The 53,943-nt window shown below is 71.4% G+C and carries 48 protein-coding genes (1 of these 48 cut by a window edge); 25 read left to right on the top strand and 23 right to left on the bottom strand.

Translation table 11 applies throughout. The features are described 5' to 3' along the window. Positions 1 to 1,185 precede the first annotated feature (1,185 nt). The 4 genes from AB0M02_RS33840 to AB0M02_RS33825 all read right to left on the bottom strand — a co-directional run bounded on the left by AB0M02_RS33840 (position 1,186) and on the right by AB0M02_RS33825 (position 9,225). Positions 1,186 to 4,431, bottom strand: a complete 3,246-nt coding sequence (locus AB0M02_RS33840; RefSeq protein WP_364234418.1) for a discoidin domain-containing protein — start codon at positions 4,429 to 4,431, stop codon at positions 1,186 to 1,188. A gap of 17 nt (positions 4,432 to 4,448) precedes the next feature. Next, a complete protein-coding gene (locus tag AB0M02_RS33835; RefSeq protein ID WP_364234417.1) occupies positions 4,449 to 5,882 on the bottom strand; it encodes a glycoside hydrolase family 43 protein in 1,434 nt (477 codons plus the stop codon). A gap of 14 nt (positions 5,883 to 5,896) precedes the next feature. Then, the gene (locus AB0M02_RS33830; protein ID WP_364234415.1) at positions 5,897 to 8,323 is read right to left on the bottom strand and encodes a beta-L-arabinofuranosidase domain-containing protein; all 2,427 of its coding nucleotides are present in this window, start codon (positions 8,321 to 8,323) and stop codon (positions 5,897 to 5,899) included. 62 nt (positions 8,324 to 8,385) lie between these two features. Continuing rightward, on the bottom strand, positions 8,386 to 9,225 hold the full coding sequence (locus tag AB0M02_RS33825) for a hypothetical protein (RefSeq protein ID WP_364234414.1): 840 nt from the start codon (positions 9,223 to 9,225) through the stop codon (positions 8,386 to 8,388). A gap of 381 nt (positions 9,226 to 9,606) precedes the next feature. Between AB0M02_RS33825 and AB0M02_RS33820 the strand changes: the two genes are divergently transcribed. Together AB0M02_RS33820 and AB0M02_RS33815 are read left to right on the top strand one after the other, a co-directional pair. Further along, positions 9,607 to 10,674 (top strand): AraC family transcriptional regulator, encoded by a 1,068-nt coding sequence (locus AB0M02_RS33820; protein ID WP_364234412.1) that lies wholly within the window; start codon positions 9,607 to 9,609, stop codon positions 10,672 to 10,674. After that, positions 10,674 to 11,414, top strand: coding sequence for an SDR family NAD(P)-dependent oxidoreductase (locus AB0M02_RS33815; protein WP_364234411.1), 741 nt, complete (start codon positions 10,674 to 10,676; stop codon positions 11,412 to 11,414). Before AB0M02_RS33820 ends, AB0M02_RS33815 begins: the two co-directional genes overlap by 1 nt. Positions 11,415 to 11,655: 241 nt before the next feature. Here the strand turns inward: AB0M02_RS33815 and AB0M02_RS33810 are convergent, their stop codons facing one another. The 3 genes from AB0M02_RS33810 to AB0M02_RS33800 all read right to left on the bottom strand — a co-directional run bounded on the left by AB0M02_RS33810 (position 11,656) and on the right by AB0M02_RS33800 (position 13,472). Continuing rightward, positions 11,656 to 11,964 (bottom strand): transcriptional regulator, encoded by a 309-nt coding sequence (locus tag AB0M02_RS33810; protein ID WP_364234409.1) that lies wholly within the window; start codon positions 11,962 to 11,964, stop codon positions 11,656 to 11,658. Beyond that, positions 11,961 to 12,431: a hypothetical protein gene (locus tag AB0M02_RS33805; RefSeq protein WP_364234406.1), complete on the bottom strand. Its 471-nt coding sequence runs from the start codon at positions 12,429 to 12,431 to the stop codon at positions 11,961 to 11,963. The genes AB0M02_RS33810 and AB0M02_RS33805 overlap by 4 nt, the downstream gene beginning before the upstream one ends. Before the next feature lie 81 nt (positions 12,432 to 12,512). Beyond that, entirely contained in the window at positions 12,513 to 13,472 is a 960-nt protein-coding gene (locus AB0M02_RS33800; protein ID WP_364234404.1) for an NAD(P)-dependent alcohol dehydrogenase, read from the bottom strand. 121 nt (positions 13,473 to 13,593) lie between these two features. Here AB0M02_RS33800 and AB0M02_RS33795 point away from each other — a divergent pair, with 121 nt between their 5' ends. Continuing rightward, positions 13,594 to 13,794, top strand: coding sequence for a hypothetical protein (locus AB0M02_RS33795; RefSeq protein WP_364234402.1), 201 nt, complete (start codon positions 13,594 to 13,596; stop codon positions 13,792 to 13,794). A gap of 16 nt (positions 13,795 to 13,810) precedes the next feature. Continuing rightward, positions 13,811 to 14,512: a DUF998 domain-containing protein gene (locus AB0M02_RS33790; protein ID WP_364234400.1), complete on the top strand. Its 702-nt coding sequence runs from the start codon at positions 13,811 to 13,813 to the stop codon at positions 14,510 to 14,512. Here the strand turns inward: AB0M02_RS33790 and AB0M02_RS33785 are convergent. Further along, entirely contained in the window at positions 14,479 to 15,351 is an 873-nt protein-coding gene (locus AB0M02_RS33785) for a sulfotransferase domain-containing protein (protein WP_364234503.1), read from the bottom strand. The two genes, AB0M02_RS33790 and AB0M02_RS33785, sit on opposite strands and share 34 nt — an antisense overlap. Before the next feature lie 284 nt (positions 15,352 to 15,635). On the opposite strand from AB0M02_RS33785, the gene AB0M02_RS33780 reads away from it, so the two are divergent. Beyond that, positions 15,636 to 16,367, top strand: coding sequence for a type II CAAX endopeptidase family protein (locus tag AB0M02_RS33780; protein ID WP_364234397.1), 732 nt, complete (start codon positions 15,636 to 15,638; stop codon positions 16,365 to 16,367). Between the two features lie 16 nt (positions 16,368 to 16,383). Here AB0M02_RS33780 and AB0M02_RS33775 read toward each other — a convergent pair whose 3' ends face one another. Further along, the gene (locus AB0M02_RS33775) at positions 16,384 to 16,968 is read right to left on the bottom strand and encodes a hypothetical protein (RefSeq protein WP_364234395.1); all 585 of its coding nucleotides are present in this window, start codon (positions 16,966 to 16,968) and stop codon (positions 16,384 to 16,386) included. 53 nt (positions 16,969 to 17,021) lie between these two features. Here AB0M02_RS33775 and AB0M02_RS33770 point away from each other — a divergent pair, with 53 nt between their 5' ends. From AB0M02_RS33770 to AB0M02_RS33760, 3 genes are read left to right on the top strand one after another with little or no spacing between them, the layout of a single operon-like run. Beyond that, a complete protein-coding gene (locus AB0M02_RS33770; RefSeq protein ID WP_364234502.1) occupies positions 17,022 to 17,936 on the top strand; it encodes an SDR family oxidoreductase in 915 nt (304 codons plus the stop codon). Then, the gene (locus tag AB0M02_RS33765) at positions 17,914 to 18,738 is read left to right on the top strand and encodes a helix-turn-helix transcriptional regulator (protein WP_364234392.1); all 825 of its coding nucleotides are present in this window, start codon (positions 17,914 to 17,916) and stop codon (positions 18,736 to 18,738) included. The genes AB0M02_RS33770 and AB0M02_RS33765 overlap by 23 nt, the downstream gene beginning before the upstream one ends. A 51-nt stretch (positions 18,739 to 18,789) precedes the next feature. Beyond that, positions 18,790 to 19,263 carry a DUF4442 domain-containing protein gene (locus AB0M02_RS33760; protein WP_364234390.1) on the top strand — a complete coding sequence of 158 codons (474 nt, stop codon included), beginning with the start codon at positions 18,790 to 18,792 and terminating at the stop codon, positions 19,261 to 19,263. Here AB0M02_RS33760 and AB0M02_RS33755 read toward each other — a convergent pair. The 4 genes from AB0M02_RS33755 to AB0M02_RS33740 are packed head-to-tail and all read right to left on the bottom strand — an operon-like array spanning position 19,258 to position 22,688. Further along, entirely contained in the window at positions 19,258 to 20,100 is an 843-nt protein-coding gene (locus AB0M02_RS33755; RefSeq protein ID WP_364234388.1) for an ABC transporter permease subunit, read from the bottom strand. The two genes, AB0M02_RS33760 and AB0M02_RS33755, sit on opposite strands and share 6 nt — an antisense overlap. Beyond that, complete coding sequence (locus AB0M02_RS33750) at positions 20,097 to 21,074, bottom strand: ABC transporter ATP-binding protein (RefSeq protein ID WP_364234385.1); 978 nt, start codon at positions 21,072 to 21,074, stop codon at positions 20,097 to 20,099. The genes AB0M02_RS33755 and AB0M02_RS33750 overlap by 4 nt, the downstream gene beginning before the upstream one ends. Then, positions 21,062 to 22,144: a hypothetical protein gene (locus tag AB0M02_RS33745; protein ID WP_364234382.1), complete on the bottom strand. Its 1,083-nt coding sequence runs from the start codon at positions 22,142 to 22,144 to the stop codon at positions 21,062 to 21,064. The genes AB0M02_RS33750 and AB0M02_RS33745 overlap by 13 nt, the downstream gene beginning before the upstream one ends. After that, positions 22,128 to 22,688: a sigma-70 family RNA polymerase sigma factor gene (locus AB0M02_RS33740; RefSeq protein ID WP_364234380.1), complete on the bottom strand. Its 561-nt coding sequence runs from the start codon at positions 22,686 to 22,688 to the stop codon at positions 22,128 to 22,130. The genes AB0M02_RS33745 and AB0M02_RS33740 overlap by 17 nt, the downstream gene beginning before the upstream one ends. 150 nt (positions 22,689 to 22,838) lie before the next feature. On the opposite strand from AB0M02_RS33740, the gene AB0M02_RS33735 reads away from it, so the two are divergent. Then, positions 22,839 to 24,110, top strand: coding sequence for a glycosyltransferase (locus tag AB0M02_RS33735; protein WP_364234377.1), 1,272 nt, complete (start codon positions 22,839 to 22,841; stop codon positions 24,108 to 24,110). Here the strand turns inward: AB0M02_RS33735 and AB0M02_RS33730 are convergent. Together AB0M02_RS33730 and AB0M02_RS33725 are read right to left on the bottom strand one after the other, a co-directional pair. Beyond that, a complete protein-coding gene (locus AB0M02_RS33730; RefSeq protein ID WP_364234374.1) occupies positions 24,068 to 24,937 on the bottom strand; it encodes an oxidoreductase in 870 nt (289 codons plus the stop codon). The two genes, AB0M02_RS33735 and AB0M02_RS33730, sit on opposite strands and share 43 nt — an antisense overlap. Continuing rightward, positions 24,934 to 25,788, bottom strand: a complete 855-nt coding sequence (locus AB0M02_RS33725; protein ID WP_364234373.1) for an NmrA family NAD(P)-binding protein — start codon at positions 25,786 to 25,788, stop codon at positions 24,934 to 24,936. Before AB0M02_RS33725 ends, AB0M02_RS33730 begins: the two co-directional genes overlap by 4 nt. Before the next feature lie 109 nt (positions 25,789 to 25,897). Between AB0M02_RS33725 and AB0M02_RS33720 the strand changes: the two genes are divergently transcribed. Continuing rightward, complete coding sequence (locus AB0M02_RS33720; RefSeq protein ID WP_364234371.1) at positions 25,898 to 26,836, top strand: AraC family transcriptional regulator; 939 nt, start codon at positions 25,898 to 25,900, stop codon at positions 26,834 to 26,836. Between the two features lie 3 nt (positions 26,837 to 26,839). On the opposite strand, the gene AB0M02_RS33715 is transcribed toward AB0M02_RS33720, so the two are convergent. Together AB0M02_RS33715 and AB0M02_RS33710 are read right to left on the bottom strand one after the other, a co-directional pair. After that, complete coding sequence (locus AB0M02_RS33715; protein ID WP_364234368.1) at positions 26,840 to 27,301, bottom strand: VOC family protein; 462 nt, start codon at positions 27,299 to 27,301, stop codon at positions 26,840 to 26,842. After that, the gene (locus AB0M02_RS33710; RefSeq protein ID WP_364234366.1) at positions 27,298 to 27,831 is read right to left on the bottom strand and encodes a DinB family protein; all 534 of its coding nucleotides are present in this window, start codon (positions 27,829 to 27,831) and stop codon (positions 27,298 to 27,300) included. The genes AB0M02_RS33715 and AB0M02_RS33710 overlap by 4 nt, the downstream gene beginning before the upstream one ends. Positions 27,832 to 27,892: 61 nt before the next feature. On the opposite strand from AB0M02_RS33710, the gene AB0M02_RS33705 reads away from it, so the two are divergent. Together AB0M02_RS33705 and AB0M02_RS33700 are read left to right on the top strand one after the other, a co-directional pair. Next, a complete protein-coding gene (locus AB0M02_RS33705) occupies positions 27,893 to 28,822 on the top strand; it encodes a YafY family protein (protein WP_364234363.1) in 930 nt (309 codons plus the stop codon). 9 nt (positions 28,823 to 28,831) lie between these two features. Next, positions 28,832 to 29,860: a nitronate monooxygenase gene (locus tag AB0M02_RS33700; RefSeq protein WP_364234360.1), complete on the top strand. Its 1,029-nt coding sequence runs from the start codon at positions 28,832 to 28,834 to the stop codon at positions 29,858 to 29,860. Between the two features lie 2 nt (positions 29,861 to 29,862). Here AB0M02_RS33700 and AB0M02_RS33695 read toward each other — a convergent pair whose 3' ends face one another. Then, the gene (locus tag AB0M02_RS33695) at positions 29,863 to 32,937 is read right to left on the bottom strand and encodes an amidohydrolase family protein (RefSeq protein ID WP_364234357.1); all 3,075 of its coding nucleotides are present in this window, start codon (positions 32,935 to 32,937) and stop codon (positions 29,863 to 29,865) included. Next, positions 32,934 to 34,211 carry a hypothetical protein gene (locus AB0M02_RS33690; protein ID WP_364234355.1) on the bottom strand — a complete coding sequence of 426 codons (1,278 nt, stop codon included), beginning with the start codon at positions 34,209 to 34,211 and terminating at the stop codon, positions 32,934 to 32,936. Before AB0M02_RS33690 ends, AB0M02_RS33695 begins: the two co-directional genes overlap by 4 nt. A 189-nt stretch (positions 34,212 to 34,400) precedes the next feature. Here AB0M02_RS33690 and AB0M02_RS33685 point away from each other — a divergent pair, with 189 nt between their 5' ends. The 12 genes from AB0M02_RS33685 (at position 34,401) to pstB (ending at position 47,756) form a co-directional block, all read left to right on the top strand. Beyond that, entirely contained in the window at positions 34,401 to 34,772 is a 372-nt protein-coding gene (locus AB0M02_RS33685; protein WP_364234352.1) for a hypothetical protein, read from the top strand. Further along, positions 34,769 to 35,776 (top strand): phosphate ABC transporter permease subunit PstC, encoded by a 1,008-nt coding sequence (gene pstC, locus AB0M02_RS33680; protein ID WP_364234350.1) that lies wholly within the window; start codon positions 34,769 to 34,771, stop codon positions 35,774 to 35,776. The genes AB0M02_RS33685 and pstC overlap by 4 nt, the downstream gene beginning before the upstream one ends. Beyond that, positions 35,776 to 36,909 (top strand): phosphate ABC transporter permease PstA, encoded by a 1,134-nt coding sequence (gene pstA, locus AB0M02_RS33675; RefSeq protein WP_364234347.1) that lies wholly within the window; start codon positions 35,776 to 35,778, stop codon positions 36,907 to 36,909. Before pstC ends, pstA begins: the two co-directional genes overlap by 1 nt. Then, positions 36,906 to 38,546 (top strand): substrate-binding domain-containing protein, encoded by a 1,641-nt coding sequence (locus AB0M02_RS33670; protein ID WP_364234345.1) that lies wholly within the window; start codon positions 36,906 to 36,908, stop codon positions 38,544 to 38,546. The genes pstA and AB0M02_RS33670 overlap by 4 nt, the downstream gene beginning before the upstream one ends. Next, entirely contained in the window at positions 38,543 to 40,960 is a 2,418-nt protein-coding gene (locus AB0M02_RS33665; RefSeq protein WP_364234342.1) for a hypothetical protein, read from the top strand. The genes AB0M02_RS33670 and AB0M02_RS33665 overlap by 4 nt, the downstream gene beginning before the upstream one ends. Positions 40,961 to 41,084: 124 nt before the next feature. Further along, positions 41,085 to 42,065 (top strand): hypothetical protein, encoded by a 981-nt coding sequence (locus tag AB0M02_RS33660; RefSeq protein WP_364234340.1) that lies wholly within the window; start codon positions 41,085 to 41,087, stop codon positions 42,063 to 42,065. 21 nt (positions 42,066 to 42,086) lie between these two features. Continuing rightward, positions 42,087 to 43,658 (top strand): Ig-like domain-containing protein, encoded by a 1,572-nt coding sequence (locus AB0M02_RS33655; protein WP_364234338.1) that lies wholly within the window; start codon positions 42,087 to 42,089, stop codon positions 43,656 to 43,658. 65 nt (positions 43,659 to 43,723) lie between these two features. Further along, positions 43,724 to 44,710: a DUF916 domain-containing protein gene (locus AB0M02_RS33650; protein ID WP_364234335.1), complete on the top strand. Its 987-nt coding sequence runs from the start codon at positions 43,724 to 43,726 to the stop codon at positions 44,708 to 44,710. 4 nt (positions 44,711 to 44,714) lie between these two features. Continuing rightward, entirely contained in the window at positions 44,715 to 45,251 is a 537-nt protein-coding gene (locus AB0M02_RS33645; RefSeq protein ID WP_364234333.1) for a hypothetical protein, read from the top strand. Between the two features lie 3 nt (positions 45,252 to 45,254). Further along, entirely contained in the window at positions 45,255 to 46,016 is a 762-nt protein-coding gene (locus AB0M02_RS33640) for a hypothetical protein (RefSeq protein ID WP_364234330.1), read from the top strand. Continuing rightward, on the top strand, positions 46,013 to 46,936 hold the full coding sequence (locus AB0M02_RS33635; protein WP_364234328.1) for a sortase: 924 nt from the start codon (positions 46,013 to 46,015) through the stop codon (positions 46,934 to 46,936). Before AB0M02_RS33640 ends, AB0M02_RS33635 begins: the two co-directional genes overlap by 4 nt. A gap of 37 nt (positions 46,937 to 46,973) precedes the next feature. Next, positions 46,974 to 47,756 carry a phosphate ABC transporter ATP-binding protein PstB gene (pstB, locus tag AB0M02_RS33630; RefSeq protein WP_364234500.1) on the top strand — a complete coding sequence of 261 codons (783 nt, stop codon included), beginning with the start codon at positions 46,974 to 46,976 and terminating at the stop codon, positions 47,754 to 47,756. A gap of 4 nt (positions 47,757 to 47,760) precedes the next feature. Here pstB and AB0M02_RS33625 read toward each other — a convergent pair whose 3' ends face one another. Then, positions 47,761 to 48,180, bottom strand: a complete 420-nt coding sequence (locus AB0M02_RS33625) for an excalibur calcium-binding domain-containing protein (protein WP_364234325.1) — start codon at positions 48,178 to 48,180, stop codon at positions 47,761 to 47,763. Between the two features lie 211 nt (positions 48,181 to 48,391). Between AB0M02_RS33625 and AB0M02_RS33620 the strand changes: the two genes are divergently transcribed. Further along, positions 48,392 to 49,657, top strand: coding sequence for a cellulose binding domain-containing protein (locus AB0M02_RS33620; RefSeq protein WP_364234322.1), 1,266 nt, complete (start codon positions 48,392 to 48,394; stop codon positions 49,655 to 49,657). A gap of 3 nt (positions 49,658 to 49,660) precedes the next feature. Here the strand turns inward: AB0M02_RS33620 and AB0M02_RS33615 are convergent, their stop codons facing one another. The 3 genes in view from AB0M02_RS33615 to AB0M02_RS33605 are tightly spaced (at most 42 nt apart) and all read right to left on the bottom strand, a layout consistent with a single transcriptional unit that may run on beyond the window. Continuing rightward, positions 49,661 to 50,455, bottom strand: coding sequence for an SAM-dependent methyltransferase (locus AB0M02_RS33615; protein WP_364234319.1), 795 nt, complete (start codon positions 50,453 to 50,455; stop codon positions 49,661 to 49,663). A gap of 42 nt (positions 50,456 to 50,497) precedes the next feature. Beyond that, positions 50,498 to 51,940 (bottom strand): diguanylate cyclase, encoded by a 1,443-nt coding sequence (locus tag AB0M02_RS33610; RefSeq protein ID WP_364234317.1) that lies wholly within the window; start codon positions 51,938 to 51,940, stop codon positions 50,498 to 50,500. After that, positions 51,937 to 53,943, bottom strand: the 3' portion of a protein-coding gene (locus AB0M02_RS33605; protein ID WP_364234497.1) for an EAL domain-containing protein. 222 nt of this gene lie beyond the right edge of the window; the window shows 2,007 of its 2,229 coding nt (coding positions 223-2,229); the start codon falls outside the window, past its right edge — the gene reads right to left on this strand; the stop codon is at positions 51,937 to 51,939. Before AB0M02_RS33605 ends, AB0M02_RS33610 begins: the two co-directional genes overlap by 4 nt.

The following is a 53,943-nucleotide window of genomic DNA, read 5'->3' as shown; positions in this document are numbered from 1 at the left end:
GTCCTGCGTTCCCTGCGTTCCCTGCGTTCCCTGCGTTCCCTGCGTTCCCTGCGTTCCCTGCGTTCCCTGCGTTCCCTGCGTTCCCTGCGTTCCCTGCGTTCCCTGCTCGGCCTGCGCTCCCCGCGCTCGCTTTGTGCCCTGCGCTCCCTGCGGGCTGGGCGCTGGCGGGGCGCGCGGCAGGCGGCGGGCGGCGGCGTCGGGCGGGCGATCTGCCTTTGCTCGTAGGGTAGGTGGGCAGGAAAGCGGATCTGCTAATGGCGCTCGGCGCGCGACGTCGGCATTTCAGTGGGTCAAGAACGCCCAATTCAGCTGATTCTCTGCTCCTTTCTGCCTTGACCATCGCATCGTGACCACAACGGACCGTGCCCAAAATGCAATCATCGAGTGTCACCGTGACCACTTTCTCGGACTGTCCACTAGAATTCATTAAATGCCGACCGTGAGAGGTAGTCGGCAGGTTGGACCCCGGCCGCCCTTCCGGAGCCGCTCCGGGCAGAGGTGAATCGGTGGCCGTCCCAAATCGCGGAGTGATAAACGCGGTCGATGTTGACGGCGTGGCGAGTGGCGGCCGCCGAGCAACTCCGGCTGCGCCCTGGGATGGTTGTGGTGCAGCTTGGGCTGTGGCCTGGGGTGGCCGCCGCGCAGCTCCGGCTGTGGTCCGAAGCGGTTGTGGTGCAGTTTCGGCCGTGACCTGGGGCGGCCGCCGCGCAGCTCTGGCTGTGACTTGGGGCGGCCGCCGCGCAGGTCCGGCTGTGACTTGGGGCGGCCGCCGCGCAGCTCTGGCTGTGGCCCGAGGTGGTTGTGGTTCAGTTTCGGCTGTGACCTGGGGTGGTTGCGGCGGAGCTGAGGATGTGGGCGGTCGCGGCGCCGCCGCCGGGTTTGGCGCAGGCCTCCCGGCGCAGGGTGCAGACCTTTCCTGACGGATGCGGCGAAGCTTCTCAGCATGACGGCGCCGCAACCCCCACTCACGATGCCGTTCGTGCTCCCGGCGGAATTCCTCGCCAGCGGGAGAATAGTTGCGAGACAGCGTCCGGTCGCGCATTTCGGCAACCTGTGCCCGACTGAACAAAGATATCTGTCCCATGCCCATAATTGTCCCGCCCACCGCAGGCCCAACTGTAAGAGCAATAATGTGCCAACCTAAACCGGCGTGCGGGCCCGCCCCCGGCGAGCCCGCACGTCAAATCAGGCGAAGGCTTTCACCTCCAGGAGGCCGACCGATGAGGCGCCGCTCGTCAGGGCGACCCGCAGGCGCGTCGTGCTGATCTGGGAGAACGTCACCTGGTTGTACTGGTTGGCCGCCACCGGATAGCCGCTCGGCGACGGGACGTCGACGTATGCCGAGCCGTTCCAGTACTGGAGCTTCCAGGAGGCGGGGAGATCGATCCCCTGGCCGTCGTCGAAGAAGTAGATCTGGGCGGAGCGCAGGGACTGGGCGGTGGACCAGGTCAGCTCGGCCCACTGCTGGCCGGTGTTGGGCCAGGTGCCCCAGCGCGGGTTGACCGTGTCGTTGGAGGACGGGGGGTCGATGCCGTCGTTGATGGCGGCCACCGACTCCCAGGAGGAGGTGTAGGAAGCGCTCGGAGTGGCGGATGCGGCCAGGTTGGGGTTGGACGGGACGGTGCCCGAGCCGTACAGCTTGACCTCGGTCAGGCCGACGCGGGTGCTGCCCGACGGCTGGGTGAACACGATGCGCAGGCGTGGTGTGCTGACCGGTGTGAAGGTCACCTTGTTGAAGTTGGACTGCGGCGCCGAGGGCGACTTCACCTGTGAGGCCGTGTTGACCCAGGCCGAGCCGTTCCAGTACTGGACGTTGTAGGCCGACGGCGGGCGATAGCGGTTGCCGGCCCGGTCGTTGCGGAAGTAGATCCACGCCTCGTCGATGGTGCGGTTCGCGCCGAAGTTCAGCTCGTACCAGTCGGTGGCGTTGGTGCTGCCGTACGAACCCCAGAGCGGCGAGTTCGTCGGCAGGCCGTCGACGGCGCCGGTCGCCGAGGTGCCCGAGGTGGTGTAGGAGGCGGAGACGGTCGAGCCCCCCGCCAGGTTGGCGCGGGTCGAGGTGAGGTCGACGCCGGCCTTGGCGAAGATGTCGACCACGCGGGCGCTGCTCTGGACGACGTTCTGCGGTGCTTGCAGTCCGGAGAACGCGGTGCTGAACGACACCGTGCCGGCGGTTCCGGGGAACGTGACCGCGCCGGTCGACGGGTTGTAGACGAAGCCGACCAGGCTGTTGACGGTGGCCACCCGAGTGCCGTTCAGGTAGATCGAGTAGCCCTGCGGGACTCCGCTGTAACGCGTGACGCCGTCGGCCGGGTCGTCCCAGACGACCGAGAGGTTGGCGTTGCGGTAGCGGAGGTTGTTGACCGCGAAGTGCGTCCAGCCGATGTTGATCGGAGAGAGCTCGATCTGCGCGTCGTTGCGCGGCCGCAGGCCCGCCACGTCCTCGATGATCGTCCAGTTGCTGCTGCCGAGGATGTTGTGGTGGATCCACGAGCGGTAGTTGATCGAGCTGCCGTTCCAGTCGGCCCAGAACTCGTTGGCGTCCGGCCAGGCGGTGTTGCCGCCCACGTACTGTGCCCAGGCGTTCCAGTAGAGCAGCTTCTTGTAGTCCTCGTTGTTCATCCACGAGTTGGGGTAGTTGCGCAGCACCGACGAGTAGAGCCGGAACTGCACCGTCGAGTTGATCGTGGAGAAGTTGTTGCTGCCCGGGTTGCCGGCCGCCGCCGCGGCCGCCTTGTCCACCTGGTTGGCGGTGTAGAACGGGAAGATCGGGTACTGCGCCTGGTCGGCGAACAGCCGCAGCGCCTCCCGGTACTGGGCGGTGTTCGGCATCAGCCCCACCGAGTACGGGTAGTAGTTGTTGATCTCCTTCCACGGCACGTGCGTGTTCGTCGACACGTGCTTGTGCTCCAGCAGCTGCCGTGACGGATTCCAGAGAGTGTTGACCACACCGTTGCGGATCCGGTCGGCGAGCGTCTGCATCTCGGTCGCCTTCGCCGTGTTACCCATCAGCGAGTACGCGTCCCGCGCCGCGTTGGCCGCCGACCACACGTACGCCGTCTCGGCCCGGTCGAGGTTGCCGGCCCGCCAGTGGAACGACACCGCGTCCGCGTCGTTGCCGGTCATGGCGCCCCAGTCGTACTCGATGACGCCGTTGTTGTTGGTGTCGTACGTCGCGAGCTGGCCCTTGGCATCACCCTCCGCGTAGCGGGCGAAGTTGTTGAGCATCGCCGGCTGACCACCGTGGATCTGATAGGCCCGCCAGGCGGCTTCCGCGATGTACTGCGTGTACGAGTTCGACCAGTTCTCCGGGTCACCCGGGTTGTCCATGAACCGGCCGTTCGCCGAGTACTGCCCGACCGCCAGGTACGGCCCGTAGGAGTACTCCGCGCCGCGCAGGTACTTCAGGTCGTCGATATGCATCGGCTGGGTCAGCGCGATCGCGTTGTTGTACCCGGTCACGCCCTCGATCGACTGCGGGAACTGGAAGTCCTGCCCCGGGATGTCCGCGTCGAGGTGGTTGAACCGCATCAGCCACCAGCGGTAGTAGATGTTCTTCTTGATCGCCGCGTCCGGCACGTCGATGTAGGGCACGTTGTCGGCCCACCACCGGTTGTAGGCGCGCACATGCGTGGCGAACGCGTCGGCCGCCGACTGCGCGCGGTAGGAGTCGTACTCCGTGCGCGACTGCGGAATCTCGTTGGCGACGAGGCCGAGCTGCACCTTCACGGTGACCGTCGCGCCCGCACCGACCGTGACCGACCGGCTGAGCGCGCCGCTCGCGGCCGTGAAGCCGTCACCGGAGAAGCGCGGGTAGAGCGTCGTCAGGTTGTTCTTGACGGCGCGCGTTCCAGTCAGTTCTGTGCCGCTGACGGTGGTTGCGTAGGGCGATGTCGCCGAAAGTTGCACGGTTGCCGACGAAGTTCCCGTGTTGACCACCGCCACGTTGGTGACCAGCACGTTGTTGTCGGTGATGAACTTCGTGACGTCGAGCCGGATCGAGCCGCCGGTGTGCACGCTGCGCCAGTGGCTGGGTGTCTGGCGGCGCTGTGCGGCCTGTTCGGTGAAGGTGCCGGGTGAGGCCGTGATCGCGTACGCGTTCTGGCTGCTGATGTTGTCCCAGTAGGCCGCGTTTCCGCCGAACCCGATGACGGACGGGTTGTGCGTGTTCATGTAAGCGGCGCGTCCGCGTGTCATCAGCCAGGTGCCAGCCGGGTCGTTGCCGGTGCGGGCGAGCAGGCGATCCATCCAGAAGTCGGTGCCGGAGGCCTCCGCGTCGTAGATCGCTCGCATCGTGTCACCGGTCGAGTAGCCCACCGGCGGCGCGGGAATCGATCCGGTGTTGCTGAACGTCGGGTAGCCGATGGGTTGAGCTGCCTGCGCCGGTGAAGCCTGGGCGACCAGGCCGGCTGCGAGAAGAAGACCAATCATGGGGTACGCGCGAAGCTTCACGACCGGAACGCCTTCCACTCGAGAACACCGGTGGACAGGCCGCTCTTGGACGTGATCAGCAGCCGCAACCTTGTCGTGTTGACCGTGTTGAATTGGATTGAGTTGTCGGTGTTGCCGGCAACTCCACATGTTGATTGGCCAGGGGCATCAACGTATGTACTGCCGTTCCAGTACTGCAGTCGACACGACGCGGGCAGATCAATGCCCTGATTGTCGTCGAACCAGTAGACCGAGGATCGGTTGATCGACTGTGCGGCCGACCACTGGTACTCGATCCACTGTGTGCCCTGTTGCGGCCAGTTGCCGTATGCCAGGTTCGACCGGTCCTGCGAGTTTGACGGCGTCCCCCCGTTGTTGATCGCCGCGAGGCTCTCCCACGACGACACATAGGACGTCGACGCAGTCGCGGACGGCGCGATGTTCGTTCCACTGCCTCCACCGCCCGTGCCCGGGTTCGGCGGCGGGCCGGTGGTCGTCTGCACGACCTGCTGGATGGTGCCGTCGGCGTTGAAGTACAGCCGGTCAACCGCAACTGACCTGCGGAAGTTGCCGCCACCGGGCGCGTTCGCGTTGTGGTAGACGATGTACCACTGGCCGTTGAACTCGACGACGCCCGCGTGGTTGGTGGTCGACGAGACCTGGCCGAGCACGATGCCCCGGTGCGTCCACGGGCCGAGTGGACTGGTCGCCGTCGCGTACCGCTGGCAGGCGTAGTTGGAGTTGGTGACGCAGCCGCTGGTGTCGTTGGCGGCGTACATCATGTAGTAGAGGCCGTTGCGTTTGAACATCCACGGGGCCTCCCAGTAATTGGTGAGTCCCGACGGGGTGACGACCGAGCCGACCGTGTCGATCATGTTGGCGGCCAGCCGGACCGCGCGGACGCCCCAGTAGCCGCCCCAGTACATGTATGCCTGGCCGTCGTCGTCCACGAAGACGGTCGGGTCGATGTTGAGGCCGGACGAGTTCGGCGTGCTGTCGCTGATCAGCGGGCCGCCCTTGGCGTCGGTGAACGGGCCGAGCGGGGTGTCGCCGACCGCCACGCCGATGTTCATCCAGCCCGCGCCGTTGCCGTTGATCGAGGTGTACCAGTAGTACCTGCCGTTGCGCGGCTCGACCTCGCCGGCCCACGCGTCGGCGCCGGCCCACGGGAACGTCGCGATGTTCGCCCTGGCGCCGTTGTCGGTCCAGGTCGCCGCGTCGGTGGAGGACAGGACCCGCCACTCGCGCATCACGAAGTTGCTCGTGCCGGTGGGGGCCTCGTCGCGGCCCGCGTAGATGTACATGGTGTTGCCGACGACGAGGGGTGCTGGATCGGCGGTGTAGATGTTGGTGATGATCGGGTTGGCGGCTTGCGCCGGCGTCGCGACCGCTGCCGCGGCCGCCGCAGTGACCAGCGCCAACACGGCGGCCGGCCATCTCCTGGATGACATCTGATTTCCCCTTCTTACTGACCGGTGGCGTGCAGTTGGGAAACCTCGGACGCGGACAGGGCCCGGCTGTACAGCCGGAGGTTGTCCACGGCCGCGGTCAGGTAGGGATCGCCGGCGTACTGCGAACGGCCGATCCAGTTCTGGGTGGTGGCGCCGAGCGCGGACGGCCGCACCGTCAGCGCGCTGTTGCGGGCGACCTCGGCGCCGTTGACGTAGAGCACGCCGACGTTGCCGGTGTGCGTGACGGCGACGTGGGTCCACGTGCCGGTCGGCAGCGCGGCGGGCGCGTCGATGCGCTGCTCACCGCCGGATCCGCCCGTGGTGATCGCGTATCGCGCGGTGCCCGCGCTGCTGCGCGGGGTGAGGAACATGTTGGCGCCGGTGCCGCTGCCGAGGTCGAAGACGCGGGTCCAGGTCGCGGCGGCGTCGATGCGCACCCAGGTGGCGATGGTGAAGGAGGCGGCGCCGGCCAGGATTCCGGCGGGGAGTGAGACGTACGCGCTCCCGCCGCCGAGCAGCACCGCACTCCCACTGCGCCCCGCCGTCCGAGTCGCGCCCCCGGCAAGCGTGGCGTTCCAGCCGTTGCCGGTCGCGTCGACCGCCGTCGTCCCGGACGCCTCGTCGAACGGATAGTGCGCCGAGGTCGCACCACTGGACGCGACACTCCAGTACACCGAGTACCGCTGTCCGTGTGTCTTGTAGAACGGCCGGAGCAGCACCGATCCGGTCGTGTACTCGAGGGCCGTGCCGGTCGGCCGCAGGCTCGCCGGGTCGAGGCTTGGCAGCGCGCTCAGGTTGCTCGTGCCGAACTGCCCGGCCAGCACGATCGGGCCGTGCTTGACCGCACGCACCGCCGGGTTGTCCGGAGTCGGTTCCAGGCTCAGCGCCATCGGCAGGCTGATGTCGACGGTGTCGCCGCTCGCCCAGGTACGGCTGATCTGCAGGTAGCTGCCGGCAACCGGGGTACCGGTGAGCGTGCCGTTGACGCGTACCTGAGCGCCGCTCGTCCACGACGGGATCCGGATCCGCAGGTCGATCGCGCCCGACCCGGTGATCGTCAGCCGTGATGTTGACGTCTCCGGATACGTGGTGGACTGCTGGATCGTGATGCCTCGGCCGGGCCACGTCAATGTTGACGCGATGAACAGGTTGACGTACAACGTGTTGCCGTTATGGAAGTAAATGCTGTCGACATACTTCGTGTTGGTCTCCATCCCGGTGCCGTGGCAGCAGGTGAAGTTGTTGTAGTCGTTGCTGTACGTCTTGATCCCGCCGGCCCGCAGCGGCACGTAATAGCAGTGGTGCCCGTTCGCCGAGTCCGGGTTCTGCGCGCCGAGCAGGTGGTTGTAGAGCGCCTTCTCATAGAAGTCCATCAGCTCGCCCGCCCGGCCCGGGTCGGTGAAGACCAGCTGCCGGGTCAGCTTGAGCATGTTGTACGAGTTGCAGCACTCACACGTCGTGTCGGACAGCTCGCTCGCGATCCGGTTCGGCGCCTGGAAGTACTCGCCGTTGGAGTTGCCGCCGATCGCGTACGAATGCTGGCGCACCACGAAGTTCCAGAAGTTGACGGCGATGTCGCGGTACCGGGCCGTACCGGTCGCGTGATAGGCGCGAATGGCCGCGAGTGCCTTCGGGATCTGCGTGTTCGCGTGGAACCCCGCGAGGGCGTCGGTGTTCGCCGCGAGCGGGTCGAGCACCTGCGCGTGGTCGAAGTACTGTGCGGTGGTCAGGTGCGCGGTGTTCTCGCTCAACTGGTACAGGTTGAACAGCGTCTCCCCGATTCCGCCGAATTCGACGCGGAGCATCTGCTGGCGCTGCGCGTACGTCAGGCGGCTGTTGCGTGTCTGCACCCAGGCCGCCTTGCGCTCCAGCACGGTCAGCGCCTGGGCGTTGCCGGCGAGCAGATGCTGGTCGAGCAGCCCCTGCACGATCTTGTGCAGTGTGTAGTAGGGCGCCCACACCTGCTGGCCGGTCTCCACCCGGTCGATGAAGCTCTCCGGGTACGCCGACAGGTAGCCGTTGGACCGCTGGCACAGCGCCAGTTGCGCGACCAGGTAGTCGCCCTTGGTCTTGAACGCGGTGTCGCCGGTGCTCGCGTACGCCTGCGCGAGGGCGGTGAGCACGTGCCCGATGGAGTGTCCGCGAAGTTCCGTGGTTGGTGACTCCCAGCCACCGCACGGGGTAGCGGTCGAGGACAGCCCGGCGGTGATCCGGAACATGTGCAGCAACCGGTCGGCGTTGAGGAACTTCAGGTAGGTGTGGGTGCGGCCGGCGTTGGCGGCGAACGGACCGCTGCCGAGGCGGACGGCGGTGAGCGGGAACGCGTACACCGAGACGCCGAAGTCGGGGCGGGCGAGCGCGGGCGCGGCGGGCAGCACGGTGGTTGCGGCGCCGGCGGCACCGGCGGCGGAGGCCATGAGGAGGGTACGGCGAGAGAGCATCACTGGCCCTTCTGGGAGGCGCCCCGGCCGGACTGGACACAAACCGGCCGGGGCGTGCGAAATCAGTAGCCGTAGCGGCTCTTCAGATGCCGCCACCAGTCCCGGAACATCCAGGCGTCGAACTCGGTGATCTGCGCGGCGCTGCCGGCCTTCATGAGGAAGCCGCCGACACCGCTCGGGGTCCAGTCGTAGAAGTCGTCCAGGCCCCAGGTGTGGCCTATCTCGTGCAGCAGGATGTGCACGTTGTTGGTGTTGAGGTTGCCCATGTAGTACTCACGGCCGATTCGCTGTCCCCAGTCGCCGCCGGCGCCACCGCCGAAGCCGTCGGTCAGCCACAGCGACTGGTCGTAGTGCCGCGCGGCACCGCCGGGACAGCGCGGGTACTGGCCGTTCTGGTTGAAGAACCGGCCGCACGGTGCTGCGCATTGCGGCGCGTTCTCGCGGATGTCGTTGACGTAGATGTCCACGGATGTGTCGCTCCACTGCAGCTGGGAGCGGTTGCGGACGGCCCAGCCGACGACCCGGATCGGCACGCTCGAGTACGGCCAGGCGTTGTGCCCGACCAGCTCGTCCATCCACTTCTTGTACTGCCGGGCCAGTTGCGCGTGGATCTGGTCGCGCTGTGCCGCGGTAACGTTCGCCGAGGAGTCCCAGCGGACGCAGTAGTTGATGTAACCGCGGTTGGCCATGACCTGGTCCCAGCCGTAGTTGCGGAACCCGTACAGATTGCCGCCGTTGTAGGTCTGCTCCTGGTGCTGCCACACCTGGTTGAGCGGCGTGACCAGGTTGGACGGCGGGCTCCAGGTCGGCGGAGCGGCGTGCGCGGCGGACGGAGTCAGGCTGACGGCCACCAGTACGGCGATGATCGCCGTGAGCAGGGTTCGCAGCGGACGTGTTCTCATGGAACCTCCATGACATTTACACATGTCGATTTCTTGGGTTCTGGTGCACCCCCGTGTGACGCGCGCAGTGGTGGTCGCCGGGCGTCGCGCTCGCAGCCATCCCGGACAGCCGCGATGGCTGCCGGGGCCCCTGGCGAACGAGGCGGTCCGGTCGGGACTCCGTCCTGTCTGTCCCCTGTGGAAGTCAGCGTTCCCTACGAAAACGTTTTCGGCAAGATGTGCAACGGGTTACGAATAGAAACCCGTGAACGAACGATCCCGCTGGTAGCGTCCTCGCAGCCACGGCGGCGGGAACCGAAAGCACGTTTGCGTCCCGGGTATTTCCGCCGGCTTGGCGCGATCGTTCAAGACCGCCGGGGCAGGGCTTTCTACGGTGGTGGCATGCGAGCGGAAGCGGTGGCGATGGACGACTTCGCGAGCGGCGTTCTGGTCGCCGCGGTGCGCCGGGCACTCGCCGCCGACGGCCTCCTGCCCCCGGAACCGCCACCGACCGCCGCGGCAGAAGCGGTGGGCGGGCCAGGGCCGGCGGGTGGCGGAGCAGGGCCGGCCGGCGGCGGCGTTAGACCGGCGGGTGGCGGCGTAAGACCGGCTGGTGGCGGGGTAAGGCCGGCGGGTGGTGACGCGGCGCCGGTGCATGGGGCGCTTGTGCCGCTTGCGGAGAAGCGGAGTCTGCTCAGCGCGGTCGCCGCCGAGCACGGGCTGTTGCCGCTGCTGTCGGTCGGGCGGACGTTGTTGCGGGACTCGGCCGATCCGGCGCTGGCGGCGCTGCGGGCGGCGACCGGGCCCGGTGACCTGCTCGATCGGTGGGGGCGGCTGGAGCGGTTCACGCACTCCCGGCACCGGGTCGTCGTGCATCGGATCAGTGCCACCGGGATGGAGGCCGAGCACAAGGGCCCTCCCGGTCAGCCGCCGGAGCCGCCGGAGGACGCGCTGATCCTGGGGCTGCTGACCGCCCTGATGACGGCCACCGGGGCGCGTGGATTGACTGTGGGGCTTTCTGCGTACGCAAGTGATGTTGTTTTCATCCGCGACGCCTTCCGCACCCCGCTCGCCGGACCCGGCACCGCCTCGTGGCATTTTTCCTGGTCATCGTGGGTGATGCCGCTGCGGAGGGCGCCCTCGCCCGACGAGAGCCCGGCTGCGCGGACCCGGCGGATGCTCTCCTGCGACCTGGCGCGGCGATGGACGCTCGACGCCGTGGCGGGGGAGCTGGGTGTCTCGGCGCGCAGTCTGCAACGGCGGCTGCGTGACGAGCGGGGCTTCAGCGGGCTGCTCGCCGCGGTCCGTGCCGATGCCGCCGCCGTGCTGCTGCGCGAGGGGCGGCACCCGCTCAGCGTCATCGGCTTCACCTGCGGATATGCCGACCAGCCGCATTTCACACGTGAGTTCAAACGCCGCACCGCGATGACGCCGGGGCAGTATCGCGCGGCCTTCGGAGAGGAATCCTGATGGACGGAACGGTTCTCGTGACGGGCGGAACCCGGGGGATCGGGCGGGCGCTGACCGAGCGGCTGATCGGCGCGGGGGCGAGGGTGGCGGTGGTCGGGCGGGACCGGGAGCGGCTGGCGGAACTGGCCGCTGAGCACGGTGAACGGGTGACGGCGTGGCCGGTCGATCTCGCGGACCCGGCCGCGGTGGACGGGTTCCTGAACGAGGTCACTGAGCGGCACCCCGACCTCTCGGTAGTGATCAACAACGCCGCGGTGCAGACGCAGACCGACTTCCTCGGCGCGGATCCGGTGGCGATGCGACCGGTCCTGCGCCGGGAGATCGCGATCAACCTGGACGCGCTCGTGGCGATCTCCACCGGGCTGCTGCCGCATCTGCGCGAAAGGCCGGCGGCGGCGATCGTCAACCTGACCACCGGGCTGGCGCTGGCGCCCAAGCGCGCGGCGCCGGTCTACTGCGCTACCAAGGCCGGTGTGCGTTCCTTCACCCGAGCGCTGCGTTACCAGTGTGAACGCGACGCGCCGCACATCCGGGTCGCCGAGGCGATCATGCCGGTGGTGGACACCGACATGACCCGTGGACGGGGTACCGGCAAGATCAGTGCGGACGTGGCGGCGGCCGCGGTGCTGGCGGGGCTGGAGCGTGGGCGGGCGGAGATCTACGTCGGGAAGGCCCGGCTGCTGCCCGCGATCATGCGCATCGCCCCGGCGGCCGGGCACCGGTTGCTCCGCGACGGCTGAGCTGTCGGGCGCGGGTGCTTTCGTGCGCGCGCGGCCGAACTGCCGTGGTGTGTGGAGTTGGGGTTCGTGGGTGGGCCGAAGTTCACACATTGGGGTGGCACTGCCGTGGTGTGTGGAGTTCGGGTTCGTGGGTGGGCGGAAGTCCACACATTGGGGTGGCACTGCCGTGGTGTGTGGAGTTGGGGTTCGTGGGTGGGCCGAAGTCCACACATTGCGGTGGCACTGTGCCTGTCCGGAAGCGCTAGGTGACGGCCAGGCCGGCGCGGGCGACGATCTCCTGCAGCGCGGCCACGTGGTCGGCGAACGCCTGCCGCCCCTGCTCGGTGAGCCGTGCCGAGGTGCGTGGCCGCTTGCCCACGAAGCTCTTGCGGATCTCCACGTACCCCGCCTCCTCGAGCGTGGTCAGCTGCTTGGACAGCGCCGAGTCGGAGAGGCCGACGCTGTCACGGAGGAACTTGAAGTCGGCCCACTCGGTGGCGGCGAGGAGGCTGACCAGGGAGAGCCGGGTGGGCGCGTGGATCAGCTCGTCGAAGCGAGGGGTGCCGGTCACTGATCTCCTCCGAGCGGCCGGGACATCATGACCCGGCGCAGATGCGCCATCAGGCGAGGTCCGCCGAAAGCCAGGGCCAGGGCGACGGGCACGCATGCGAAAGTCGCAGGCAAGGGTACGCCGAGAGCCTCCAGTGCGAGTCCGAGTCCGACTCCGGCGGCGACCAGCACGATCGTGAACCCGGCGATCGCGAGTCCGCCCCGTGCCCCGATCAGTTCGTTGCGCACCTGGACGCGGGCCTTGCGGACGACGGCCAGGATCAGTGCGCTCAGCCCGAGGGCGTAGAGGACACTGCCGGTGGCGATCAGCCAGGGGATCCGGCTCTCCACGGCTCCGACGAACATCACCATGAGGACGGCGATGCCCCGCCAGAACCAGGTGGGCACGAGGTTGGTGTCGACGACCTGAGCGCGGCGGGCCTGCATCTCGGCCAGGGCGAGCTCGGCGTCGACCGGTGGGATGGTCATGACTTCCTCCTCGGGCATGTACTTGCCTACTAGGAAAGTAATCCTCACTTTCCTAGTAGGCAAGTACTTTCCTTGGATCGGTCAGACGGTGATCACCACGTTGCCCGACTTGTGCCCGCTGTCGACGTGACGGTGCGCCTCGACGATCTCGGACAGCGGGTAGGTGCGGTCGATCACGACCTGCAGGGCGTCCTGTTCCAGGAGGGTGCGCAGGTCGGCGAGGGCGGCGTGCTTGCGTACCGACATGCCGGTCCGGACGCGGGGGCCGCGGCCGAGCGCGGTGCGGATCGCCAGCACGTTGTTGATCAGGTGGGTGGTGGGCAGGTAGCAGCCGCGCGGGGTCAGGACCGGGCGGCAGGCGGCGAACGAGCTGCGGGTCACGGTGTCGAAGACCGCGTCGTACCGCTCGCCGCTGCGGGTGAAGTCCTCGCGGGAGTAGTCGAAGACCCGCTCGGCGCCCAGCGACTCGACCAGCTTCACGTTGCGGCCGCCGCAGACCCCGTGGACGGTCGCGCCGGCCCGGGCGGCGATCTGCACGGCGTACGTGCCGATGCTGCCGGACGCCCCGATGACGAGCACCCGCTGCCCGGCGCGGATCCCCGCCAGGCCGTGCAGGAAGTGCCAGGCCGTGGTGAAGCCGTCCACCGTGGCCGCGGCCTGCTCGTACGACACGTTCGCCGGGATCGTGGTCAGCGACGCCTTCTCGGACAGGCACTTGTACTCGGCGTTCGCCCCGACCGCGAACCCCGTGAAGCCGAAGACCCGGTCGCCGACCCGGAACCTCCGGACCCGCGGCCCGGCCGCGGTGACCTCGCCGGCGAATTCGAGGCCGAGTACGCGTACCCCCGCTCGCGGCCGCAGCGGCCCCAGGATGATCCGCCCCCATCGCGGCTCGCCCCGGCGCATCCCGCACTCGGCCGAGGTGACCGTCGTGGCGTGTACGCGTACCTGCACCTGATCGCCGGTGGGCACCGGAACCGGCAGCTCGACCGGGGTGAGCACCTCGGGTGGCCCGTAGCTGGAGAACATCACCGCTCGCATCCGGTCATGGTGCGACAGTGACGCTGTGACTGCGCTGAGTAGACGATGAGAGATCCACTCTGAACCGCAACGCTCTTTCGGGTGTATATACCTGCAACTGCGACCGGTAGGGGGCGCCATCATGGCCGAGCGACACGTCGAACTCGCGCTGCTCGAATCCTTGGCCGGCCGGCTCGGCGGAGAGATGCTCGGCACGCCGGATGCCGGCGAGCCGACACCGATCTTCGCGGAGCTGGCCGGCCAGTTCTCCGAGACCCTCTTCCACATGGTGGGCGGTCTGCCAGACAGCGACACGGCTTTCCAGCGCCTGCACAGCAACTGATGGCAGTCTTCGCCGGGTGATCCCTCGTCATCTCGCCGGTCTGGGTGTGGCCTGCGTGACGGCGTGCCTGGCACTGTTCGCCTGGCTGCACGTCGCGCCGCCCTCGTCACTGCTGGACTGGGAGCGGCGGACGCTGAGCCAGTACGCGCTGCTGGACAACGGCTGGGCCTTCGACCTCGCGACGCTGCTGCTCGCGGCCGGATCGGCGGCGGTGCTGGCGGGCCTGGTCCGGGCCGGGGTGGTCCGGGCGCGGTCGGGCGCGGCCGTGGCGCTCGGGCTCTGGGTGGCCGGGCTCGTCGGCGTGGTGGTCTTCGAGAAGCACAACTGGGCGGCCGGGCCGTCGGTCGGTGGTGACGTGCACCGGGTGGCGAGCCTGCTGGCGTTCCTGAGCCTGCCGGTGGCGGCACTGGCGGCCGGGGTGCCGGGGCTGCGGCGGCCGGGATCCCGCGGCGCGGCGGCCGCGGTGGTGATCGGCGGGGTGGTGTCGCTGCTCTGCTTCACGCCGATCCTGTGGGCGCTGATCTCCGAGCCGTGGACCGGGGTGCGCTGGTGGCGGGCGATCCCGCTGGGCGGCGTGGAACGGCTCCTCGGGCTGGCCGAGGTGGTCACCGTGCTGCTGATGGCCCGGTGGGCCGTGCTGAACGCGCGAAAGGGGCCGGCGAGCTCGCCTCACCGGCCCTCCGCTCAGCCGTGGAGAACCTTGGACGTCGACGGGTAACCGAGAAGCTCGATCAGGTTGCCGGTGGCCGCCGTGAACGCCTCGGCGATGTCGTCGTCGAAGTGGTTGCGCCAGTCGCCGGGCTCGCCCTTGCGGTAGTGCGAGACCGATCCGGCGGACTTGCGATCGTTCATCCGGGAGAAGCTGTAACGCGACAGGAGCGTTCCCAGCTCCGGCTCCGGAATCGTGATTCCGCAGTGCCGCATCAGCCTGTCGACCTGTTCCGCCTGCTGTTCACCGATCAGATCCTCGTAGCGGAAAAGGCGCACGTTCTCCGATTCCGGTGCGGTCACCCACGAGCGGATCGCCTTGAAGGTGTTTTTTCCGGCGAGGTGGTCGACCAGGTAGATCAGGCCGTCCTTCTTCGATTTCTCGTGCAGCACCTTGCGGACCTCGAGGACGTCGCCCATCGGTGCGTGGGAATTGCGTGTCGAGAAATAGCTGGAGACCAGGAGATCGCGTGGATCGCGGTAGACGAAGAATGCGCGGTGCTTCTCCGGCTTCTCGATCCGGTCGAACCGCCGGCGCGGGAAGAACAGCGACAGGGCGATCCGGTTCGGCGGGCAGACCTGCGGGTGGCTCCAGTTGGTGAACCGGGGGTCGTAGGTCAGCAAACCCGAATGTCTGTAGACGATCGGATCGCTGAACAGCTCTTTGATCCACTGGCTCGCGGTTTTGCGCACTGCGCAATGATAGATATTCGTGAACTCACAGTGTTCGCTCACCGGAACGGTGAGCCGCAGGCGCGTGTTGTGCGCCTCCTGCATTATGCGACGGAACGCGACCCGGGTGTTCTCGGGTGCGTTCTGCTTGGCGAACATGACAGTGCGATTGAACATTGTCCTTAACCGGCGCAGTCGGGGGAACACATGTTGCGCGGGAGTTTACAAGAATTTCGACCAACTTACTACAGTAGATCGCAGCCGTTCGGCGAAACTGATCTACAGGAACCTCTCAGTGATCGTTGGTTGTGGCTCCAATGATCAACTGTTATCCGGGCGGTTGAGGGGAGCCGGTTCACTCCGGAGGGTGACGAGTTGAGCGTCACAGAAAGTCAGGTTTGCCGGGATCTTGGCAATCTGGCGGGTAGCGTCTTGTCCTCGTGTCCGACCGTACGCCTACCTTGATCAGTCCAGCCCGTCAGCTGTCCCGGCGGCGGCTCTGGCTCGTCCTCGGCGCCGTTCTGATGATCTTGGTGGTCGTCAACGTCGCCAACAAGTACGGCCCGCCGCACACCGGTCTGGTGGCCGGTCCGCTGGTGGCGCTGGGGCTGATCCTGCTCGGGCGGCGCACCGGCCTGACCTGGCACGACCTCGGGCTGTCCCGGCGCACTCTGCTGCCGGGCCTGAAGTACGCGATCGGCGCGGTGCTGGCGGTCGGGATCGTCTACGCGATCGGCGCGGCCGTTCCGGCGACCCGTCCCGCCTTCCAGGACGTCCGCTACCACCTGCACCTCAGCGCCGCCCTGACCACCGCCTTCGTCGTGGTGCCCCTCGGCACCGTCCTGCTGGAGGAGGTCGCCTTCCGCGGCGTGCTCCTCGGGCTGGTCAACCGCCACCGCGGCGCGGCGTGGGCCAGCGTCACCTCATCGGTGCTGTTCGGTCTCTGGCACATCCTGCCGTCGCTGCGCCTCGCCGAGGCCAACAAGGCGGTCGGCTCGGTGCTCGGCACCGACTTCGCCGGCCAGATGCTCGCGGTGCTCGGCGCCGTCGCGTTCACCGCCGTGGCCGGCCTGCTGCTGTGCGAACTCCGGCGCCGCAGCGGCAGCCTCCTCGCCGCGGCGGCCCTGCACTGGGCCACCAACGGCATGGGCCTGCTGGTCGCCGCCGGCCTGGCCACGATCCGGTTGACCTGAGCCCTCATCTGATCCTTCACCTGAGCTCGAACGCGAGCCCGAGCGGGAGGTCAGGCCGCAGCCGCTGGACAGCCGTGCAGAACTCGGCGAGCCGGCGGCGCTGTCCCGTCTCCGTGCCACGCCCCAGGGAGACCGCCGTCGTCGTGTGCGGCCGGCCGCCCGACCACAGGTCCGCGATCAGCAGCGTTCCGTCCGTGGTCATCCCCGGCTCGGGAAGGTGGCGGGACCGCGCGAGCCCGGCGGAGTGCGCGAGCCGGTAGACGCGCCGGTACTGATCCGGGGAGAGCGTGAACACCCTCGTCCGGGTGGCGTCCCCGGCGACCACCCGGCCGCCGCCGTAGAGCGTGAACCGCGGCGGGACCGCCTGCTCGACCGGCCCGACCATGCTGCGCAACAGGGTCAGCCGGAGCGCCGGCGCCGCCGGGTCCGACGGCGGCTCCGGTGCCGGCGGCCCGATGACCAGCGGCGCCGAGCCCGTGAGCAGGCCGAGTGAGAGGAGGACGGCGAGAAGTCCGGCGCGGCGCATCCGGATCGGACGGGAGCGGGTCAGATGTGGTTCCCCGGCCGAAACCCGCCGATCCGCCCGCCTGAGCCTTGTCACGGCACACCATGGTTGCGCTGCGTCGCCCGCGTCAGCCTTGAGGCGTGAAGAGAATGACACTGACGGTGCCCGATCTGAGCGGGCGGCTCGCGCTGGTGACGGGTGCGAGCGGGGGACTCGGGCTGGGCCTGGCGATGCGGTTGGCCTCCGCGGGGGCGGAAGTGCTTCTTGGCGTACGCGATGAGCGAAAAGGCGAAGCCGCCGCTCGCCGCATCCGGGGTGAGGTGAGCGGTGCTCGCGTGGCGCCACGGCCGCTGGACCTGGCGTCGCGGGCGTCGGTGGCGGCCCTGACCGGGGATCTCCTGGCCGAGGGCCGCCCCATCCACCTGCTGATCAACAATGCCGGTGTGATGGCGCCGGCCACGCGGCACGAGACCGCCGACGGGCTGGAGCTGCAGTTCGGGACCAACCATGTGGGGCATTTCGCGCTGACCACGGGGCTGCTGCCGCTGCTGCGCGCCGGCAACGCCCGGGTGACGACGGTTACCAGCAGTGCGGCCCGGCAGTCGCGGCTGAACTGGGATGATCTGCAGAGTGCGCGAAAGTACGCGGCAGTGCGCGCCTACGGGCAGTCGAAGCTGGCGAACCTGCTGTTCGCCCTCGAGCTGGACCGGCGGGAGCCGGAGATCGTGAGCAACGCGGCGCATCCCGGCACCACGCTCACCGGGCTGTACGCGGCCGGGCCGAACCTGGGCCGGGCGCGCCCGGCGCCGCATGAGGCGATCATGGCGCGGCTGGCGCGGTGGGGCGTGCTGGTGCAGGGTGTCGAGCGCGGGGTGCTGCCGGTGCTGTTCGCGGCGGCCGACGCGCGGGCGGCGGGCGGCCGGCTCTACGGGCCGGACGGGATAGGTCAGTTCACCGGCGGCCCGGCGGAGCTGAGGCTCTACCGGTCGGCGGAACCGGCGGCGGCCGCGCGTCTGTGGCAGATCTCCGAGGAACTGGTCCATGGATCGCGCACGGCTGGCTGAGTACCTGCGGAGCCGCCGGGAGGCGCTGCAGCCGGAGGACGTGGGCCTGCCGCGCGGGCAGCGGCGGCGGACCCGCGGACTGCGCCGTGAGGAGGTCGCGGTGCTCAGCGACATGTCGATCGACTACTACACCCGGCTCGAACAGCCGCGGGGGCCGCAACCGTCGGCGCAGATGCTCGCGGCGCTCGCTCGGGGGCTGCGGCTGTCGCTGGAGGAGCGCGACCACCTGTTCCGGCTCGCCGGGTACGTGACGCCGAGCCGGACCGTGGACTCCTCGCACGTCAACCCGGGGATGCTGCGGATCTTCGACGGGCTTCGGGACGCCGCCGCGCAGGTGGTGTCCCCGCTCGGCGAGACCCTGCTGCAGACGCGGCTGTCGGTGGCGCTGCTCGGTGACGAGAGAGTCCACACGGGCCTGGCCCGCAGCTTCCACTACCGGTGGTTCGCCGACCCGTCCACCAGGCTGCTCCACCCCGCCGAGGACCGGGACGAGCACAGCCGGGTCGTCGTGGCCGACCTGCTGGGATCGTTCGGGAAGCACCCTCGCGCGGGGGAGATCGTCGAGGTGCTGCTGGCGTCGAGCGCGGAGTTCGCGGCGCTCTGGCGTGAGCAGCCGGTGCCGGGGCCGTACTGTGCCGCCAAGCGTCTCGTGCACCCGTCGGTCGGGCTGCTGGAGCTGAACTGCCAGCGGCTGATCGATCCTGACATGTCACAGCAGCTGGTGGTTTATACGGCTTCACCGGGCAGTGAGAGCGCCGAGAAGCTGGAACTGCTGTCGGTCGTGGGCCTTTCCGTCCACTGACGGTCTCCGGACGGCCAGACGCTGTTCATCTCACCCGATGAGACTCGGAGGATGGACGCGACCGGCCTGGCCCGCTCGTTGCTCGGCCCTGTTCCGGCGCATCAGATGCTCGGGCTCGAAGTTCTGCGCGCCGCCGACGGTGTCGGTGAGGTGGCGGTGCACGTGCCCCTGCGGTTCCGCAACGTCATCGGCTCGCTGCACTCCAGCGGCCTGATCACGCTCGTTGACGCGGCCGGTCTGGCCGCGATCATCTCGGCCTGCCCCAGCGAGAGCGCGTTCGAGGGCGTCGTGCCGCTCGGCACGGCCGCCTCGATGCGCTTCCTCGCACCGGCCCGGGGCCGGCTGGTCGCCACCTGCGCGCTATCCGAGGAGGCCCGCGGGCTCCTCGCCGCTGTCTACGACGGCGAGGAGTCGCGGGCCCGGTTCACCACCGCGGCGTGCGTCACCGGCGAGGCCGGGACGGTGCTCTGCGAGGGCTCCTTCGACTGGAGCGTGCGCCGCGTGGCGATACCCGCCGCGCTATAGGTCGCGCCGCTGGAAGGCGACGCCGGCCAGGCCCAGCACCAGCAGCACCCACACGCCCGTCCAGGCCAGATAGGACGCGGTGAGCGACGAGACGCTCAGGAACGGGTGCGCCTTGAACGCCTGCTCGAACTGCGCGAACAGGCTCGGGTCCTGAAACGCCCGCATGGCGCCGCGCCACAGGCCGTCGGTCGGCAGCAGGATCTGCGAGACCGTGCCGATGCGCTCCACGCTCTCGTTGTGCAGGGCGACGCCGACGTTGCCGACCACGCCGGCGATCCAGGTGGCGCCGAACAGGCCGACCGCCACGACGCCCGAGGCCATCGGCGAGATCACCGTCGACAGCAGCAGGCCCAGGGTGAGCAGTGTGGTGGCCTGCGCGGCGAGCAGTGCCAGCCCGGTGACCGGCTGCGGCGGCCAGTACCCGACCGTGGCGCGGACGATCAGCAGCAGGGCGAGACCGGCGATCGCGATGAAGCCGCTGCCGAAGCCGACCAGGCCGAGCCACTTGCCGAGCAGGACGGCGGAGCGGCGTACCGGGCGGCCCAGCACGGCGAGGCTGATTCCGGACTCGATCTCACCGGCCACCGTCGGCCCGGCGAGGAACGCGGTGCCCAGGGCGGCGATCAGGCTGAGGCCGAACATCACCAGGTTGAGGACCATGGCGGCGGCCAGGCGGGACTCACCGCTGGTGAGACCACCGAACTCGGCGTCGATGCGGGAGAAACCCCAGGCGCTCAAACTCAGGAGTACGACAGTGAGCACCGCCAGGGAGCGGAGCACCCGCCGGCGTGCCGCCTCCCGCAGGGTCAGGCCGGCGACGGTCAGGACAACGGTCACTGCTCTCCTCCATGTCCGGCGCGCAGGATGCCGAGGAGCCGCTCCTCGAGGCTGACCCGCGCGGGTTCGACGGCGTGCACGCGGACGCCGAGCGCGACCAGATCGGCGATCAGGTCCGGGACGGTGACGGGGTCCTGCTCCGCGGGGAGCGTGACGACGAACTCGGCCCCGGCCTCGGTCACCTCGCCGACGACACGCAGCCGGGCGAGAGCCGGGGCCGACACCCCGTCGAGGCGCAGCCGCAGTTCCCGGCCGCCGAGCAGCTCGGGCAGCGTCCCGGAGGCGGCGACCCGGCCCCTGTCGAGGATGACGACCCGGTCGCAGACCCGTTCCACCTCGCCGATCAGGTGCGAGTTGAGCAGCACGGCGACACCGCGCTCGCGCAGCGACAGCAGCAGGTCGCGGACGTCGGCCCGGCCGATCGGGTCGAGCGCGCTGGTCGGCTCGTCCAGCACCACGAACTCCGGGCGGGCCACCAGGGCGACGGCCAGCCCGAGCCGCTGCTGCATGCCCTTGGAGAAACCGCCCACCCGGTCACCGGCGCGGTCGGCGAGACCGACCACCCCGAGGCACTCGCGGCGCTCGGCGTCCGGGACCGTGGCGCCGGCGAGCCGGACGTGCAGGTTCAGCACCTCGGTGGCGGTCAGCCACGGCTGGTAGCGGAACAGCTCGGGGAGGTAGCCGACGCGGGCCCGCGACCGCGGGTCCCGGGCCGGGCGGCCGAGCAGAAGCACCTCGCCGTCGTCCGGGTGCACCAGGCCGAGCAGCATCTTGATGACCGTGGTCTTGCCGGCGCCGTTCGGCCCGAGCAGGCCCATCACCTCGCCGCGGGCCACGGTGAACGAGACGCCGTCCACCGCGGTCCGCCTGCGGTAGCGCTTGCGCAGCCCGGAGCACCACACCGCGGCCGAGGCGGGCAGGTCCGCGAGCAGGCGCTGCGCGGCCTCGTCGCCGACCGCCGTCACCGCTGCCACCGCAGGCCCCGGGCGACGGTCAGCACCTCGTCGGTGCTCAGCGGGCCGGCCACGGCGGTGACCACGCCGCCTGCGATCCAGACCACGGCGGCCAGGACCTCGTCGCGGGAGGCGAACACGGTGGCGGGTGTCCCGTTGACGTCCGCGGTCGAGCTGGTCAGCTCCTCGGCCATGACGTGCACCGGCAGGGTCCGGCCGTCACCGGAGAACTGCCGCAACTGACTCGCCACGTCCTCGGGCAGGCCGGACAGGGAGAGCAGGTAGTCGCGGGCGGTCGCGAACGGCACGCCGGACGAGTAGGCGGTGGGTGCGACGGCCCGGCCGACGAACAGGGCCGGGACGCCGCGGTCCTCCGACCACACCGCGGCGACACCGGGTCCGGCGGTCAGCCGGAAGCGGCTGCCGTCCAGGCCGGGCGGCACCGGTGGAAGCGTGTGCCCGGCAGCGGACGCGGAGGCGGCGGCCTTCTCGGCGGAGAACGTGAACTCCGCGCTCACCCGGGCGCCGGTGTGGAACGTCGGCTCACCGGACACGCCACGCGGCAACTCGCCGACCTCCGGAACGGACAGGCCGGTCGCGGACCGGGCCGTGGCGGCGTCCGGCACCTCGCGGATGCGGGCGGGTTCGGTCAGCGTCAGGTCCCCGTACCCGGAAAGATCGGGAAGCCGGAGCAGGTCCGCCTGCCGGATGGTCACCGGGGCGATCTGCTCGGTCCGGAAGATCTGCAGCCAGTCCGTCGCGGCGGCGGCGGTGGCGCCGGTGAGCAACGCGACCACCGCGGCCGCCGCGATCACCGGGCGGCTCAGCCGGGCCCGCCACCGCGGCGCCCGGTCGACGGCCGGTGCCGGAGCACCCGCCGCAAGCGCGCCGGACAGGCGCAGCCAGGCCGCGTCGGCGTCCGGGGTGACCTCGTGGTGCAGCGCGGCGCCCGCGAACTCGGCGTCCCGCTGCGTCTCGGACAGCGCGGAGAGGCAGACCGCGCAACCGGCGACGTGCTCGCGGTCGGTGTCGGCGACGCCGGCCGGCTCGTCCACCAGCCGCCGCAGCGTGCCGTCAGAGGGATGACGCATGACCCAACTCCTTGCGTAGGGCGGACTCGGCGCGCCGCACCGTGGTGCCGACGCTGCCGGGGGAGAGATCGAGGGCGGCCGCGACCTCGGCGTAGCTGAGGCCGCTGTGCCGCAGGACGAGGGCGACCGCCTGTTTGCGCGGCAGCCTCGCGAGAGCGGCGCGCACCCGGCGGCGTTCCTCCGAGGCGAGGACGGTCTCGGCGACGTCCGGGGAGACGGGGGAGTGCGAGGCGCCGGCCGCCTCCTCGCGCGAGGCGCGGCGGCGGCCGGTACGCAGATGGTTGAGGGCGGTGTGGGCCGCGGCGACGGAGAGCCAGCCGCTCGCCTCGCCGGCCGGGACCGCCGAGCGCCCGAACGTCAGGAACACCTCCTGGGCGACGTCCTCGGCCTCGGTGCGCGAGCCGAGCACCCGGGCGGCGACCGCGACGACGCGCGGATAGGCCGCGCGGAAGACCTGCTCCAGGTCGCCTCGGACCACGCCGTCCCTCCGCTCGGCTCGCTGTGTCGCCGGGACGAGCGCCGGCAGGGCCAGTTGTTGCTTCACAACCAGGTAAGCACCACCGCCGCGCGGAATGTGACACGCGGCCGCCACGAGGTGATTTCGGGGGGCATCGCGTGCCGTAAATGCGATCTTCATGATCCCGATCTGCGGAGGAAACTCTGCCGTAGCGCCGACTCCCGACCGTTCCGTGCCATGCGGTCGCTTCATTTCACCGACACCTACCTGCCTCGGCGCGACGGAGTCGTCACCTCGGTGCGCACTCTGACGGCGGCCCTCACCGAGCTCGGGCACGAGGCCGTCACCGTGGTGCCCGGGCACCGGGAACAGCCCGACGCGACCGGCCTGCTGCGGCTGCCTGCGGTGCCGTGCGGCATCGCTGACCTGCGGATGGCACCGTGGCTGTTGCGGGAGCGCTGGGCGGCCGGTGCGCTGGCCCGGATCGCGGCGGAGTCGCCCGACCTGATCCACGTGCACACGCCGGGTCCCGGCGGGCTGCTCGGCGTCCTGGCCTCGCGGGTGCTGGGCGTGCCGCTGGTGCAGACGTACCACACCGACCTGCACGCGTACGCCGAGGCGTACCGGGTGCCGGCCGTCGCGCTCTCGGCGGGCCTGCGGCTGTACGCGCACCGGCTCGGCCTGCCCCGCCCGTCCGTTCCCTCCCCGGTCACCGGCCCTGGCCGCCGCGCGGTGGCCGCCGCCCGACGGCACGCGACCGTGGACGCCACGAACCGCCTGCTGCTGCGCGACGCCGGTGCGGTGATCGTGCCCACCCGTGCCGTGCTGGCCCGCCTCGACCTGCCGGTGGACGCCGACCGGATCACCGTGATCCCGACCGGCGTCCACCCGCCGGACGCCGGTCCGGGTGCCGGTGCGCGGTTCCGCCGGGCGCACGGCATCGGCGCCGGCGAGCGTGTCGTCCTCTACGTCGGCCGCGTCAACCGGGAGAAGGGCGTGGACCGGCTCATCGAGGCCTTCGCCCTGCTCGCCGCCGGCCGGCCCGATGCTCGCCTGGTCCTGGTCGGAGCGGTGTACGAGGACCGGTGGCTGAACCGCCTGCTGGCCCGTGCCGGAGTCGGCGGCCGTGTGGTGCTCGCCGGTCAGCAGCCGTCCACCGAGGTCGCCGCCGCCTACCAGGCCGCCGATGTCTTCGCGTTCCCGTCGGTGACCGACACCCAGGCACTCGTCCTGCTGGAGGCCGCGCACAGCCGCCTGCCGGTGGTGATGGTCGACCAGGTGCTCCACCAGCAGGGGCTGCTCAACGACGCGGCGCTGCTCACCGGCCCGGATGCGGCGGACCTGGCCGGCGGCATCGGCGCCCTGCTCGACGACCCGGCGCGGGCCCGTCACCTGGCGGACCGGGCCGCGATGCGCGCCGCGGACTACACGGCGGACGGTTACGCCCGCGCCGTCCTCGCCGTTTATCAGGGGGCGATGCGGGTCGCACCGGTACAGGCTGTGCACTGATCGAGGTAGTGGACACCGGTCAGTTCCGCCGACCGGTGCCACAGCCGGGCAGCGAGCGCGGCGTCGTGCGAGCGGCGGCTGGACGAGACCACCGCCGGGCGGCCGTTGCGCTGCAGGCGGCCGTCCGGCCCGATCAGGGTGCCTCCGGTGACGCCGGGCGCGGTCGCGGCGTACAGGAGCGGGAGCGCGCCCGCCTCCGGAGGCTGTGCCCGCCCGCCGGCCAGGATCCGTCCCGACAGGGAGGTGTCGCGTCGCTGGCCCTCGGTGGCCGCGACGCCCGGATGCGCGGCTACCGAGATCACCCGCCGGCCGTCGGCCGTCAGCCGGCGCTGCAGCTCGTACGCGAACAGCAGATTGGCCAGCTTGGACTGCCCGTAGGCGAGCCAGCGACGGTAGCGGCGGCGTTCCCAGTTGAGGTCGGTGGAGATACGCCCGAGCCGGTGCAGGCCGCTGGTGACCGTGACGACGCGATCGCGGACCCGGTCGAGCAGCAGGCCGGTCAGCGCGAACGCGGCCAGGTGGTTGACGCCGATGTGCTGTTCGAAGCCGTCGGCGGTGGTGGCTCGCGGCACGCCCATCACGCCCGCGTTGTTGACCAGGACGTCCACCTCGCCGTCGAGACCGGCGGCGAACGAGCGGACCGAGGCCAGGTCGGCGAGGTCGAGAGCCCGTACCTCGAGATCTCCGCCGATGCTCTCCGCTACGGTCCGGGCCCGGACCGGGTCGCGGCACGCCATGATCACCCGGTGGCCGGCCGCGGCCAGGGCGCGCGTCACCTCCGCGCCCAGACCGCTGGTCGCGCCGGTCACCACTACCGTGCGGTTCATGACGTCCGCGCGGCCCGCACGACGTCGCGCAGGGTCTCGTCGAGTTCGGTCGTGCAGGGCTGACGGCGGTCGCCGCGCGGTTCGAGCAGACCCTGGTTGCCGGCGTCGTAGAGGGCCACCAGTTCCCCGGCGAGCACCGGTGGGACACCGGCCTGCGCGAGGGTGCCCGCCCAGGCCGGCTGCGGCAGGGTGACCACCTGCAGGTCGCGCCCGAGCAGGCCGCCGAGGATCTCCGCGACCTGCCGCTCGGTGTACGCCGGCGCGTCCAGGTCGACGACCTCGCTCGCGGCGGGCGGGTTCGTGAGGGCGGCCGCGACCGCCTCGCCGATGTCGCGGGTCGCGACCATCGGGACCGGCACGTTGGCGGTGTCGGCGAAGACCGGGTAGACACCCGCGCCGGCGGCCGGGCCGAGCAGGTCCTCGGCCTTCTCCTGGAAATGCGGAGCGCGGATCGCGGTGACCACCGCGCCGGTGCCGCGCAGCCGGTTCTCCAGGTGGTGCAGCCAGCGGATCGGGCCGGTCCCCTCGGCCAGGTCGGCGCCCCACGAGGAGAGCATCACGACGTGCGGGATGCCGCTGTCGGCGACCGCGCCCGCGATGGCGTCGCCCATCGCCCGGTGCTCGGCGTCGCCGCCGTCCGGGAGCGTGGGCAGCAGCACGAAGGCGCCGCGGCAGCCGGCGAACGCCTTGGCGAGCGCGGCCCGGTCGGTGAGGTCGGCGACCGCGGCCTCGGACCAGGCGCCGGCCTTGCGGGCGTCGCGGACCACCTGGCGTACCGGCTCTCCGGCGGCGCGCAGCGCTCGGGCGGTCGCTCCGCCGACGTGTCCGGTGGTTCCGGTGATGGCGTACATGTCATGCCTCCTGCTCGTCCGGGTCGATGACTCCAGTCAAATGGCAGGTGGTGAGACGATCCATGTTCGCCGGGCTCGATCGCATGTCTGAGCGTCTACGCTGCGGTTCATGGACCCGCTGGGAGACCTCCTCGATGGGGTACGGGCACACACCGCCGCCTTCTGCCAGGCGATCCTCGACCCGCCGTGGGGCCTGCGCATCGACGACGGCGCGCCGCTGGCCCTGGCCATCCCGTTCAGCGGCCACGCCTGGATGGTTCCGGACTCCGGTGAACCCGTCCTGTTCCAGCCGGGTGATGTGGCGATCATTCAGGGCCCGGAGCCGTACACGGTGGCCGACAGCCCCGGCACCCGCCCGTCGGTCTGGGTCCGGCCCGGCAACCGGCTGTTCGACCTGGACGGCGTCGACATCACCACCTCGGCCAAGGAGACCGCGGTGAGCCGTCTCGGCCGCGCGGAGGGCTCGACGGTGCTGGCCAGCGGCACGTACCAGGTCAGCAGCTTCGTCAGCGCCCGGCTGCTGGCCTCCCTGCCACGGCTGGTCCACGTGCCGCGCGAGCAGGTCCGCTCGCCGATCGTGGACCTGCTCGCGACCGAGGTGAACCGGGACGAGCCGGGTCAGCAGGTGGTCCTCGACCGGCTGCTCGACCTGGCGCTGATCGCCACCCTGCGGGCCTGGTTCGCCCGCGCGGAGGCCGACCCTCCCGGGTGGTACCGGGCGCACGGCGACCCCCTGGTCGGCCCGGCCCTGAAGATCATTCACGACGACCCGGCGCGGCAGTGGACCGTGGCCGGTCTGGCCGCCGCCACCGGGGCGTCCCGGGCGGCGTTCGCCCGGCGCTTCAACGACCTGGTCGGCCAGCCGCCGATGACGTACGTGACGCACTGGCGCCTCGACCTGGCGGCCGAGGCGCTGCGCAACACCGACGCGACGCTGGCGTCGATCGCCCGGCAGGTGGGGTACGCCAACGCGTTCGCCCTGACCGTGGCGTTCAAGCGGGTCCGGGGCGCGACACCCCAGCAGTACCGGACCCTGGTCGGTTCCTAGGCGCTAGTCCAGGCAGAACTCGTTGCCCTCGGGGTCGGCCATCACGATGAAGCCGGCGCTGAGCGGGGGAGCGGGCTCGTCCCGGTACAACCGCTTCGCGCCGAGGGCGACGAGCCGCTCGCACTCGGCCTCCAGGGCGGCCATCCGCTCGTCACCGTCCAGGCCGGGGGCGGCGCGGACGTCGAGGTGCAGCCGGTTCTTGGCGACCTTGTCCTCGGGGACCTGCTGGAAGAAGATCCGCGGGTGCCTGCCCTCGGGGTCCTCGATGGCCGACCGGGAGTTCCACTGGTCCTTGGGCACGCCGAAGCGTTCCAGGGCCTGGTCCCATGCGGCGAGGGGGTCGGCGCCCTCGGGCAGCTCGACGCCGGGCGGGCCGGGGATGAAGTAGCCCAGCGCGTCGCGCCAGAAGATCGACAGTGCTCGCGGGTCGTGGGCGTCGAAGGTGACCTGGAAGTCGCGGCTCATGCGTTGTCTCCGTTCTTGACTTGCGTGTGCTGGTAGAGATCGCGCAGCAGGCTGACCTCGGACATGTGGTGGATCAGCTCGCGGTGGATGTGCAGGATCAGGTCGGCGATCGTCAGCTCCGGGTACGGCTCGGTGTCACCGAGTCTCTTCTCCAGCTCGGCGGTTCGCACACCCTCGCGCCAGATCGCCAGCTGTGTCTCCAACTGGTCGAGCGCGCCGGCCGCGGTGGTCGCGTACTCCCAGGTCTCGTAGGCGGCCGGCGGCGCGCCGAAGTGCGACGCGTTGCGCATGGCCAGGACACCGACGATGACGTGGGCGAGCCGCCAGGCGATCGTGGTGACCGGCGGCGGCACCGGCTGGGGGAACTCCCAGTCGATGGCTCGCGGGCCGCGCACGTTCCAGGAGCCGGGTGCCGGCTCCCAGAGGTACTCCTCGTCGGTCAGGCCGGCCAGCCGGGGCTTGATCTGGTTCTCCCAGTGCCACTCCCACTGATCGGCGAGCCGGCGGTTCCAGTCGATTTCCGCTTCCATGCGTCCACCCTCGCATCCAAGGCGGACAGGATCGGTCCGCTTTCTCTGGAAGGCTGGGGGGATGGAGACGACGGAGCGGGTCCTCACCCTTCTCGGGCTGCTGCAGCAGCGCCAGGTCTGGACCGGCCCGGAGCTCGCCGAGCGGCTCGGCGTCACCGACCGCACGGTGCGGCGTGACATCGAGCGGCTGCGCACGCTCGGCTATCCGGTGCGAGCGGGTCAGGGTGTCGGCGGCGGCTATCAGCTGGGACCGGGCCAGCATCTGCCGCCGCTGCTGCTCGACGACGAGGAGGCCATCGCCACGGCGATGTCACTGCTGGCCGGCGCGGGCGCCAGCGACGCCGCGCTGCGCGCGCTGACGAAACTGGACCAGGTGCTTCCGGTCCGGCTGCGCCATGAGGTACGGGCGTTGTCGGGCTCGACGGAGTCGTTCGGCTCCGGCCGTGAGCCGGTCGACCGGGAGGTCCTGATGACCCTCGCCCGGGCGTGCCGTGACCAGGTCGAGGCCGGGTTCGACTACCCGTCGGGCGGGACGGCCGGCCGCCGGCGGGTCGAGCCGTACCGTCTGGTGGCCTCGGACCGGCGGTGGTACCTGTTCGCTTACGACCTGGACCGCCAGGACTGGCGCACGTTCCGGGTGGACCGGATGAGCGGGGTGGCGGCGCGCACCTGGCGGTTCCGGCCGCGCCCGGCGCCGGACGCGGCGGCGCACGTGCAGGAGGGCGTGGCGAGCGGGGTCTACCCGCACGAGGCCCGGTTCCTCGTGCACGCGCCCGCCGAGACGGTCCGCGCGCAGGTGCCGCCGTCGGCGGCGTTCGTGACCGATCGCGGCGACGGCCGCTGTGAGCTGCGCAGCGGTGCGGCCAGCCTGGACTTCGTGCTCATGCACATGGTGCTGCTCGGGCACCCGTTCGACATCCTCGACCCGCCGGAGCTGCACGAGCGCTGCCGGGTGCTGGCCGAGCGGCTGACGGCGGCCGGACGGGCATAGGGTCGCGTCATGTCGCTCACCAGCCTGCTCGGGATCGAGCATCCGGTCGTCCAGGGACCCTTCGGCGGCGGGATGTCGGCCGTCGGGCTCGCCGCCGCGGTCAGCGCGGCCGGCGGGCTCGGCTCGTTCGGGGCGAACCACCTCGCGCCCGCCGCGATCACCGATCTGGTCGCCGAGCTGAGGGCGGCCGTGCCGGCCGGCAGGCCGTTCAACGTCAACCTCTGGGTGCCGCACCCGGAGGAGGCGGACCTGCGGCCGGTGCCCGCGGACCTCGAGCGGCTGCGGCCGCTCTACGAGCGGTTCGGCCTGGCGGTGCCCACCGGCTATCAGCCGCCGCCGGCCTTCGACGAGCAGGTGGACGCGCTGCTGGCTGCCGAGCCTCCGGTGATCAGCTTCGTGATGGGTGTGCCGCCGGCGCGGGTGGTGGCCGAGGCGCGGCGGTGCGGGATCGTCACGATCGGAACGGCGACCACCGTGGACGAGGCGGTGGCGCTGCAGGAGGGCGGGCTGGACGTCGTGGTCGCCTCCGGCAGCGACGCGGGCGGGCATCGCGGCGCGTTCCTGCGGCCGGTCACCGAGTCGCTGGTCGGCACGTTCTCGCTGGTGCCGCAGGTGGCCGACGCGGTGCGTGTCCCGGTGGTGGCGGCCGGTGGGATCGCCGACCGGCGTGGCGTCACCGCGGCGCTGGCACTGGGTGCGGACGGCGTGCAGGTCGGGACGGGTTTCCTGGCCACCGTGGAGTCCGGCGCGAGCCCGGTCCAGAAGGCGGCGCTGGCCGGGCCGGGCGCGCGGGTGACGGTCCTGACCCGGCTGTTCTCCGGGCGGCACGCGCGCGGGATCCTCAACACGCTCATCCGTGAGCTCGCCGCCGAGGAGGCGCGCGTGCCGGCGTACCCGGTGCAGAACACGCTGATGCAGCCGCTGCGCCGGGCCTCGGCCCAGCGCGACGACCCCGGGTACACCAACCTGTGGGCCGGGCAGGCGGCGGCGCTGTCCCGCCCGGTCACCGCGAAGGAGTACCTGGAGTCGCTGATCTGAGGTCAGTGCTCGCAGCAGGCGTGCCGGGCCTCGGCGACCCAGTGCGGGTCGTGCCACCAGTACCGGTCGTTGGCCGGGTTGTGCGGTGGCGCTTCGACGCTTCGCAGAGCCGTGTGCACGGCTGCGCGGAACGGCTCGATCAGGTCGGCGACGGTGTGCGGCACACCGGCGGCCACCACCTGGTGTACGTCGGCGGCGCGCTTGATGTCGGTGAGCGGGTCGCCGTTCAGCACCGCCAGGTCGGCGTAGTACCCGGGCGCGATCCGGCCCAGCGGCTCGGTCAGGAACTCGCCGGGTATCCGGGTGGCCGTGCTCAGCGCCTCGTACGGGGTCATCCCGTACTCCACCAGCGCGCGCAGGTTGAGATGGGTGCTGACGGCGTTCGGTGAGATCGGCGAGTCGGTGCCGGTGATCACCGTCCCGCCGCCGCGCAGCAGCCGGGTCAGGTGCGCCACCTGACGGGCCAGGTTCTGCCGGGTCACCGTCTGGTCGGTGGTCTGTGCCGTGGTGGCGATCGTCCGCAGGGCCGCGAGCTCCCAGGGCGGGTAGAGGGCGCGTACCCGTTCGTCGTCGACCAGGCTGTCGTCCTCGCGCAGCAGTGTGACGGCCAGGAACAGCGTCGGGGTCCGGGCCGCGCCGGTGGTGACGAAGACGTCGTCCACGTCGGCGTAGACGTTGCCGAGCGCGGTGACCGTTCGCGAGTATCCGAACCGGCTGGTGGCGCCGACGTGCTCCTGACCGTCGCCGCCGAACGCGAACGCCGGGTAGTGGTAGTGCGAGGTGGCGTGCAGGCCGTGCCGGTGCGCCCAGGCGATCACCTGCCGCTGGCGCTCGGGCGACAGCCGTACATATGACTTCATCAGGTCGTAGCCGAGCGCGCCGGCCCGCTCCAGCTCCAGCGCGACCTGCGCCGGGTCGTAGGTGGGCCGCATGAAGTTGTAGAAGATCCGGGAGCCGTCGATCGCCTCGCCGGTGGCGAGGTAGCGGGGGCCGATCCGCGCGCCGGACTGGACCGACTCGCGCTCCTCGACCATGTGGTACGCCGGGCTGCCGGGGGAGCGGGTCGTGGTGATGCCCAGCGACAGCCACAGCCGGCCCTGGCGGGCGCCGTACGCGTACCCCTGCATCTCCCGGTGGTGATGCATGTCGATCAGTCCCGGCGTGACCACGGCGTCGCGCGCGTCCACCAGCCGGCCGTCGCGCCCGTCCCGGTGCGGCTCGACCGCCGTGATCCGCTGTCCCTCGATCACGATGTCCACGTCCGTGGCGAGGTCGCGGCGCACGCCGTCCCACATCCGCCCGGCGTGGATCACCGTGCGCCCCCGCGGAACCGCGTTGGCCCAGGTCAGCTTCATCGGTACGGTCTCCGGCCGCCCTCCGGACGCGGCGACGACGCGCAGCACCCCGTTGTGCAGGTAGAGCAGCCGCCGCGAGTCCCCGCTCCAGCTCGGCGCGTCGGTCACCTCGCCGGTGATCTGCCGGGGCGCGCCCGTGAACGTCCCGTCCGCCGCCACGTCCACCACCCAGAGAACGCTGGCCAGCACGAACGCCATCCGCCGCCCGTCCGGTGACCAGACCGGCCCGTCGTCGCCGCGGGTCTGCAGCGACCGGTGCGGCAGCGGGTCCACGTAGCGCCCGGCCCCGCTCGCCACGTCCACCAGCAGGATCTTGCTGAGCCCCTCCCGGAACCGGGCCGAGTACGGCACCACCGCCGCCAGCGCGATCGTCCGCCCGTCCGCCGACCAGCTCGGCCGCCCCGGCTCGAAGGTGGCCGTGAAGAGCTGCCGTACCGCGCCGGTGGCCACCTCCACGGTGTACAGCGCGCCGGTCTGGTCCAGGAACGCCAGGTGCCTGCTGTCCGCCGACCAGCTACCGGAGACGGCCGCCGCGTTCGGCAGGGCCGTCAGTTGCCGGTCGGCGCCGGTGGCCAGGTCACGGATCCAGATGTCGAGCTTGCCGCCGCGGTCGGTCGAGTACGACAGCGACCGTCCGTCCGGTGACCAGGCGGGGTCGCACTTCCACCACTGGTCGCGGGTCAGCGGTTTCGGCGGCTGCCCGATCCGCATGGTCCAGACGTCGCCCAGGGCCCGGAACGCGACCGAGCGGCCGTCCGGTGACAGGACCGGGCTGCCGATGCCGAGGACCGCTTTCGGCGTACGCGAATCGAAGTCCCGCGTGCGGTTGCGGTATCGCGGCCGGGTGAGCGGCACCGGGGCGGCGAAGCCGATCCGCCCGGCCGGCGCCGACGATCCCAGCGTGCGCCGCCGGATGCCGCCGTCCGCGGCGTAGACGATCTCCGTGGCGGTCCGGAAGGACGCCCGGAAGCCGAACACCTCCTCGCCGGTCACCACGGGCGCGCCGTTGAGCCACAGCTCGCTGCGCCCGTCCAGGGTGAGCTGATGGATCAGGCCGGTCCCGTCCGGCGTCCACTCCGGCCCGCGGATGATCTGGCCGGCCGGCACGGTGACGGCGGTGCCGCGGGCACCGGTGGCCACCTCGACGACGTCGACGCGGGTGTTGGCGACCACGAACGCGATCCGGCTGCCGTCCGGCGACCAGGCCGGTTCGTACTCCTCGGCGGCACTGTCGGCGAGCGCGGTGAGCTGCCCGGACGCCACGTCCAGCAGGTGGATCCCGTAGCTGCCGCCCCGGTCGGAGGAGAGCGCGACGGTCCGGCCGTCCGGGGCGAAGCGGGGCTCGCGGTGGTCGAACGGCCCTTCGGTGAGGCGCCGCAGGCCCGAGCCGTCCGCCCGCACGACCCACACGTCGAACGTGCCGGTGCGGTAGGACTGGAACGCGATCTGTGCGCCGTCCGGGGACCAGTCGGGTTGCGCGATGTCGAAGAGGTCACCGGTCAGCCGGCGCGCGGCGCCGCCCGAGGCGGGCAGCACCCAGAGCACGCCGGCCAGGTCCATGGCTATCCGGCGGCCGTCCGGCGAGAGGCGTACGGCGAGGTTGGTGCCCTGATCGAGGCTGGTCCGGTCGGTACCGGCAGCGGTGGCGCGGGTCGCCGCCGTGCCGAGCAGGGTGGCGCCGGCCGCACCGGCGAGGAGCTCACGTCGCGAGACAGGAGTCATTGCTCCAATAGACGCTCATGGATGCGCCACCGCAACAGCTCACCGTCGCGGATCTCGGCCAGCTCACCCGCCGCCCGGTGATGGTGTGCCGGCCGGAACCCGGGGATGCGCCCGGGGCGCTCACCGCTGAACGGGTCCCAGATCTCCAGGCCCTCCGGCGCCGCGGCGTAGAGCCGTCGGCTGGCGCTGAACAGCGCGCCCCGGGGACCGGCGAAGGCGTGCACCTCGGCCCCGCTGGCGGCGTCGAAGATCCGTACCCCGTCGATCATCTCGTCGTCCCAGGCGCCGAGCCCGCTGATCGCGAACAGGTTGTCGCCGATCCAGCACATCGGCACGTCCCAGTAGTGCGTGCGCTGGCAGAACCGCCGCCGGCTGCGGCCGTCGTCGGACTCCCAGGGGTTCTCGGCCAGCCAGGCCCGCAGGTCGAACACCTCGGGTACGCCGGCCGGGGCGAAGACCCAGCCGTCCTCGGCCAGCCAGTGCCCGCCGGGGGACGGGTGGAGCGCGCCGTGGGCGTAGCCGGGGCGCCGGTCGTCGTCGAACTCCCGCGCGGTGAGCAGGCGGCCGGTCGCCGCGTCGCTGGCGTCGAGCCGGTTCCACGCCCGGCGGTGCACGACGGTGCCGCCGGTGAACGCCACCGGGAACGGCTGGTGCTCGGTGTGGTGCTCGCCGCCGTCGAGTTCCATGGTCACCGCGCCGGTGGCGAGATCGAGCACCTCGCCGTGGCGGCCGTAGTCGTTGACCACCGCGGCGAACCGGCCGTCCGCCGACGTGTGCAGCCGCATCCGGGTCTGCCGCAGGTGGGGCTTGCGTTTCTCGGGGCGCAGCCCGGTCCTCGCCACCCGCTCGTGGGCGCCGGTCTCCGGGTCGAAGCGGAAGAGCCGACCGGCCCGGTCGAGGATCAGCCAGCCGCCGGGGATCGCGGCGATGTCCTGGACGGCGCCGACACGCCGCGGCAGCGAGGTGGTGACGATCGCGGTGTCCACGGCCTCGGGGCGCTCGGCGATGCCGGGTTCGCCCCGCCAGCCGGCGAACGAGCCGGCTTCGTCGTCGTCGTACATCGCCGCGCAGCCCTCACAGATCACCGCCAGGGTGACCTCCTCGCCCTTGCTCCGGGCGGCGTCGCAGCCGGGGCAGATCAGGTCGGCTTCGAGCCCGACGCCGGTCAGCAGGCGGTAGTAGTCAGGGTCCCCGGACTCGTACGGCCGGAGCAGGTGGGGGCAGGCACGGCTTTTTCCGGGATGTGCGACATGGCCGCAGGCGAGCGTTTCCACCCGGCCCAGTCTGCGTGACGCGCGCCAGTCCGGGCGGGTCCGCGTAGTTCGCCGTCCTCCGACGTTTCCTCGGCGTCTCCTGTTAACCGTCTGTGTGTCGGGTGTGTACAGGGTGGCTTCAGCGTGTGCCTCGCACGCATGACGATCTAGGTCGCACCGCGTGTCTCCACCATGTGAGGCGAGGCGGAAATGGCTGCGCGTTTCGGGTTCCTCCGGAGCCGGACCGGCGACACGGTCAGCTGGCGACTGCTGACCACCAACAACCGTGACCTCGGCCGGGCGCCGGGCGAGTTCCCGGACCGGGACACCTGCCGCACGGCGGCGTCCTGGGTGCGCGAGCACGCCGCCGAGTTGCGGGTCACGCTGACCCGGACCGGATCCGCGGGCTGGCGCTGGCGGATGTCGGCCGGTGACCTCGTGGTGGCCGTGTCCAGCCGCGACTACCAGCGGCGGATCCAGGCCAAGCACGCCGCCGAGGTCGTACTGGTGCTGCTGGCGGAGGCCGAGATGTTCGGCATGCAGCAGGCCGAGGACGGCCGCGGCGCCGGAGGGATCGCGTGACGACCACGACACTCGAGGCGGCTCTGCCCCGCGAGCGCCGGCGGCGGATCCGGCCGTCGGGGGGCGCGGACCGCGCGTACCGTGTGGTGCTTCGCCTGGCCGGCGCCGCCGTCCTGCTGCTGATGCTGATGGTCGGCGCGTTCCTCTTCGACAAGGCCGCCACCGCGCTGCGCCTGGCCGGCTGGGACTTCGTGACCACCCAGGACTGGGAGCCGGACTCGGGCAACTTCGGCATCGCCGCGGTGCTGACCGGCACGATCCTGATCGCGGGGGTGGCGATCGGCATCGCCGTGCCGCTGGCCACCGGGATGGCGCTCTACGTCTCCGAGTACGCGCCGGGGCGGCTGCGCCGGGTGCTGATCGGCTTGATCGACCTGATGGCCGCGGTGCCCAGCGTGGTCTACGGCCTGTGGGGGTTCGCCTTCCTGCAGGGGCAGGTGGTCGGGCTGGCCCGCTGGCTGTCCACCTGGTTCGGCTGGATCCCGTTCCTGCGGGTGACCGGGTCCGACCCGCGCGACCCGCTCGCGACCGAGACCGTCTACACGTCCTCGACGTTCATCGCCGGGATCGTGGTGGCGATGATGGTCGCCCCGGTGATCTGCTCGATCATGCGGGAGGCATTCTCCCAGGCGCCGATCGGCGAGCGGGAGGGCGCGTACGCGCTGGGCGCCACCCGCTGGGGGATGATCCGCTCGGTCGTCCTGCCGTTCGGCCGGGGCGGCATGATCGGCGGCACCATGCTCGGCCTGGGCCGGGCCCTCGGCGAGACCATCGCGGTCTACCTGATCATCTCGCCGGTCTTCGTGATCCAGCCGCACATCCTGCAGAACGGCGCCAACTCGGTCTCCGCACTGATCGCGCTGCGCTACGGCGAGGCCGGCCCGGTCGCCCTGTCCGCGCTGATGGCCGCCGGTGTGGCGCTGTTCCTGATGACGCTGGTGGTCAACTTCGGCGCCGGGATCGTCGTCTCCCGCAGCCGCTCCGGTGCCGAGAGCGAGGCGTGATGGACCAGCCCGAGATCCGCCGGGACACCGCGACACTGCGCGGCGAGGACGTCCTCACCGCGCTCGGCGCCGCGGTCGCCGCGATCTGCCTCACCGCGCTGATCTACTACTGGATCGCGCCGTTCTCCGGCCTGCTCGGCTTCGGCGCGCTGGCCTTCGCGAGCTTCCTGGCGCTCTACGCGGTGCTGCTCTGGCTCGACGGCGACGGCCCGTCGGTCCGCGACCGGCTGGCCTCCGCGGTGATCCACTCACTGGCCGCGCTGCTGCTCGTCGCGTTGGTCTTCGTGGTGACGTTCACGCTGGTCCGGGGGTTCTCGGCGCTGGTGCACCCGAACTTCTTCACCGAGGATCTGCGGCTGGCCGGTCCGCTGGAGCCGCTCACCGTCGGCGGCGGCCTGCACGCGCTGGTCGGCACCCTGCAGCAGATCGGGCTGGCGCTGGCCATCACGATCCCGCTGAGCCTGGTCTGCGCGCTGTTCCTGGCCGAGATGCGCGGCGGCTTCCCGCGGTTCGTGCGGACCGTGGTCGAGGCGATGACCGCGCTGCCGTCGATCGTCGCCGGGCTGTTCATCTACGCCACCGTGCTGCTGGTTCTCGGCTTCGACGAGTCCGGGTTCGCCGCGGCGCTGGCGATCAGCGTGATGATGATGCCGATCATGGTGCGCGCCGCCGACGTGGTGCTGCGCCTGGTGCCCGGTTCGCTCAAGGAGGCGTCGCTGGCGCTCGGCGCGAGCCGGTGGCGTACGGCCTGGCACGTCATCCTGCCGACGTCCCGCTCGGGGCTGGCCACCGCGGTCATCCTGGGCACCGCCCGCGGGATCGGCGAGACGTCACCGGTGCTGCTGACCGCCGGATACACCAAGGCGCTGAACACCGACCCCTTCCACGATCCGCAGGTCTCCCTGCCGCTGGCCACGTTCATGCTGGTCAAGTCGCCGGAACCGACCGTGGTGGCACGGGGGTTCGGCACCGCGGCCCTGCTGCTCCTGCTGGTGCTGCTGCTGTTCCTGCTCGCCCGGCTGGTCGGCGGCCGGAGCGCCGGCGAGCTCACCGCCCGGCAGCGGCGGGCCCGCACCCGGCAGTCGTCCCGCGACGTGGCCCGTATCGAGCGCCGTGGAAAAGGAAACTCATGATCAACATCAGACGTCTGGCAGCCGCGGTGACGGCTCTGTTCCTGGTCGCGGCGGTCGAGGTCGCCGGAGCGCCGCCGGCGGCCGCGGCGGACTACGTGCCGATCACCGGCTCCGGCTCGACGTGGAGCCAGAACGCGATCGACCAGTGGGCCTCCAACGTCGAGCAGTACGGCATGCGCGTCGACTACGGCGGCGGCGGTTCGACCCTCGGCCGCAACCAGTTCGCCAGCGGGCTGAAGGACTTCGGCGTCTCGGAGATCCCGTACGGCAAGGACGACGGCGCCGCGACCGAGGCCCGCCCGCCGTTCCCGTTCGCGTACATGCCGATCGTGGCCGGTGGCACGGCGTTCATGTACAACCTGGAGATCGGCGGCCGGAAGGTCACCAACCTGCGGCTCTCCGGTGACACCGTCACGAAGATCTTCACGAACGTCATCACGGTCTGGAACGACCCGGCCATCAAGGCGGACAACCCGGGGCTGGCACTGCCCGCCCGCAAGATCGTGCCGGTGGTCCGGTCCGACGGCTCCGGCACGACCGCTCAGCTGACGATGTGGATGGCCGCCCGGTACCCGCAGCTGTGGAACGCGTACTGCGCCAAGGCCGGCCGCAAGTCGAACCCGTGCGGCATCACCTCGCTCTACCCGCTGATCCGGGGCAGCGCGATGACCGCGCAGTCCGGCTCGCAGAACGTCTCCGGATACGTCGCGCAGAGGACGAGCGTGGGAACGATCACGTACGTCGAGTACTCGTACGCGAAGAACCTCGAGTTCCCGGTCGCGAAGATCCGCAACGCGAAGGACTACTACATCGAGCCGACCGCGGAGTCGGTGGCGGTGGCCCTGCTGGCTGCGAAGATCAACAACAACAAGAACTCGCCGGACTATCTGACCCAGGATCTGAGCGGGGTCTACGCGTACGGCGACGACCGGGCGTACCCGCTGTCCAGCTACAGCTACATGCTGATCCCGGTCGACCAGGAGAACAACAAGTTCAAGGCGACCAAGGGCAAGACCCTCGGCGACTTCTCCTACTACTTCCTCTGCGAGGGCCAGCAGCAGGCCAAGAAGCTCGGCTACTCCCCGCTGCCGATCAACCTCGTGCAGGCCGGGCTCGAGCAGGTGCGCCGCATCCCCGGCGTCGACGTCCAGAACATCGACATCAAGAACTGCAACAACCCGACGTTCTCCAGGAGCGGCAAGAACACGCTCGCCGAGACCGCGCCGCACCCCGACAAGTGCGACCGGTTCGGCGCGACCCAGTGCACCCGGGGGACCGGCGGCGCCCAGGCCGAGACACCCACCACCAACAACGGCGGCGGTGGCGCCAAGACGCCCACCGGCAACGGCGCGACGCCCGGCGCCACCACCCCCGCCGCCGGGTCCACGGCCGGCACCGGCACCGGGTCCACCGGTGGTGGCACGACCATCGACCCGGACACCGGTCAGGTGGTCGGTGGTGCCGGCGCCGGTACGGGCGGCGGCGACCCGGCCCTGGCGGTACCCGTCTCGGTCGGCCTCCAGCTGGACCCCGCGCTGAAGACCGCCCTGATCGCCCTGGCCTGTGTGCTGCTGTTCGCCCTCACGGTCGGCCCGCCGCTGGTGGCCCGGATGACCCGCCGGGGTGACCGCCGATGACCCGCCGCCTGGTGCCCGCCCTGCTCGCCGTCACGCTGGCCGCGCTCAGCACGCTCGCCGGCCCCGCCTCCGTCGCCACCGCCGCCGGCGAGGGCACCTCGGTCACCGTGCCCGGCCGGGGGGAGTTCGCCGCCCTGCGGGTCACCGTCAGCCAGACCACGGACCTGATCAACCAGGTGGTGACGGTCTCCTGGACCGGCGGCAAGCCCACCGTCGACAGCAGCGTTCACACCGACTACCTGCAGATCATGCAGTGCTGGGGCGACGACCCGGCCGGGCCGGACCGCGAGCAGTGCCAGTTCGGCGCCCTGCACAGCGACACCCGTGGCGGCCTCTGGACGGGCAGCCGGCAGGTGACGTACGGCGATCTGGACGACCCGGAGGAGACGATCGAGGAGCCGGCCGGCGGCAACCCGGCGTTCGTGCCGTTCCGGCCGGTCAGCGGGGAACCGGTCACCTCCGGTGGCGGTGGCGAGTACTTCGAGGTCGCCACGACCAACGAGATCCCGTACGGGCGGACCGGCGAGGACGGCTCCGGCGAGGAGTTCTTCGAGGCGCAGACCGCGACCGAGGCGCCCGGCCTGGGCTGCGGCGCGAGGCTCGCCGACGGCGGCGCCCGGTCCTGCTGGCTGGTGATCGTGCCGCGCGGCTCGGCCGAGGTGGACGGCAGCACCGGCGACGCCAAGCCGCACCGCTGGCTCGACTCGTCGCCGCTGAGCGCGTCCAACTGGGCGAACCGCATCGCCGTACCCCTGAAGTTTCAGCCCCTCGGGCGGGTCTGCCCGCTCGGCGCCGCGGAACGCCGCACGATCGGCGCCGAGGCCATGGCCGAGGCCATGCTGCGCTGGCAGCCCGCGCTCTGCGCGGGCGGTGAGCGGGTCTTCGGCTTCTCCACCACCACCGACAACCTGGCCCGCGGCCAGCTCACCGAGGACGAGCCCGGCCTGGTGTTCGTGAACCGCCCGGTGGCCGGTGACCCGGCCAGACCCCGCGTGTACGCCCCGGTGGCGGTCTCCGGGCTGGCCATCGCCGTGAACATCGACTGGCAGTCCGGTCTCGGCGCGGGCCCGGAGGACCTGAAGCGCGAGGGCAAGCGGATCCCGCCGATCAAGCTCACCCCGCGCCTGGTGGCCAAGCTGCTGACCCAGTCCTACCGGACCGGCGCGGACTTCAGCCACCAGCCGGTCGCGGCGAACCCGCTGTCGATCAGCTACGACCCGGAGTTCCAGCAGCACAACCCGGACTGGGTGCCGGCCGAGCCGGACAGCCCGGCGAGCGCCAAGCAGATGCCGCTGCCGATCGGCGACGCGCTGGTCTCGGTCGGGCAGACCGACATGGCCACGCTGCTGTGGGAGTGGGTGAACTCCGACGCCGAGGCGAAGGCGTTCCTGGCCGGGACGGCCGACCAGTGGGGCATGCGGGTCAACCCGATCTACCGCGAGCTGTCCTGGCCGGTGGACATCTTCCCGAAGAGCGACCTCTACTGCGTCGACCTGCGCGCCGACGACGGCGTCGCCCGGGAGTGGTGCACGCTCGACATGCATCCGTACGCCAACCACATGCACGACTCGGCCCGCTCGGCGAGCCGCGGCGACACCCTGGTGCGCAACGCCACCTCGCGGGACAGCACCGGCGCGGTGGTCGGCTGGAAGAAGGGCACGCCGCAGTCGCCCGGCAAGCGGGCGGTGCTGGCGGTCACCGACGTCGCCACGGCGGAGCGGTACGGCCTGCCGACGGTGCAGCTGCGCAACGCGTCCGGCGCCTTCGTCGCGCCGAGCACGCCGAGCCTGCTGGCCGGGGTGTCCGCGATGACGCAGTCGCCGGCGGTCAGCGGTGTGCTCGACCCGAACCCGGCGACGAAGCTGTCCGGGGCGTACCCGCTGACCTCGCTGCTCTACGCGGCGACCGTGCCGTCCGGGCTGGACAAGGCGGCCGGCACGGACTACGCGGCGCTGCTGCGGTACGCGGCCGGCGACGGCCAGACGCCCGGTGTCACACCGGGCACCCTCCCGTACGGGTACGCGCCGCTGCCGCAGAGCCTGCGCGCCGCCACCCTGGCCGCGGCACAGACCGTCCTCGACGACGCCGGGCGCAAGACCTCGTCGCCGTCCCCGGCGGCCACGACGACGGCGCCGGTCACCACCCCGGGCGGCACGACACCGGCCACCGCCACACCGGCGGCGACCACGCCGGCCGCCGGTTCCGCCCCGAACGGGGCGGCGCCCACCGCGACACCGTCCGGGCACGGGTCCGCCGTCCCGATCGCGCAGGCCGCGCCGACGCCCGGCCACCCGCTGGGCAACCTGCGGTACGCGCTGGTCGTGACGCTGGCCGTGGGTTGCCTGGCGGGCCTGATCGGCCCGGTCCTCATGGCGCTGGCGCGGCGGCGCAGGCGAGTCCGGCGAGCCACGTGATCACCCACAGACGTCTGTGGCCAGGAGCGGTCACTCCTGGCCACAGCACCGGCAGCCGGAAGCTGCCGGAAGGTGCGGCCGGACGCGAGTCCGGCACGCGATCGCAGAGAAAAGGATAGCCGCAGTGCAGAACAAACGGTTCCTGGCTGTGATCGGGATCGGGCTGGTGGCGGCACTCGCCGTGACCAGCTCCCCGGCACAGGCCGATCCCGCAGGCGCTCCCACCTACCGTGAGCTGGCCGGTGTCGGCTCGGACACCACCGAGGGCGTCATGAACGGCCTCTCGGAGATCGTCACCAGCGCGAACGGCACCAAGCAGATCGCCTCCTACGACGCGTTCGGCAGCACCGCCATCAAGACCAAGGAGGCCGGCTGCGACATGAACCGGCCCGCCGGTTCGAACGCCGGTGTCACGGCCCTGGTCGCCTCGCTGAACGCCGGCAACAACTGCCTCGACTTCGCGCGCACGTCGAGCAACAACTCGCAGTCGTACGCGGGCGCGAACCTCACCTACATCCCGTTCGGGGTGGACGCGGTCACGTACGCGGTCCGTGAGGACGGTGCGATCTCCCGCAAGCTGACCAAGGCGCAGCTCACCACCGTCTACAACTGCGCGGCCGGCGCCAACTTCAAGCCGCTGCTGCCGCAGTTCGGCTCGGGCACCCGCTCGTTCTTCCTGCGGTCGCTCGGCTTCACCGACGCGGCGAACTTCACCCAGACGCCGAACCACACCTGCATCGGCGAGCTCGACTCGACCGGTAAGCCGCTGCAGGAGAACGCCGGCACGCTGATCACCGACACCAAGCACATCGTGCCGTACTCGATCGCCCAGTACCTGGCGCAGACCGGCCAGGTCGTGCCGGACATCCACGGCAAGACCGTGCTCGGCCAGCTCGACGGCATCGCGCCGACCGTGCTGAACCCGTCCTCGACGATGGCCCGCGACGTCTACAACGTCGTGCCCACCGCCAAGCTCACCACCGAGCCGGTCGCGAGCGTCTTCGTCGGCCCCACCTCGAAGGTCTGCGAGAACAGCACCACGATCAAGAAGTACGGCTTCGCGGCGCACCCGTCCTGTGGCTCCACGACCCTGCGTACCCCGTAACGGAAAGGCGAGTTGACTCTCATGCGACTCAAGTCCCGTACCCTCGGGGTCGCGCTGGCCACCGCCGTGGCGGCCACCCTGACCCTGATCGGCACCCCGGCGCAGGCCGCGCCGCCGGCCGGAACCGTCGGCTCGGTCACCGCCGACCCGGCCACCGGCACCGACCTGCTCGCGCCGAAGGTGCGCACCTCGGCCGGCTGCCCGTCCACCGCGGACGGCTACAACGCCTACCTGACCGGTCCCGGCGCGTTCTCGGCCGGTTACCTGATCGTGGCCACCCAGGACGTCAACTTCTCCACCACCAGCCCGTTCGACATCCAGCTGCGGCTCAGCTTCAAGGACGCCGCGACCGAGCTGGGCACGACGATCGTCCCGGGTGAGTACGACATCACCGTCAACTGCGTGGACACCTTCCTGGGCGACGTGAAGGGCACCTTCACGGGTGCGTTCTGGTTCACCTCGGCGACGGCGTACCAGAGCACCGACCCGAACCAGTCGGAGCCGTCGACCACCGCCCTGAGCGTCTCCCCGACCGGCCCGGTGTCCGCGGGCAGCCCGGTGGTCCTGCGGGCCGCCGTCACGCCGGCCACCGCCACCGGCACCGTGCAGTTCAAGGACGGCAGCGCCGCCCTGGGCGCGCCGGTCGCCGTCTCCGGCGGTGCCGCCACGCTGACCACGTCGGCGCTGGCCGCCGGCAGCCACCAGCTCACCGCCGTGTTCACCAGCACCACCAACGGCGTGAGCGGCTCCACCTCGCCGGCCACCACCCTGGTCGTCGAGGCCGCACCGGCCACCGCCACCGCGACCGCCCTGGCGGTCAACCCGTCCGGCCCGGTGGAGAAGTTCACCCCGGTCACCCTGTCCGCCCTGGTCGTACCGAAGGCCGCGGTCGGCAAGGTGCAGTTCACCGACGGCGGCCAGAACCTGGGCGCCGCGGTCACCGTCGTGAACGGCGAGGCCACCCTCACCACCAGCAGCCTCGAGGCGGGTGACCACTCCTTCACGGCCCGGTTCGTGCCCGCCGACTCCGGTGCCTACGCGGGTTCCGAGTCGACCGCCCTGCCGCTGACGGTCACCCCGTTCACCGGCGGCTCCGCCTCGCAGACCCTCTCCACCACCGTGGAGAGCGGCGCGCTGAGCGTCAGCGTGGAGAGCAACAACCCGGTCGTCCTGCCCGCGCCGGCGCTGGCGTCGGACGCCTCCAAGCTGACCACCGGCGGCACGCTCAACGCGATCACCGTCACCGACACCCGGGCCGGGAACCTCGGCTGGAACGTCTCCGGCCAGGTGTCCAACTTCGCCAACGGCAGCAACTCGATCAACGCCGCCAACCTCGGCTGGCAGCCCAAGGTCCTCGACCAGTCGCCGTCGCAGGAGGTCACCGCGGGTGCCAAGGTCGACCCGGCCGCCGCGATCGCGCCCGGCGCGGCCGCTCCGTCCGGTCTCGGCCTGGCCAGCAGCCGCACCCTCGCCGTCGCCGCCGGCGGCAAGGGCATCGGCACGGCTCACGTGAACGCCACCGTGTCGCTGCAGGCGCCGACCACCACCGTGGCCGGCACCTACACCGCCACCCTCACGATCACCGCCATCTGATCCACCCCGGTGCGGGACGGCCGCCTGCCGTCCCGCACCACCCCACGACCCTGAGGACGGTCACCATGCGGCGTGCGGTCACGGCACTGCTCAGCATTCTTGTCACGCTCGGCCTGGCCGGGAGCCCGGCGGCCGCCGCACCCGGCGGTGAGAACGGCCGGGTCACGTTCGGTGTCCGGCCCACCGGCAAGTCCGGCCCGGACGACCGGTCCACCTTCGCGTACGCGGCCACGCCCGGCGGTGTGTTCACCGACCAGGTGGAGATCTCCAACGCGGGCACCAGGCCGATCACCCTGCGGGTGTACGCGAACGACGCGTTCACCACGCCGACCGGAGGTTTCGACGTGCTCGCCGGGGGTGGCACGTCCGACGACGCCGGTGCCTGGGTGACGCTGTCGAAGAACTCGGTGAAGGTACCGGCCCGCGGCCGGACCGTCGTGCCGTTCACCCTGAAGGTCCCGCAGAACGCCACACCCGGCGACCACAGCGCCGGCGTCGTCGCCTCGCTCGCGTCCGTGCAGACCGACGCCGAGGGCAACCGCGTGGCCGTGGACCAGCGCGTCGGCGCCCGCATCTACCTGCGGGTCAGCGGCACCCTCGAGCCGGGGCTCACGGTGGAGAAGCTGAGTGCGCGGTACCACCCGAACAGCAACCCGTTCCGCAGCGGCCGCACGACGCTGACCTACCGGGTACGCAACACCGGCAACGTCCGCGTCGGCGCCAGTCAGACCGTGACCGTCCGTACCCTCTGGGGCGGCGAGCGCACGGCGAAGGGCATCACCGACGTCGCGGAGATCCTGCCCGGCGACGCGGTCGACGTCACCGCCGAGGTGGCCGGCGCGCTGCCCGCGATCTGGCTGACCGGTGCCGTCCACGCCGACCCGCTGGCCCAGGCCGGCGACCAGAAGCTGCAGCTCGTCGCGGTGACCAGGGAACGCGGTTTCTGGGCGATGCCGTGGACCCTGCTGGCCGCCGTCCTCGCGATCGCACTGCTGGTGGGCGCCCGGTTCGGATTCCGGCGGTGGCGCCGGCGCGACCGTGTGGCCGGCTGAGGCCGTGCTGGCCACGGTGTCCGCGGCGGCCCTGCTGGGCGCGCCGGCCGGTGGCCTCGCCTTCGACCCGGCGGAGAGCATCGACACGGCCGCGATCACGGTACGGACCTCGGCCGGCTGCCCGGAGCCCGCGGACAGCTACCACGCGGTGGCGCGCGGGCACGGCTTCCCCGTGGACGGGCAGGTGGTGACGGCCCCGACGGGTGCCGGGCTGTCCCGGGCGGAGGGGTTCGACGTCTATTTCGCGCAGACCATGAAGGACTTCGCGACCGACAACCGCACCACCCTCGACGGCCCCTACGACGTGACCGTGTACTGCACGAACGGCTTCAGCGGCGAGGTGTTCGCGACGTTCTCCGGCTCGCTGACCTTCACCACGCCGACGACGTACCGAACAGGCGACGTCCTGGCCGCCGCCCCGCCGGCGGCCGAATCCGCCCGCCCGCCGGTCGGCTGGATCGCCGCGGCCACCGCCGTCCTGCTCGCCTTCGAAACGGGACGCCGGTACGGCCGCCGTTCCACGACCTCCCGGAAGGGATGACCCGTGCTGCGTACGATCCGGGCCTGGGCCGCCGTGGCCCTCGTCTCCGCCGCCGCCGCGGTGGCGCTGCTGCCGCCGCCCGCCTCCGCCGACGTGATCGGCACCCTCACCTTCGCACCACCGACCGGCACCGATGTCCTGGCGCCGGAGGCGCGCACCTCCGCGGGCTGCCCGGACACCGCGGACGGCTACATCGCCTTCCTCACCGGGCCGGTGTTCGCCGAGCCGTTCGTGATCGTGGACAACCAGAGCGTCAACTTCTCCACCACCGGCCCGTTCGACGTCCAGTTCAAGATGAGCTTCAAGGACGCCGCGGACGACCGGAAGGTGACGATCACACCCGGCGACTATCTGATCACCCTGCACTGCATCGACACGTTCCTCGTCGACGTGAAGGCCTCGTTCACCGGGACGGTCACGTTCGTCTCCGCCACCGAGTACGGCAGCGGCGGCGCCAACCCGTCCACGTCGGCCTCGGCCACGCCGTCGGCCTCCACCTCCACCTCGGCGTCCCCGTCGCCGTCGGCCACGGTGTCGACCTCGGCCACACCGGATCCGACGCCGACCTCCACCGAGGACCCGGACCCGACGCCCACGGCCACCGAGACCCCGAGCCCGACGCCCACCACGACCGTCGCCGCCACGCTCCCGATCACCGGGCCGCCCTCCGCCGACCGCCTGCTCCTGGTCGGTCTGCTGCTGGTCGCCGCGGGTGTCGTTCTGGTCGCCGCCGGTCGGCGACCGGCCGGGGCGCCACGCTCGTGACGGTCCTGGAGAGCGCGGCGCCGCCGGCCGCGCCCGCGGCGGCGGAGGTCGGTGCTTCGCCGCCGGCTCCGGTGCGTGAGGACGAAGGACCCTTTCCGGTACGCCTCGCCGGCACCGCCCTGACCATCCTCGCCGTGGTGATGCTCGGCTTCGCCGCCCAGTTCACCGTCGTCGGCTCCCTCTCGCACGACCGGGCGCAGAAGGTGGCCTACGCCGACTTCCGGGCCGAACTGGCCAGGGCCACCGCGCCGGTCGGCTCGCCACCCGCGGACTCCGGCACGGCCGTGGCGATCCTGTCCATCCCGGCGATCGGGATGCGTGAGGTGGTCTTCGAGGGCACGACCGGCAAGGTGCTCACCGGCGGTCCCGGCCATCGGCGGGACACCGTCCTGCCCGGTCAGGCGGGCGTCAGCATCCTGATGGGCCGCCGCGCCGGGTACGACGGCCCGTTCGCCCGGGTCGGCGAACTCAGCCGCGGTGACACCGTCACGGTGGTCACCGGGCAGGGTGAGCACACGTACCAGGTGCTCGGCGTGCGCCGGGCCGGGGAACCCCAGCCGCCGGCACCGGCGGCGGGGGAGGGCCGGCTCACCCTGATCACCGGGGACGGCCAGGCGTACGTGCCGGTCGACGTGCTCCGCGTCGACGCGAAGCTCACGTCGCCCGTCCAGCAGACCCCGCCGGTCGCCGTCGCCACGGCCCTGCTGCCCGCCTCCGAGCAGGTGATGGGCATCGACCTGATCGCGTTGGTGCCGCTCGTGCTCTGGGGCGAGCTGCTGCTGGCCGCGGCGCTCGCGGTGTCCTGGCTGCGGCGCCGGCTCAGCCCCTGGCACGCCTGGCTGATCGGCCTGCCCGTCCTGACCGTGACCGGCCTGCTCGTCGCGGGTGCGGCCACCCGCCTGCTGCCCAACCTGATCTGACCCGAAGGACCGGTGCGCCGTGACCGAAACCGCCCTCATGCCCGACCTGCGCGCCCTGGACGCCGAGGACGTGTCCGCCTGGTTCGGCGACCGCAAGGTCCTGGACCGGGTCTCGCTCGCCATGCCGTCTCGCATGGTGACCGCGCTGATCGGGCCGTCCGGCTGCGGCAAGTCCACGTTCCTGCGGATCCTCAACCGGATGCACGAGCTGGTGCCCGGTGCCTCCCTGGCCGGCTCGGTGCGCCTGGCCGGCGAGGACATCTACGAGCGGCGGATCAAGGTCACCGAGGCCCGCCGGAGGATCGGCATGGTGTTCCAGAAGCCGAACCCGTTCCCGGCCATGTCCATCTACGACAACGTGGTGGCGGGCCTGCGGCTCACCGGCACCCGGTCGACCCGGCGCGAGCGCGACGACCTGGTGATGGAGAGCCTGAGCCGGGCCGGGCTCTGGAAGGAGGTGCGTGACCGCCTGCGCCAGCCCGGCGGCGCGCTCTCCGGCGGCCAGCAGCAGCGGCTCTGCATCGCCCGCTCCCTCGCCGTACGCCCCGAGGTGCTGCTCATGGACGAACCGTGCTCGGCCCTGGACCCGACCTCGACCCGCCGCATCGAGGAGACGATCAGCGAGCTGGCCGCCGAGGTCACCATCGTGATCGTCACGCACAACATGCAGCAGGCCGCCCGGGTGTCCCAGAGGTGCGCGTTCTTCCTGGCCGAGCAGGGCACGCCAGGGCACATCGTGGAGTCCGGCGACACCGAGCAGATGTTCGGTGCGCCGGTCGACCCGCGGACCGCCGACTACGTCAACGGGCGCTTCGGCTGAGCCGTCAGGCGCAGGCGATCCCGTCGCCGTCGGGGTCGAGTTCGGTGCGGTAGCCCTCGGTGCCCTTCCGCAGCGGCGTGGCCTTGGCCAGCTTCGCCTCGGCGCAGGTGCGGTAGTAGACGCCGGCCTCCCGCCCGTCGACCGCGTCCACCGGCTGGGTGGTCAGTCCGGGCGAGGACTTGGTCTTCTTCTTCGCCGGTGTGGCCGACGCTGCCGGCGCGGACGGCCCGGACGGGTTCGCTCCGGCCGGCGGGGCGCCCGCCGCCGGTGCGGAGGCGCCCGGCATGAACTGGGGCCCGGCCGCCACGTCGTCCTCGCCGCCGCCGCTCAGCACCTTTCCGGCGACGAGCGCGACGAACAGGATGGACGCGAACGCCACCACGGCCATGACGAAGAAGCGCTTACGCCGGTCCACATTTTTCACGCGGGGCAGTCTCACACAGCCGGTCGGGTGCCCGGCTCGCGCACTCGGCCGGAACCGGCGGGCCGTTCGCCTTATCCCGTGCCATTTGCCGAAACCGCCAGTCCGAAAACTGTTATATGTGGCGCGCCCGTGCGGTGAACTGCAAGTCTTTCATGACTATCGATATTTGCAGCTCAACGTGCATGGGAGCGCTCCCGTATGGTGCTGGTCCATGGCAGAGCGAAGAGGGAACCGCGGTGTGGTGCTCGCCGTCGCGGCGATGCTGATCACGGCCGGCGCGGCGGTGCTGGCCGGCGGAGGCGGTGCCCAGGCGGCGACCGCCGGATGCGGAAGGACACCGACGCTGCGCGACGGCACCTACACGATCCAGAGCGGCGGCCGGGCCCGCACGTACATCCTCCGGTTGCCGTCCGGATACAACAGCAACCAGTCCTATCGGCTCGTCGTCGGGCTGCACTGGCTCAACGGCAGCGCCAACGACGTCGTCGGCAACGGGTTCTACGGCCTGCAGCAGCGCTCCGGCAACACCGCGATCTTCGTGGCGCCCCAGGGTCTCGACGCGGGCTGGGCCAACACCGGCGGCCGCGACGTCACGCTCGTCGACGACATCCTCCGAACGGTCGAGAACGACCTGTGCGTGGACACGTCGCAGCGGTTCGCGCTGGGCTTCAGCTACGGCGGCGCCATGAGTTACGCCCTGGCGTGCGCCCGGCCCACCGTGTTCCGGGCGGTCGCGCCGATTGCCGGCGCCAACCTCAGCGGGTGCTCCTCGGTCTCGCAGCCGGTCGCCTACTTCGGTGTCCACGGCACCCGGGACAGCGTTCTGAACATCTCCCAGGGCCGGTCGCTGCGGGACAACTTCGTCCGCGCCAACGGCTGCACCGCGCAGAACCCGCCGGAGCCGGCGCAGAACAGCGGAACCCACATCACCACCGCGTACTCCGGGTGCCGGGCCGGATATCCGGTCCAGTGGGCGGCCCATGACGGCGACCACGTGCCGCTGCCGACCGACCGCAACTCGTCCACGTCGTGGGTGTCCGCCGAGGTGTGGCAGTTCTTCAGCCAGTTCGGCAGCACTCAGCCGTCGAACCCGCCGTCCAGCCCGGCCTCGCCCAGCCCCTCGTCCCCCAGCCCCTCGTCCCCCAGCCCTTCGGCGCCGCAGACCGGCGCGTGCCGGGTCACCAGCGCCGTCAACGCGTGGAACAGCGGGCTGACCGTGAACATCGCGGTCACCAACACCGGCAGCGTGGCGGTCAACGGCTGGCGGCTGACCTTCGCCCTGCCCGCCGGCCAGAACATCACCGGCGGCTGGAACGCCACGTACTCACCCACGTCCGGGCAGGTCACGGCCACCAACGTGTCCTACAACGGCGGTGTGGCGCCGGGGGCGTCGGTCAGCTTCGGATTCCAGGCCACGCACACCGGCAACAGCGGGCCGCCCACCGGGTACGCCCTGAACGGCTCCGCCTGCGCCTGAGGGTCACTCCTTGATCGCGACCCCGCAGTACTGATTGACGTCCTCGTCGCCGGTGGTGTCGTCCGGGCGCCAGCGGTTGCACGGGACCACGCCCGGCTCGAGCAGGCGCAGGCCGTCGAAGAAGGCGGTGATCTCCGCGGCACTCCGATACTTGATCTTCGGGGTGCCGCGCTCGTTCCAGAAGTCGACGATGCGGTGCGCCTCGTCGGTGTTGATGTCGTGGCAGCCGTGCGCGATCGCCAGGTAGCTGCCGGGCGCCAGCGCCTCCACCAGCTCGCGGACGACGGCGAGGGCCCGGTCGTCCTCGCGGATGAAGTGCACGATGCCGAGCAGGGTCAGCGCGATGGGCTGGTCGAAGTCGAGGGTGTCGCGGGCCGCCGCCAGGATCGAGGCGGGGTCGTTGAGGTCGGCCTCCACGTAGGAGGTCACGCCCTCCGGGGTGCCGGCCAGCAGGGCGCGGGCGTGCACGAGGACCAGCGGGTCGTTGTCGACGTACACCACCTTGGTCTCGGGTGCGACCTGCTGCGCGACCTGGTGGGTGTTGTCGGCGGTGGGCAGCCCGGTGCCGATGTCGAGGATCTGCCGGATCCCGCCGTCGGCGACCATGTACTCCACCGAGCGGCGCAGGAACTTCCGGTCCTCCTTGGCGAGCGTGACGATCGACGGCAGCATCCCGGCGATCGCGTCACCGGCGTCGCGGTCGGGCTGGAAGTTGTCCTTGCCGCCCAGCCAGTAGTTCCACAACCTGGCGGAGTGCGGGGTGTTGGTGTCGAGTTGCTGGCTCGCCGGCTCCGCCACGATGGGGTCCTTCCAAGGTCCACTTTGATCACTCGGTGGCGTTCATGATGCCACCTGCCCGGGACGGACGCGCTCCCGCGGTGCGGTGACAATCCGGCGGCGGTGCTTCATCGCGTACATCTGCTCGTCGGCCGCATGAAGGACGGCGCCCGCCGTCGCGCTGAGGTCTCCCGCGGGGATCACCGTGACCCCGACGCTCAGCCCGCACCGCACCAGGGTCCCGCCCGCCGCGATGGGCTCGGTCGCCGCGTCCGCCAGCCGGTCCGCCAGCGCCCGCGCGCCGTGCTCGTTCAGGTCGACCGCGAGCAGCGCGAACTCGTCGCCGCCCAGGCGGGCCAGGGTGTCGCCGGGCCGCAGCTGGGCGCCGAGGCGGCGGGCCATCTCGATCAGCACCTCGTCGCCGGCGCCGTGCCCCCACGTGTCGTTGATCGGTTTGAAGCCGTCCAGGTCGACCACGAGCAGGGCGAGCCCGTTGTCGCCGTCGTGGACACCGGTCAGGGCCCGGTCCAGCCGCTCGTCGAACCGGGCCCGGTTGGCCAGGCCGGTGAGCGGATCGCTGTACGCCCGGCGCGTCAGCTCCGCCTCCAGTGCCCGGCGAGCGCTCACGTCCCGCAGGCTCAGGACGGCCACGCCCAGCTCCGGGTCCTCGGTCTGCGAGGCGGCGATGGCCTCGACGTGCACCTCCGACCCGTCGGCACACCGCAGCGGCAGCTCCCGCCGGTCGGTCAGGTCGTCGCCCGCCGTGACGATCGCGTGCAGCCAGGTGTGCGCGTCGACCACGTCCTCCGGGCGCATGAACTCGTCGACGCGGCGGCCGAGCAGCTTCTCCGGTTCGTGCCCGAGCAGGTTGCGCACCGACGGGCCGGCGTAGCAGATCCGCCACTCCTCGTTGACCGCGACGACCGCGTCGGACGAGTTGCGCAGCAGGATCTCCACGCGGCGCTCGGCGTCGCTGCGGCGCCGGTCCTGGCGCCAGCGGTTGGCCGCGGTCATCGCGCTCAGCCCGACCACGCCGACGAGCAGCGTGCCCATCGCGACGGTGAACTCCAGGCTGGGCGGGTGCGGCCCGGTCTGCAGGGCCAGGAAGCCGGCCACCGCGGCCGCGCCCAGCGCGATCACCCAGCTCGGCGGGTAGAGCGCCGCGGCACTGGTCACGATGAGCAGCGCACCCGGAAGATAGAGGGCGTCGCCGTTGCCGTCCGCCATGCTGAAGCCGAGAAGCACCGGCAGCTCCACCACCCACCAGGCGATCAGGGCCTCGCGGACACCGCGGCGGCGGACCAGCCGCGACCACGGCAGCAGGGTGAGCCGGATCTGGATCAGGCCGGCGGCACCGAACAGCCACGCCGCCCACCGCAGGTCCGCGTCCCAGCCGGTGGCGATCCGCAGGCACCCGAAGAGCGTGATGCCGGTCGCCAGCCACCCGCCGACCTGGACCTGCCGGTGCCAGTACTCCGCGTCGTGGTCGTCGGCGATCGCCCTCATGCGCCCGGCCGGTAGGCGGCGCGGACGAACTCGGTGATCTCCTCGGCGGTGCCCGGCTTGGCGAACAGGTAGCCCTGGCCGTACGTGCACCCGAGGTCGGAGAGCATCTCGTGCTGGCCCTCCTCCTCGATGCCCTCGGCGACGGTCTGCAGGCGCAGCGCCTTGCCGAGCCCGACCACGGCCTCGACGAGCGTGGCGTCGTCCTGGCTGACCGTGATGCCGTCGATGAACGCCTTGTCGATCTTCAGAATGTCGATCGGGAAGCGCCGCAGGTAGGACAGCGACGAGTACCCGGTGCCGAAGTCGTCGATGGCGATCCGCACACCCAGGCCGCGCAGCGCGTGCAGGGTCTCCACGGTCGCGTCGACGTCGGTCATCAGCAGCGACTCGGTGATCTCGAGGACCACGCGCTCGGGGTCGATGCCGGAGTCGGTCAGCGCGCCGCGGACGACGTCGACCAGGCCGGGCTCCTGGAACTGGCGGGCGGAGAGGTTGACGCTGACGCGTACCCGCTCGGCGCCCGGGATGTTCCGGTGCCAGTCGGCGACCTGCCGGCACGCCTCGCGCAGCACGAACGCGCCGAGCCCGATGATCAGGCCGGTCTTCTCGGCGTGCGGGATGAACAGGCCGGGTCCCAGCAGGCCCCGGGTCGGGTGGTCCCAGCGGACCAGCGCCTCGACGCCGATCGGCAGCGCGCCGGGCAGGTTGACGATGGGCTGGTAGACGACCCGGAACTCGCCGGCGGCCAGGGCACGTTCCATCTCGCCGCGCGCCTCGGCCTCGGCGACGGCGGCGGCGTACATCGAGGGCTCGAACACCGCGGCCCGGTCGCCGCCGGCGCTCTTGGCCGCGTACATGGCCAGGTCGGCGTCGCGCATCAGCTCGTCGACCGCGCTGCCGTCGCCGGTCTCGCCGGCCTTCACGGTGGCCACGCCGAGGGAGGCGGTCACGATCAGGTCGTTGTTGGCGATGCGTACGGGCTCCCGCACCGCTTCCAGGAGGCGATCCGTGACGGTGTGCAGCCCCAGGTCGTCCAGGTCCTCGACGAGCACCGCGAACTCGTCGCCGCCGAGGCGCGCGAGCGTGTCCGACGGGCGCAGCGCCGCGGTCATCCGCACGGCCACCCGCCGCAGCAGCTCGTCACCCGCCGGGTGGCCGAGCGTGTCGTTCACCTTCTTGAAGTCGTCCAGGTCGATGACCAGCAGCGACACCCGCCCGGCGGTACGCGCGTGACGCCGCTCGGCGGTGGCGATCCGGTCCCGCAGCAGCGCCCGGTTGGGCAGCCCGGTGACCGGGTCCTCGAACGCCTGCCGGGTGAGCTCGCGGCGCAGGCTGTTCTGCGTGGTGACGTCCCGGACGCTCAGGATGAGCGCGCCGATCGCCGGGTTCGCGAGGTGGTTGGTGCCGGTCACCTCGGTGTCCAGGTAGTGGCCGTCGGCGTGCAGGCTGCGCGACTCCAGGCGGGCGGTGTGCCCCGGTTCGGCGGCGCGCAGGTCGGCGACCCACTTCTTGACCGACTCCAGCTCGTCCGGGTGCGCCATCGCCAGCAGGTCGGCGATCGTCAGCGTGGCCGCCTCCCGGCCCAGGATGCGCCCGGTGGAGGAGCTGGCGTACCGGACCTCGCCACCGGCGATCGCCACGACCGCGTCGGAGCCGTTCTCCAGCAGGGCGGCGGCGCGCTGTTCGGCCTCCTCGCGCTGGTTGTGCTGGACACGCCGGTTGTGGACGGTCAGCACGCACAGGCCGGTGACGACGACCATCATGCTGGTCATCGAGACGACCAGTGGTGTCTCGGGGAGCCGGTCGACGGCGAGCAGCGCCAGGTAACCGATCACCCCGGCGGTGCCGAGGGCGACGGTCGCGCGGGTGGCGATGGTGCCGGCGGCGGCCACGGTGATCACCATGGCGCCGACCGGGAACATCACGCTCGCATCCGGGTCGGGCAGGTTGAACAGCACGAGGGCGGCGAAGCTCGCCGCGTACCCGGTGACCAGTGCGCCGTA

It is taken from the genome of Actinoplanes sp. NPDC051861 (genome assembly GCF_040681145.1).
Taxonomy (GTDB): domain Bacteria; phylum Actinomycetota; class Actinomycetes; order Mycobacteriales; family Micromonosporaceae; genus Actinoplanes.
The sequence above is the reverse complement of the archived record's forward strand: the minus strand, read 5'-3'. Positions and strand labels throughout refer to the sequence as shown.

What these genes read in the sequence shown, in the direction of transcription:
- AB0M02_RS33710 (WP_364234366.1), bottom strand. Translation starts at nt 27,831, where the DNA reads ATGGAAGCGGAAATCGACTGGAACCGCCGGCTCGCCGATCAGTGGGAG.
- AB0M02_RS33620 (WP_364234322.1), top strand. Translation starts at nt 48,392, where the DNA reads ATGGCAGAGCGAAGAGGGAACCGCGGTGTGGTGCTCGCCGTCGCGGCG.
- pstA (WP_364234347.1), top strand. Translation starts at nt 35,776, where the DNA reads ATGGACCAGCCCGAGATCCGCCGGGACACCGCGACACTGCGCGGCGAG.
- AB0M02_RS33805 (WP_364234406.1), bottom strand. Translation starts at nt 12,431, where the DNA reads ATGACCATCCCACCGGTCGACGCCGAGCTCGCCCTGGCCGAGATGCAG.
- AB0M02_RS33670 (WP_364234345.1), top strand. Translation starts at nt 36,906, where the DNA reads ATGATCAACATCAGACGTCTGGCAGCCGCGGTGACGGCTCTGTTCCTG.
- AB0M02_RS33825 (WP_364234414.1), bottom strand. Translation starts at nt 9,225, where the DNA reads ATGAGAACACGTCCGCTGCGAACCCTGCTCACGGCGATCATCGCCGTA.
- AB0M02_RS33715 (WP_364234368.1), bottom strand. Translation starts at nt 27,301, where the DNA reads ATGAGCCGCGACTTCCAGGTCACCTTCGACGCCCACGACCCGCGAGCA.
- AB0M02_RS33815 (WP_364234411.1), top strand. Translation starts at nt 10,674, where the DNA reads ATGGACGGAACGGTTCTCGTGACGGGCGGAACCCGGGGGATCGGGCGG.
- AB0M02_RS33830 (WP_364234415.1), bottom strand. Translation starts at nt 8,323, where the DNA reads ATGCTCTCTCGCCGTACCCTCCTCATGGCCTCCGCCGCCGGTGCCGCC.
- AB0M02_RS33655 (WP_364234338.1), top strand. Translation starts at nt 42,087, where the DNA reads ATGCGACTCAAGTCCCGTACCCTCGGGGTCGCGCTGGCCACCGCCGTG.
- AB0M02_RS33685 (WP_364234352.1), top strand. Translation starts at nt 34,401, where the DNA reads ATGGCTGCGCGTTTCGGGTTCCTCCGGAGCCGGACCGGCGACACGGTC.
- AB0M02_RS33760 (WP_364234390.1), top strand. Translation starts at nt 18,790, where the DNA reads ATGGACGCGACCGGCCTGGCCCGCTCGTTGCTCGGCCCTGTTCCGGCG.
- pstB (WP_364234500.1), top strand. Translation starts at nt 46,974, where the DNA reads ATGCCCGACCTGCGCGCCCTGGACGCCGAGGACGTGTCCGCCTGGTTC.
- AB0M02_RS33835 (WP_364234417.1), bottom strand. Translation starts at nt 5,882, where the DNA reads ATGTCATCCAGGAGATGGCCGGCCGCCGTGTTGGCGCTGGTCACTGCG.
- AB0M02_RS33785 (WP_364234503.1), bottom strand. Translation starts at nt 15,351, where the DNA reads ATGTTCAATCGCACTGTCATGTTCGCCAAGCAGAACGCACCCGAGAAC.
- AB0M02_RS33695 (WP_364234357.1), bottom strand. Translation starts at nt 32,937, where the DNA reads ATGACTCCTGTCTCGCGACGTGAGCTCCTCGCCGGTGCGGCCGGCGCC.
- AB0M02_RS33650 (WP_364234335.1), top strand. Translation starts at nt 43,724, where the DNA reads ATGCGGCGTGCGGTCACGGCACTGCTCAGCATTCTTGTCACGCTCGGC.
- AB0M02_RS33820 (WP_364234412.1), top strand. Translation starts at nt 9,607, where the DNA reads ATGCGAGCGGAAGCGGTGGCGATGGACGACTTCGCGAGCGGCGTTCTG.
- AB0M02_RS33705 (WP_364234363.1), top strand. Translation starts at nt 27,893, where the DNA reads ATGGAGACGACGGAGCGGGTCCTCACCCTTCTCGGGCTGCTGCAGCAG.
- AB0M02_RS33700 (WP_364234360.1), top strand. Translation starts at nt 28,832, where the DNA reads ATGTCGCTCACCAGCCTGCTCGGGATCGAGCATCCGGTCGTCCAGGGA.
- AB0M02_RS33720 (WP_364234371.1), top strand. Translation starts at nt 25,898, where the DNA reads ATGGACCCGCTGGGAGACCTCCTCGATGGGGTACGGGCACACACCGCC.
- AB0M02_RS33665 (WP_364234342.1), top strand. Translation starts at nt 38,543, where the DNA reads ATGACCCGCCGCCTGGTGCCCGCCCTGCTCGCCGTCACGCTGGCCGCG.
- AB0M02_RS33725 (WP_364234373.1), bottom strand. Translation starts at nt 25,788, where the DNA reads ATGTACGCCATCACCGGAACCACCGGACACGTCGGCGGAGCGACCGCC.
- AB0M02_RS33745 (WP_364234382.1), bottom strand. Translation starts at nt 22,144, where the DNA reads ATGCGTCATCCCTCTGACGGCACGCTGCGGCGGCTGGTGGACGAGCCG.
- AB0M02_RS33735 (WP_364234377.1), top strand. Translation starts at nt 22,839, where the DNA reads ATGCGGTCGCTTCATTTCACCGACACCTACCTGCCTCGGCGCGACGGA.
- AB0M02_RS33800 (WP_364234404.1), bottom strand. Translation starts at nt 13,472, where the DNA reads ATGCGAGCGGTGATGTTCTCCAGCTACGGGCCACCCGAGGTGCTCACC.
- AB0M02_RS33610 (WP_364234317.1), bottom strand. Translation starts at nt 51,940, where the DNA reads ATGAGGGCGATCGCCGACGACCACGACGCGGAGTACTGGCACCGGCAG.
- AB0M02_RS33765 (WP_364234392.1), top strand. Translation starts at nt 17,914, where the DNA reads ATGGATCGCGCACGGCTGGCTGAGTACCTGCGGAGCCGCCGGGAGGCG.
- AB0M02_RS33730 (WP_364234374.1), bottom strand. Translation starts at nt 24,937, where the DNA reads ATGAACCGCACGGTAGTGGTGACCGGCGCGACCAGCGGTCTGGGCGCG.
- AB0M02_RS33795 (WP_364234402.1), top strand. Translation starts at nt 13,594, where the DNA reads ATGGCCGAGCGACACGTCGAACTCGCGCTGCTCGAATCCTTGGCCGGC.
- AB0M02_RS33770 (WP_364234502.1), top strand. Translation starts at nt 17,022, where the DNA reads ATGACACTGACGGTGCCCGATCTGAGCGGGCGGCTCGCGCTGGTGACG.
- AB0M02_RS33840 (WP_364234418.1), bottom strand. Translation starts at nt 4,431, where the DNA reads ATGATTGGTCTTCTTCTCGCAGCCGGCCTGGTCGCCCAGGCTTCACCG.